The sequence below is a fragment of the Streptomyces sp. CBMA29 genome, assembly GCF_014596445.1.
GTDB lineage: Bacteria > Actinomycetota > Actinomycetes > Streptomycetales > Streptomycetaceae > Actinacidiphila.
Genome location: NZ_MECL01000062.1, coordinates 1 through 55,350, shown reverse-complemented (window position 1 = coordinate 55,350; position 55,350 = coordinate 1). Strand labels below are relative to the sequence as shown.

The 55,350-nt window shown below is 72.3% G+C and carries 54 protein-coding genes and 1 pseudogene (1 of these 55 only partly in view); 36 read left to right on the top strand and 19 right to left on the bottom strand.

Annotation, left to right across the window (positions count from 1 at the left end; all coding sequences use genetic code 11):
- Nucleotides 1–280: the 3' portion of a VOC family protein gene (locus tag BGM09_RS09215; protein ID WP_188280983.1), read on the top strand. It extends 203 nt beyond the left edge of the window; 280 of the gene's 483 nt are visible here — the last part of the coding sequence; its start codon lies beyond the left edge, outside the window; its stop codon occupies nt 278–280.
- 32 nt (nt 281–312) lie between these two features.
- Here BGM09_RS09215 and BGM09_RS09210 read toward each other — a convergent pair whose 3' ends face one another.
- Nucleotides 313–1,038, bottom strand: a complete 726-nt coding sequence (locus BGM09_RS09210) for a TetR/AcrR family transcriptional regulator (protein WP_188280982.1) — start codon at nt 1,036–1,038, stop codon at nt 313–315.
- Between the two features lie 75 nt (nt 1,039–1,113).
- On the opposite strand from BGM09_RS09210, the gene BGM09_RS09205 reads away from it, so the two are divergent.
- The 3 genes from BGM09_RS09205 (at nt 1,114) to BGM09_RS09195 (ending at nt 6,731) form a co-directional block, all read left to right on the top strand.
- A complete protein-coding gene (locus BGM09_RS09205) occupies nt 1,114–1,794 on the top strand; it encodes an O-methyltransferase (RefSeq protein ID WP_188280981.1) in 681 nt (226 codons plus the stop codon).
- A 142-nt stretch (nt 1,795–1,936) separates the two neighbouring features.
- Complete coding sequence (locus tag BGM09_RS09200; RefSeq protein WP_223186542.1) at nt 1,937–3,277, top strand: MFS transporter; 1,341 nt, start codon at nt 1,937–1,939, stop codon at nt 3,275–3,277.
- A gap of 268 nt (nt 3,278–3,545) precedes the next feature.
- Nucleotides 3,546–6,731, top strand: coding sequence for a TIM-barrel domain-containing protein (locus BGM09_RS09195; protein ID WP_411158283.1), 3,186 nt, complete (start codon nt 3,546–3,548; stop codon nt 6,729–6,731).
- Here BGM09_RS09195 and BGM09_RS09190 read toward each other — a convergent pair.
- The 3 genes and pseudogenes from BGM09_RS09190 to BGM09_RS09180 form a co-directional block, all read right to left on the bottom strand.
- Nucleotides 6,718–7,011: pseudogene (locus BGM09_RS09190) on the bottom strand (FCD domain-containing protein); the annotation flags it as partial. The gene BGM09_RS09195 and the pseudogene BGM09_RS09190 overlap by 14 nt on opposite strands.
- Before the next feature lie 50 nt (nt 7,012–7,061).
- Nucleotides 7,062–7,820 (bottom strand): SDR family NAD(P)-dependent oxidoreductase, encoded by a 759-nt coding sequence (locus tag BGM09_RS09185; RefSeq protein ID WP_188280979.1) that lies wholly within the window; start codon nt 7,818–7,820, stop codon nt 7,062–7,064.
- A 348-nt stretch (nt 7,821–8,168) separates the two neighbouring features.
- On the bottom strand, nt 8,169–9,071 hold the full coding sequence (locus tag BGM09_RS09180; protein WP_188280978.1) for a helix-turn-helix transcriptional regulator: 903 nt from the start codon (nt 9,069–9,071) through the stop codon (nt 8,169–8,171).
- 205 nt (nt 9,072–9,276) lie between these two features.
- Between BGM09_RS09180 and BGM09_RS09175 the strand changes: the two genes are divergently transcribed.
- Nucleotides 9,277–10,053 carry an SDR family oxidoreductase gene (locus BGM09_RS09175; protein ID WP_188280977.1) on the top strand — a complete coding sequence of 259 codons (777 nt, stop codon included), beginning with the start codon at nt 9,277–9,279 and terminating at the stop codon, nt 10,051–10,053.
- Nucleotides 10,054–10,070: 17 nt separating this feature from the next.
- Here the strand turns inward: BGM09_RS09175 and BGM09_RS09170 are convergent, their stop codons facing one another.
- Nucleotides 10,071–10,391 carry a DMT family transporter gene (locus BGM09_RS09170; protein WP_188280976.1) on the bottom strand — a complete coding sequence of 107 codons (321 nt, stop codon included), beginning with the start codon at nt 10,389–10,391 and terminating at the stop codon, nt 10,071–10,073.
- Between the two features lie 300 nt (nt 10,392–10,691).
- Here BGM09_RS09170 and BGM09_RS09165 point away from each other — a divergent pair, with 300 nt between their 5' ends.
- Nucleotides 10,692–11,378 (top strand): TetR/AcrR family transcriptional regulator, encoded by a 687-nt coding sequence (locus BGM09_RS09165; protein WP_317452603.1) that lies wholly within the window; start codon nt 10,692–10,694, stop codon nt 11,376–11,378.
- A 115-nt stretch (nt 11,379–11,493) separates the two neighbouring features.
- Here the strand turns inward: BGM09_RS09165 and BGM09_RS09160 are convergent, their stop codons facing one another.
- On the bottom strand, nt 11,494–12,231 hold the full coding sequence (locus BGM09_RS09160; RefSeq protein WP_188280974.1) for an SDR family oxidoreductase: 738 nt from the start codon (nt 12,229–12,231) through the stop codon (nt 11,494–11,496).
- Nucleotides 12,232–12,322: 91 nt separating this feature from the next.
- On the opposite strand from BGM09_RS09160, the gene BGM09_RS09155 reads away from it, so the two are divergent.
- The gene (locus BGM09_RS09155) at nt 12,323–13,186 is read left to right on the top strand and encodes a LysR family transcriptional regulator (RefSeq protein WP_188280973.1); all 864 of its coding nucleotides are present in this window, start codon (nt 12,323–12,325) and stop codon (nt 13,184–13,186) included.
- 42 nt (nt 13,187–13,228) lie between these two features.
- On the opposite strand, the gene BGM09_RS09150 is transcribed toward BGM09_RS09155, so the two are convergent.
- Complete coding sequence (locus BGM09_RS09150) at nt 13,229–13,900, bottom strand: SGNH/GDSL hydrolase family protein (protein ID WP_188280972.1); 672 nt, start codon at nt 13,898–13,900, stop codon at nt 13,229–13,231.
- Between the two features lie 213 nt (nt 13,901–14,113).
- Between BGM09_RS09150 and BGM09_RS09145 the strand changes: the two genes are divergently transcribed.
- Nucleotides 14,114–14,647: a PH domain-containing protein gene (locus tag BGM09_RS09145; protein ID WP_188280971.1), complete on the top strand. Its 534-nt coding sequence runs from the start codon at nt 14,114–14,116 to the stop codon at nt 14,645–14,647.
- 159 nt (nt 14,648–14,806) lie between these two features.
- Nucleotides 14,807–16,585, top strand: coding sequence for a phospholipase C (locus tag BGM09_RS09140; protein ID WP_317452602.1), 1,779 nt, complete (start codon nt 14,807–14,809; stop codon nt 16,583–16,585).
- Between the two features lie 19 nt (nt 16,586–16,604).
- Here BGM09_RS09140 and BGM09_RS09135 read toward each other — a convergent pair whose 3' ends face one another.
- The 3 genes from BGM09_RS09135 to BGM09_RS09125 all read right to left on the bottom strand — a co-directional run bounded on the left by BGM09_RS09135 (nt 16,605) and on the right by BGM09_RS09125 (nt 20,734).
- Nucleotides 16,605–17,744 carry an ABC transporter ATP-binding protein gene (locus BGM09_RS09135; RefSeq protein ID WP_188280970.1) on the bottom strand — a complete coding sequence of 380 codons (1,140 nt, stop codon included), beginning with the start codon at nt 17,742–17,744 and terminating at the stop codon, nt 16,605–16,607.
- Between the two features lie 37 nt (nt 17,745–17,781).
- The gene (locus tag BGM09_RS09130) at nt 17,782–19,557 is read right to left on the bottom strand and encodes an ABC transporter permease (protein ID WP_188280969.1); all 1,776 of its coding nucleotides are present in this window, start codon (nt 19,555–19,557) and stop codon (nt 17,782–17,784) included.
- A gap of 112 nt (nt 19,558–19,669) precedes the next feature.
- Nucleotides 19,670–20,734, bottom strand: coding sequence for an ABC transporter substrate-binding protein (locus BGM09_RS09125; protein ID WP_188280968.1), 1,065 nt, complete (start codon nt 20,732–20,734; stop codon nt 19,670–19,672).
- Between the two features lie 335 nt (nt 20,735–21,069).
- Between BGM09_RS09125 and BGM09_RS09120 the strand changes: the two genes are divergently transcribed.
- Nucleotides 21,070–21,849: a FadR/GntR family transcriptional regulator gene (locus BGM09_RS09120; RefSeq protein ID WP_188280967.1), complete on the top strand. Its 780-nt coding sequence runs from the start codon at nt 21,070–21,072 to the stop codon at nt 21,847–21,849.
- 89 nt (nt 21,850–21,938) lie between these two features.
- Here the strand turns inward: BGM09_RS09120 and BGM09_RS09115 are convergent, their stop codons facing one another.
- Entirely contained in the window at nt 21,939–22,631 is a 693-nt protein-coding gene (locus BGM09_RS09115; RefSeq protein ID WP_188280966.1) for a class I SAM-dependent methyltransferase, read from the bottom strand.
- 29 nt (nt 22,632–22,660) lie between these two features.
- Entirely contained in the window at nt 22,661–23,686 is a 1,026-nt protein-coding gene (locus tag BGM09_RS09110) for a cupin domain-containing protein (protein WP_188280965.1), read from the bottom strand.
- 128 nt (nt 23,687–23,814) lie between these two features.
- On the opposite strand from BGM09_RS09110, the gene BGM09_RS09105 reads away from it, so the two are divergent.
- Complete coding sequence (locus BGM09_RS09105) at nt 23,815–25,164, top strand: NAD(P)/FAD-dependent oxidoreductase (RefSeq protein ID WP_188280964.1); 1,350 nt, start codon at nt 23,815–23,817, stop codon at nt 25,162–25,164.
- 129 nt (nt 25,165–25,293) lie between these two features.
- On the opposite strand, the gene BGM09_RS09100 is transcribed toward BGM09_RS09105, so the two are convergent.
- Nucleotides 25,294–26,883: an ethanolamine ammonia-lyase reactivating factor EutA gene (locus tag BGM09_RS09100; RefSeq protein ID WP_188280963.1), complete on the bottom strand. Its 1,590-nt coding sequence runs from the start codon at nt 26,881–26,883 to the stop codon at nt 25,294–25,296.
- A complete protein-coding gene (locus tag BGM09_RS09095) occupies nt 26,883–27,998 on the bottom strand; it encodes an ethanolamine ammonia lyase-activating protein (protein WP_188280962.1) in 1,116 nt (371 codons plus the stop codon). Before BGM09_RS09095 ends, BGM09_RS09100 begins: the two co-directional genes overlap by 1 nt.
- 220 nt (nt 27,999–28,218) lie before the next feature.
- On the opposite strand from BGM09_RS09095, the gene BGM09_RS09090 reads away from it, so the two are divergent.
- From BGM09_RS09090 to BGM09_RS09070, 5 genes are all read left to right on the top strand, one after another.
- A complete protein-coding gene (locus BGM09_RS09090) occupies nt 28,219–28,533 on the top strand; it encodes a 2Fe-2S iron-sulfur cluster-binding protein (protein WP_317452612.1) in 315 nt (104 codons plus the stop codon).
- Between the two features lie 54 nt (nt 28,534–28,587).
- Entirely contained in the window at nt 28,588–29,874 is a 1,287-nt protein-coding gene (locus tag BGM09_RS09085) for a Rieske 2Fe-2S domain-containing protein (protein ID WP_188280960.1), read from the top strand.
- A gap of 1 nt (nt 29,875) precedes the next feature.
- The gene (locus BGM09_RS09080; protein WP_223186541.1) at nt 29,876–30,397 is read left to right on the top strand and encodes a 3-methyl-2-oxobutanoate hydroxymethyltransferase; all 522 of its coding nucleotides are present in this window, start codon (nt 29,876–29,878) and stop codon (nt 30,395–30,397) included.
- Nucleotides 30,398–30,497: 100 nt separating this feature from the next.
- A complete protein-coding gene (locus BGM09_RS09075; RefSeq protein ID WP_188280959.1) occupies nt 30,498–31,334 on the top strand; it encodes a 3-methyl-2-oxobutanoate hydroxymethyltransferase in 837 nt (278 codons plus the stop codon).
- Between the two features lie 15 nt (nt 31,335–31,349).
- Nucleotides 31,350–32,198, top strand: a complete 849-nt coding sequence (locus tag BGM09_RS09070; protein WP_188280958.1) for an alpha/beta fold hydrolase — start codon at nt 31,350–31,352, stop codon at nt 32,196–32,198.
- A gap of 40 nt (nt 32,199–32,238) precedes the next feature.
- On the opposite strand, the gene BGM09_RS09065 is transcribed toward BGM09_RS09070, so the two are convergent.
- Both BGM09_RS09065 and BGM09_RS09060 read right to left on the bottom strand, forming a co-directional pair.
- Entirely contained in the window at nt 32,239–32,700 is a 462-nt protein-coding gene (locus tag BGM09_RS09065; protein WP_188280957.1) for an RpiB/LacA/LacB family sugar-phosphate isomerase, read from the bottom strand.
- Between the two features lie 48 nt (nt 32,701–32,748).
- On the bottom strand, nt 32,749–33,693 hold the full coding sequence (locus BGM09_RS09060; protein ID WP_188280956.1) for an ABC transporter substrate-binding protein: 945 nt from the start codon (nt 33,691–33,693) through the stop codon (nt 32,749–32,751).
- A gap of 105 nt (nt 33,694–33,798) precedes the next feature.
- On the opposite strand from BGM09_RS09060, the gene BGM09_RS09055 reads away from it, so the two are divergent.
- The 16 genes from BGM09_RS09055 to rpsR all read left to right on the top strand — a co-directional run bounded on the left by BGM09_RS09055 (nt 33,799) and on the right by rpsR (nt 47,713).
- Entirely contained in the window at nt 33,799–34,917 is a 1,119-nt protein-coding gene (locus BGM09_RS09055) for a zinc-dependent alcohol dehydrogenase (protein ID WP_188280955.1), read from the top strand.
- Nucleotides 34,914–35,687, top strand: coding sequence for a 4-carboxy-4-hydroxy-2-oxoadipate aldolase/oxaloacetate decarboxylase (locus BGM09_RS09050; protein WP_188280954.1), 774 nt, complete (start codon nt 34,914–34,916; stop codon nt 35,685–35,687). The genes BGM09_RS09055 and BGM09_RS09050 overlap by 4 nt, the downstream gene beginning before the upstream one ends.
- Nucleotides 35,684–36,799, top strand: a complete 1,116-nt coding sequence (locus tag BGM09_RS09045) for an amidohydrolase family protein (protein WP_188280953.1) — start codon at nt 35,684–35,686, stop codon at nt 36,797–36,799. The genes BGM09_RS09050 and BGM09_RS09045 overlap by 4 nt, the downstream gene beginning before the upstream one ends.
- Nucleotides 36,800–36,806: 7 nt before the next feature.
- On the top strand, nt 36,807–37,799 hold the full coding sequence (locus BGM09_RS09040) for an ABC transporter substrate-binding protein (protein WP_188280952.1): 993 nt from the start codon (nt 36,807–36,809) through the stop codon (nt 37,797–37,799).
- Nucleotides 37,800–37,896: 97 nt separating this feature from the next.
- Nucleotides 37,897–38,688, top strand: coding sequence for a CoA transferase subunit A (locus tag BGM09_RS09035; protein ID WP_188280951.1), 792 nt, complete (start codon nt 37,897–37,899; stop codon nt 38,686–38,688).
- The gene (locus BGM09_RS09030) at nt 38,688–39,377 is read left to right on the top strand and encodes a 3-oxoacid CoA-transferase subunit B (protein ID WP_188280950.1); all 690 of its coding nucleotides are present in this window, start codon (nt 38,688–38,690) and stop codon (nt 39,375–39,377) included. Before BGM09_RS09035 ends, BGM09_RS09030 begins: the two co-directional genes overlap by 1 nt.
- Nucleotides 39,378–39,381: 4 nt before the next feature.
- Complete coding sequence (gene pcaH / locus BGM09_RS09025; RefSeq protein WP_188280949.1) at nt 39,382–40,152, top strand: protocatechuate 3,4-dioxygenase subunit beta; 771 nt, start codon at nt 39,382–39,384, stop codon at nt 40,150–40,152.
- Nucleotides 40,152–40,757, top strand: a complete 606-nt coding sequence (gene pcaG, locus BGM09_RS09020) for a protocatechuate 3,4-dioxygenase subunit alpha (protein WP_188280948.1) — start codon at nt 40,152–40,154, stop codon at nt 40,755–40,757. Before pcaH ends, pcaG begins: the two co-directional genes overlap by 1 nt.
- Nucleotides 40,744–42,174: a 3-carboxy-cis,cis-muconate cycloisomerase gene (gene pcaB, locus BGM09_RS09015; RefSeq protein WP_188280947.1), complete on the top strand. Its 1,431-nt coding sequence runs from the start codon at nt 40,744–40,746 to the stop codon at nt 42,172–42,174. The genes pcaG and pcaB overlap by 14 nt, the downstream gene beginning before the upstream one ends.
- A 103-nt stretch (nt 42,175–42,277) precedes the next feature.
- Nucleotides 42,278–43,435, top strand: coding sequence for a 4-carboxymuconolactone decarboxylase (gene pcaC / locus BGM09_RS09010; RefSeq protein WP_188280946.1), 1,158 nt, complete (start codon nt 42,278–42,280; stop codon nt 43,433–43,435).
- Between the two features lie 260 nt (nt 43,436–43,695).
- Entirely contained in the window at nt 43,696–44,304 is a 609-nt protein-coding gene (locus tag BGM09_RS09005) for a superoxide dismutase (protein WP_188280945.1), read from the top strand.
- Nucleotides 44,305–44,545: 241 nt separating this feature from the next.
- Nucleotides 44,546–45,619 carry a hypothetical protein gene (locus BGM09_RS09000; protein WP_188280944.1) on the top strand — a complete coding sequence of 358 codons (1,074 nt, stop codon included), beginning with the start codon at nt 44,546–44,548 and terminating at the stop codon, nt 45,617–45,619.
- A 127-nt stretch (nt 45,620–45,746) separates the two neighbouring features.
- A complete protein-coding gene (gene rpmF / locus BGM09_RS08995; protein WP_188280943.1) occupies nt 45,747–45,917 on the top strand; it encodes a 50S ribosomal protein L32 in 171 nt (56 codons plus the stop codon).
- A 62-nt stretch (nt 45,918–45,979) separates the two neighbouring features.
- On the top strand, nt 45,980–46,234 hold the full coding sequence (locus BGM09_RS08990; protein ID WP_188280942.1) for a type B 50S ribosomal protein L31: 255 nt from the start codon (nt 45,980–45,982) through the stop codon (nt 46,232–46,234).
- On the top strand, nt 46,231–47,391 hold the full coding sequence (locus BGM09_RS08985) for a CobW family GTP-binding protein (RefSeq protein WP_188280941.1): 1,161 nt from the start codon (nt 46,231–46,233) through the stop codon (nt 47,389–47,391). The genes BGM09_RS08990 and BGM09_RS08985 overlap by 4 nt, the downstream gene beginning before the upstream one ends.
- Nucleotides 47,392–47,449: 58 nt before the next feature.
- On the top strand, nt 47,450–47,713 hold the full coding sequence (gene rpsR / locus BGM09_RS08980; RefSeq protein WP_188280940.1) for a 30S ribosomal protein S18: 264 nt from the start codon (nt 47,450–47,452) through the stop codon (nt 47,711–47,713).
- Nucleotides 47,714–47,732: 19 nt separating this feature from the next.
- Here the strand turns inward: rpsR and BGM09_RS08975 are convergent, their stop codons facing one another.
- On the bottom strand, nt 47,733–49,175 hold the full coding sequence (locus tag BGM09_RS08975; protein ID WP_188280939.1) for an aspartate aminotransferase family protein: 1,443 nt from the start codon (nt 49,173–49,175) through the stop codon (nt 47,733–47,735).
- Nucleotides 49,176–49,262: 87 nt separating this feature from the next.
- Here BGM09_RS08975 and BGM09_RS08970 point away from each other — a divergent pair, with 87 nt between their 5' ends.
- Nucleotides 49,263–50,246, top strand: coding sequence for a LysR substrate-binding domain-containing protein (locus BGM09_RS08970; RefSeq protein WP_188280938.1), 984 nt, complete (start codon nt 49,263–49,265; stop codon nt 50,244–50,246).
- A 239-nt stretch (nt 50,247–50,485) separates the two neighbouring features.
- On the top strand, nt 50,486–51,253 hold the full coding sequence (locus BGM09_RS08965; RefSeq protein ID WP_188280937.1) for an enoyl-CoA hydratase family protein: 768 nt from the start codon (nt 50,486–50,488) through the stop codon (nt 51,251–51,253).
- Nucleotides 51,254–51,368: 115 nt separating this feature from the next.
- Here BGM09_RS08965 and BGM09_RS08960 read toward each other — a convergent pair whose 3' ends face one another.
- Nucleotides 51,369–52,244, bottom strand: coding sequence for an HpcH/HpaI aldolase/citrate lyase family protein (locus BGM09_RS08960; RefSeq protein ID WP_188280936.1), 876 nt, complete (start codon nt 52,242–52,244; stop codon nt 51,369–51,371).
- Nucleotides 52,245–52,316: 72 nt separating this feature from the next.
- Complete coding sequence (locus BGM09_RS08955) at nt 52,317–53,186, bottom strand: MaoC family dehydratase N-terminal domain-containing protein (protein ID WP_188280935.1); 870 nt, start codon at nt 53,184–53,186, stop codon at nt 52,317–52,319.
- Between the two features lie 172 nt (nt 53,187–53,358).
- Here BGM09_RS08955 and BGM09_RS08950 point away from each other — a divergent pair, with 172 nt between their 5' ends.
- The gene (locus tag BGM09_RS08950; RefSeq protein ID WP_317452601.1) at nt 53,359–54,000 is read left to right on the top strand and encodes a GntR family transcriptional regulator; all 642 of its coding nucleotides are present in this window, start codon (nt 53,359–53,361) and stop codon (nt 53,998–54,000) included.
- 333 nt (nt 54,001–54,333) lie between these two features.
- Nucleotides 54,334–55,350, top strand: a 1,017-nt coding sequence (locus tag BGM09_RS08945) for a sensor histidine kinase (RefSeq protein WP_223186540.1), incomplete at its 3' end; no start/stop codon positions are given.

Below are 55,350 nucleotides of genomic sequence, written 5' to 3'. Positions count from 1 at the left end.
CCCCTTCACCGAGGCCGTCTCGCTGCTCATCACCTGTGAGGACCAGGCCGAGGTCGACCACTACTGGGCCCGGCTCACCGAGGGCGGCGGCTCCGAGGGCCCGTGCGGATGGCTCAAGGACAAGTACGGGCTGTCCTGGCAGGTCGTCCCCACCGGCATGGTGGCGATGCTGAACGACCCCGACACGGCGCGCGGCCAGCGCGCGATGAAGGCGATGCTCGGCATGAAGAAGATCGACCTGGCGGCGCTCAAGGCCGCCGCCGACGGCACCGGAGCCTGAGGGACGCCGACGGGAAGACGTACGACGCGCCGCTAAGAAGTGCCGTCCGACGCGGGGCGGGCACGAGGGTGGCGGCGCAGGAAGTCGTCCACGAGGCGGTCGGTGAAGTCCCGGTCGACCGGGTCCCCGGTCACCAGGACGCGGTGGTAGATCGGACCCACGAGCCGGTCGACCTCGGCCGTCATGTCGAGACCCGCGGGGAGTTCGCCGCGGCCCACCGCGTTCTCCAGCGGGAGCCGGTCGCGGCGGCGCTGCTCGTCGAGACAGCGGGCGCGCAGCACGGCCCCGAACTCCGGGTCGTGCTGCGCGTGTCCGAGCAGGGCCCGGAAGACCGCGCCCGCGTCGGACGCGGTGAGGAAGCCGGCCAGCAGGCCCAGGTGCGCGCGGAGATCGGCGCCGAGATCGCCGTGGTCGGCCGGGGCGAAGGCTTCGGCGGCATCCTGGAGGAAGGCGTCCAGAAGGATGTCGGTCTTGGTGTTCCAGCGGCGGTAGATGGTCTGTTTGGCGACCCCGGCCCGCGCCGCGATGCCCTCGATGGTGACACCGGCGAAGCCCTTCTCGACCAGGAGGTCGTCGGCGGCTTCCAGTACGGCCATACGTGCCTGCTCGCTGCGCCCGTGCCGGTTGCCGTGGTGCCGCGCCGTCCGGTCGACATCGGCCTCCGCGCCCCTGGCGCCCTCCGCGCCCTCCGCGCCCTCCGCGCCCCTGGCGCCCTCTCCGCCCTTGGCGCCGTCGGCGACTGAACTCCCTCGTTCCATGTCCGCATCCTCCGGGTCCCAGGGTATGTCGGCAACTTCTAGACGCAACGCAACGGTGCGTCTACTCTAGAGCTCATGACACCGACCAGCACCCTTCGCGACCCCCGGGTCGTCTCCGCCCTGACCGCGATGTTCGACCGGGCCGCGCAGGACGACGCGACCCGCCACCGTGTCCGGGCCGCGTGGCCCGACGGCTTCGCCCCGGCGACACCGCAGGAGTTGGCCGACGCCAACGCCGAGGTCTACATGCCGATCTCGGCCGACGGCGGAAAGCTCCTCTACAACCTGGTCCGGGCCGTCCGCCCGGCCACCGTCGTCGAATTCGGCACCTCCTTCGGGATCTCCACGCTCCACCTGGCCGCCGCGGTGCGGGACAACGGCGCGGGGCGGGACAACGGCGCGGGGCGGGTGATCAGCACCGAACTGAGCGCGGACAAGGCCGCCGCGGCCCGCGCGACCTTCGCCGAGACGGGTCTCGACGCACTGGTCAGCGTCCTCGAAGGCGACGCCCGCGACACCCTCGCCGAACTGTCGGGTCCGGTGGACTTCCTGCTCCTCGACGGCTGGAAGGACCTCTGCCTGCCCGTCCTGCGACTGCTCGAACCGCGCCTCGCACCGGGCACCCTCGTCGTGGCCGACGACGTGGACCTCACGGACCTGGCGCCGTATCTCGACTACGTCCGCGATCCGCGCAACGGCTACGAGAGCGTCACCTTCCCGGTCGAGGACGGCATGGAGATCAGCTGCCGTCTGTGAGCGACGGCGGCAGGGGGCCCGGTAGGACGAACGGCCGGGCAGGGCGAGAGCGGACACGGCCTGCGGGCAGACGGCACCGGGCAGGCGGCAGCGGGCCAGGCAGAGGACAGCGGGGCCGGAGCGGCCCGGAGGGCAGAGGCGGATGAAGGGCGACGCCATGGAGCGCGCGGAGCAGCCGGGGCCGAGCCCTCGCGGAGTGCGACGGCTGCTCGCCGACCACGCCATCGACACCCGCCCGCTGGCGCTGCCCGCCTTCCGGCGGCTCTTCATCGGCCAGGGCACCTCGTTCGTCGGCTCGATGCTCACCCAGATCGCGGTGCCGGTCCAGGTCTTCCGGATCTCGCACTCGTCGCTGGCCGTCGGCATGGTCGGCTTCGCCGGTCTGGTGCCGCTGATCGTCTTCGGCCTCTACGGCGGGGCCATCGCCGACGCCGTCGACCGCAGGACGCTGTATCTGTGGTCCTCGCTCGGCACCTGGACGGTGACGCTGGCGCTGCTCGCGCAGACACTGCTCGACCTGCGCAGTGTCGGGCTGATCCTCGCCCTGGTCGCGACGCAGTCGGCCGGGTTCGCGATGGCGAGTTCCGCGCGCGGCGCGATCGTGCCGCGCATCGTCGAACCCGGCCTGATCCCCGCCGCGAACACCCTCAACTACGTGATCGGCACGGTCGGCGAGGTGATCGGCCCGCTGATCGCCGGTGTCCTCGTCACCGTCCCGCACGGCTTCGCGTACGCGTACGGCGCGGACGCCGTGCTGTTCACGGCCGCGCTGCACTCCACGCTGCGGCTGCCCCGACTTCCGCCGGACGGCTCCGCGGCCCGCCTGGGTCTGCGGTCGGTACGGGACGGGCTGTCCTTCATCGGCGGGCGGCCGGTGCTGGTGATGAGCTTCTTCGTGGACATCTGCGCCATGACGCTGGCGATGCCGCGGTCACTGTTCCCCGCCGTCGCGGACGCCCGCTTCGGCGGCTCCGTCGGGCTGCTCTACTCCGCCATCCCGATCGGCTCCGTCCTGGCCGGGTTCGCCAGCGGTTGGATCGGCCGGATCCGGCGGCAGGGCGTGGTGCTCACCGGCGCCGTGCTGGTGTGGGGCGCCGCCGTCGCCGTCTCCGGCCTGGCCCGGCAGCTCTGGCTGGTCGTCCTGCTCCTCGCCGTCGCCGGCGCGGCCGATCTGGTCAGCGCGGTCCTGCGCCAGACACTCCTCCAGACCTACGCCCCCGACGAGATGCGAGGCCGTATGCAGGGCGTCCACACCGTCGTCGTCGCCGGCGGCCCCCGGCTGGGCGACCTGCGCGCCGGTACCATGGCCGCCGCGCTCGGCGCCGGGCTGTCCTGGACGATCGGCGGCTTCGCCTGCGTGGCGGTCGTGGCACTCGCCGCCCCGCTGGCCCGCTCCTTCTGGCGCTACGACTCCGGCGCCCCGGCCCCGGCGGCCGGCGTCGCGAAGGACACCGGCCCCCTGCGCGAGCGAACAGCCCCCTGACGGCTCACCAGCCGGTGCGCCCCGCCGGGTACGTCCGCTCGCATCAGCTCTTTGCACCAACCACATTCGCACCAGTCGGCACACTCCCCTCCCGGCGCCGGATCTGTCATCGTCAACGTGTCAGCGCACGAACAGAAGTGCGCACAAGCGGACCCACAACCAGACATGACCCGACGTCGAACCGACAAGGGAGTCGTACATGGCCCGTCGCACACGACCGCGCCTGGGCGCGGTCGCCGCCATCGCAGCCACGAGTGTCGTCGCCACGATGATCGTGGGCGGGTCGGGAGCCTCCGCCGCGCCGCCGTCCAGAGCCAAGGCGTCGGCCGTGGTCTCGGGCGACGCGCGGTTCGAGATCCTCTCCCCCACGCTGATCCGCACCGAGTACGCGGGCGACACCGCGTTCCTGGACGCGCCGACCTTCAACGCCGTCGGCCGTGACGGCTTCGGCGGCGCCCCGTTCACCCAGCGGGTCAGCGACGGCTGGCTGACGCTGACCACACAGGCGCTCACGCTGAAGTACAAGGTCGGCTCCGGGCCGTTCACCGGCCAGAATCTCACCGTTCGGCTCAAGAGCGGCCGACAGGATGTGACCGCGGCGCCGTGGAAGGCGGCGACCGCCTCGACCTGCGCGCCCGGCACGCTCTGCGAGGCGGAGAGCCTGAAGCTGAACGGGGTGTCCGCGGCGAGCGACCACACCGGATACACCGGCAGCGGATTCGCCGCGGGCTTCGAGAACACCGGCGATTCGCTGTCCTTCACCGTCACGGTGCCGAGCGACGGCACCTACCAGTTCGACGCGCGCTACGCCAACAGTCTCGGCGGCGACGGCCAGACCGCCACCCGTACGCTGACGCTCTCCGCCGACGGCGGCGCGGGCCGCACGGTGACGCTGCCGACCACCGCCGACTGGAACACCTGGGCGGTGGCGACCGCGTCCGTCGACCTGACCGCGGGCACCCACACGCTGACGCTCGCGCGGACCGCCACGGACTCGGGCGATGTGAACATCGACAGCCTCGCCGTGGTCACGCCCGGCTCCCCCTACCCCGGCGCGGGCGGCGGACCGGCCGGCGACTGCGCGTACGGCGCGGTGTGCGAGGCGGAGGCCGGGGGTCTCGGCGGCTCCGCCGCGGTGCAGGAGGACCACAACGACTTCTCCGGCAAGGGCTTCGTCGCCGGGCTCCAGCAGGGCGCGAGCGACACCGTGCACCTCACCGGCGTCCCGGCCGCGGGCTCGTACGCGCTCCAACTGCGGTATTCCAACGCGCAGTCGGCGCCCGGCACGGTCGCGGTGACGGTCGGCACCGGTTCGGCGGCCACCACCACGCTTCCGGTGACGAGCAGTTGGGACGACTGGCGTACGGTCGCGGTGCCCGTCACGCTGGCCGCCGGGACCAACGACGTCACCATCGGCTGCCCCGGCGCTGACAGTTGCAAGGTGAATCTCGACACCGTCGCCGTCACGTCCACCGGCTCCCCGCTGCTGGCGCCGCACGCGCCGCTCGGCGGTTACCGGCGCGGCCTCGACGGCATCAACGGCAGCCCGCGCAACACACCGGGGCTGATGTACCAGGACGGCTGGTCACTGCTCGACGACACCGCGTCCGCGGTCTTCGACAACGCCAAGGAGAAGGTCACCCCGCGCGCCGGCCACGGCGGGAAGCCGTACCAGGACGGCTACGTGTTCGGCTACGGCCACGACTACCAGCGGGGGCTGGCGGATCTGGCGACGCTGACCGGTCCTTCGAAGCTGCTGCCCCGCTGGGCGTACGGCGTCTGGTACTCGGAGTACTACGACCGTTCGGCGGCGGACTACGAGAACACGATCCTGCCGAAGTTCCGTGCCGACAACGTCCCGTTGGACGTGCTGGTCACCGACACCGACTTCAAGTCCCCCGACCGCTGGGACGGTTGGGAGATCGACTCGGGCCGCTTCCCCGACCCGAAGGGCTTCTTCGACTGGGCGGCGGCGCAGGGGCTGCACAACACCCTGAACATCCACCCGAGCATCCTGTCCTCCGACCCGCAGTTCGCGCAGGCGCAGGCCACGTCGCAGAACAGGCTGACCAAGGACAACGCCGGGTGCTACAGCGACCTGGGGCACGGCGCGGACTGCTACACCTTCGACTGGGGCGACCCGAACCAGCTCAAGGCGTACTTCGACCTGCACAAGACGATGGAACAGCAAGGCGCGGACTTCTGGTGGCTCGACTGGTGCTGTGAGCAGTCGAAGTCGACGCTGGCCGGGGTCACGCCCGACGCGTGGATCAACGAGCAGTACGCCGCCGACACCGACAGCACCGTGAACCGCGGCTTCGCCTTCTCGCGGGCGTACGGCTCACTCCAGACCGGCGGTTACAGCGGCAGGGCCGGGCTCGCGACCGGGCCGTGGGCCGACAAGCGCACCACCGTGCACTTCACCGGCGACACCCGCTCGACGTGGGCGATGCTCCAGGCCGAAGTCGGCTACACACCGGGCGAGTCGGTGGCCACGGGACTGTCCGCCGTGAGCCACGACATCGGCGGTTTCAACAACGACGGTACGCAGGCGGCGGGCGCGGAGCCGGGCAGCACCAAGCTGGCCGACGACCTGTACGCGCGCTGGGTGCAGTTGGGGACCTTCCAGCCGATCGACCGGCTGCACTCCAACCACAGCGACCGGCTGCCCTGGCAGTACGGCGCCGCCGCGAAGACGTCGGCGGAGAAGTTCCTCAACCTCCGTGAGGCGCTGCTGCCGTACACGTACACCCTGGCCGAGGAGGCCCGGCGGACCGGTGTGCCGGTGGCCCGGCCCGCCTATCTGGCGTACCCGGAGGAGCAGGACGCCTACGCGACGGCGGGCGGCGAGTATCTGTACGGGCCCGACGTGCTGGTGGCGCCGGTGACGACGCCGGGGACGACGGCGACCACCTCGGTGTGGTTCCCGCCCGGCAGCCAGTGGACGGACTACTTCACCGGCACGACCTACCAGGGCGGCACCACGCGGCAGGTGGCGACGGATCTCAACTCGATGCCGGTGTTCGTCAAGGCGGGCGCGATCCTGCCGACCCGTACCGGCTACGTCGCCAACGACGTACAGAACCCGCTGACGAAGGTGACGCTCAACGTGCCCACGGGCGCGGCCGGTTCCTTCCGGCTCTACGAGGACGACGGGACGACGACGGACAGCGCCAAGAGCGCGACGACGGCGATCCGTTACTCGCAGAGCGGCGGGCGCGCGGACACCGTCCACACCCTGACGGTCGCCCCGGTCTCCGGCTCCTTCGCCGGGCAGGTCGCGCAGCGCCAGTGGACGGTGGCCTTCTCCAACGCCACCGCGCCGAAGTCCGTGACCGTGGACGGCGCCCCGCCGGCCAGGAGCGCCTGGTCGTGGGACGCCGCCGCCAGGAAGGTGACCGTCACCGTCCCGCAGAGGTCCGTGCGTCAGCGGGTCACCGTCAGCTATCGGTGACGCCGCCAGGGGACGCCGCCGAGGCCCACCGCGCCTCGGCGGCGTCCAGCGGGGCGCGTACGTCGGCGGCGTCGGCGGCGTCCGGGGCCTGGCCGTGCGGGGAGCTGTGCACGATCTCGTCACGCGCGAGACCGGACTCGATCACCGTCTCCATCCGCTCCAGCAGTTCGTTGTGGGTGGCGGCTAGCAGGGCGCGGTGGAAGGCGAGGTCGGCCTCGACCGCGTGCGCGGCGCGGCGCGGTGAGACCGCGTCCCACTCGCTCTGCAACGCCACGAGATCGAGTGTCGCCCCTGCGGGGATCTCGCCGCTGAGCTGGTGGTGCGCGGCGGTCAGGCCGATGCCTTGGTGACGCTCCAGCCGCCGTCCACCAGCAGGCTCGAACCGGTGATGTACGAGGCGTCGTCCGAGGCGAGGAAGGCGATGGCCGCGGCGACCTCCTCCGGGCGGCCGAAGCGGCGCGCCGCGGTCTCCGCGACGCTGCGGGCCCGCTCCTCCTCGGGCACCCGGTCCCAGGCCGAGGTGAGGATCGGACCGGGGAGCACCGCGTTGACTCGGACCTCGGGCCCGTACTCGACGGCCAGTTGGCCGCTCAGCGACAGCAGCGCGCCCTTGGCCGCCGCGGAGGCGGGGTGGCCGGGGATGCCCTTGTGCGCGTGGACGGAGGAGGTGAGGACGGCGGCGCCGCGGGCGGTGCGCAGGTCGGGCAGCAGCGCCCGGAAGCCGAGGAACCCGCCGGTGAGGTTGACCGCGAGCTGGCGCTCCCAGGAGGCGACGGACATCTCGTGGGCCGGGGCCACGTCGACGGTGTAGGCGTTGGAGACCAGGGCCGCTACGGGGCCGTAGGCGTGCGCCACCGCGACGATCCGCTCCCAGTCCTCGGGGTCGGACACGTCCGCCCGTACGGACACCGCCCGGCCGCCCTCCTCGCGGATGCCCGCGGCGACGCCCTCGGCGCGGTCGGCCGCGATGTCCGCGAGGACCACGGCGGCGCCCTCGGCCGCGAGCCGTTCTGCGGTGGCCGCGCCGATCCCGGAAGCGGCTCCGGTGACCACGGCCACCTTGTCGGCGAAGCGGAGTGCTGCGTTCATGTGCTGGTCCTGCTCCTCGGTACGGTGGGCCTGGTCGGTGCGGCCGGTGCGGCCGGAAGGTTCTGGGCCTCCCGCGACTTTAGTGACGCCCGGGGCCGTGGGCGGGCTCCCGCCGCGCCAGCACGACGAGTCCGGCGTCGTGTCGACCGGTCCAGCCGAACGGCCACGCCGCTGTGGAGCGGATACGCCCCGCCGTACACCGTCCCGTCCGCCGTGTCGGTGCAGCCGACGGCGGGGTCCGGCCGCCGGGCCCGCGCTCGTACGCGTGCCGGACCCGCGCCGGTCCGTCGAGCCCTTCCGGGCTGAAGGCGCAGGCGACGCACGGGGGGGGTGAGCGTGGCGCCGGGCTTAGATTTGCAGCTCCGGGTCGCTGTCCTGGCCGCTCTCCCGGCCGCCGCCCGGCCCCTGCGGAGCGGGCGCCGTCCAGTTGCCGAGGAGCTGGAGCGCCTGGGCGCTCGGCGAGCCCGGTTCGACGGTGTAGACGCACAGCGTCTGGTCCTGATCGCCGGGCGGTTGCAGCGACTCGTAGGAGAACTCCAGGTCCCCCGCGACGGGATGGCGGTAGCGCTTGATCCCGTGGGTGCGGCGCAGCACCCGGTGGTCGTTCCACCAGGTGGTGAACTCCGGTGAGCGCAGGGTGAGTTCACCGACCAGGTCGGCGAGCTGACGGTCGTTCGGGTAGCGGCCGGCCTCCAGCCGGAGCATGGCGACGGTCTCGGCTGCGAGCTGCTCCCAGTCGACGACGCGCTCGCGCGCCTCGGGGTCCAGCAGGTAGTAGCGGGCCATGTTCCGGCGGGTCGCGGGCAGCGCGTCGAAGTCGACGAGCAGCGCGCGGGCCAGTCGGTTGGACGCCAGCACGTCGGTGCGGCGGCCGAGGACGAAGGCGGGCACGTGCTCCAGCGTCTGGAGCAGCAGATGGAGCCCCGGCCGTACCCGCTGCGGTCCGGTCGGCGCGTGCCGGGACCCGGCGGGCCTGCGGGTCAGCAGGTCGGTCAGGTGCTCGCGCTCGGCGGTGTCGAGCCGCAGCGCGCGGGCGAGCGCGTCGAGCACCTCGGGCGACGGGTTCCCGCCGCGCCCCTGTTCGAGCCGGGTGTAGTACTCGGTGCTCACCCCGGCCAGCCGGGCCACCTCGTCGCGGCGCAGCCCCGGCACCCGGCGGACCCGGCCGTCGGCGGGCAGTCCCGCCTCGTCGGGGGTGATACGGGCCCGGCGCGAGCGCAGGAAGTCGGCGGTGTCGGTGCTGCGGTCCATACCCCCAGTGTGGCGGGCGGCACGCGGGCCGCGCGCGTCGTGACTGGCCCTGCCAGTACCTGCCTCGCTGGTGCGAGCCCGGCCGTTACCTGCCTGGTCAGGGCACTTTTCGGCGCTCTGCGGCGGCTGCCCGGGTGGTGTGCTGGACGGCAGGCGGACCGAGGGTCCGCCGCCGGATCACACCGAACACGAAGGGTGGACAGCCATGTCCGCGCACGACATCAGCAAGCCCCTCACCGGCCGGGTGGCGGTCGTCACCGGCGCCTCCAGCGGTCTCGGCGAGGCGTCCGCGGAGCACCTGGCGGAACTCGGCGCGAAGGTCGCGGTGCTGGCCCGCCGCACCGACCGGCTGGAGGACCTGGTCGCCCGGATCACCAAGAACGGCGGCGCCGCCCTGGCCCTGCCGGTCGACGTCACCGACCCGGAGGCCCTGCTGGCCGCCGCCGACCGGGTGGCGGCCGAACTGGGCGGCGCCGACCTGCTGTTCAACAACGCGGGCGTGATGCTGCCCTCGCCGGTCGACGAGCTGCGCACCGACCTGTGGCAGCGGCAGATCGACCTCAACATCAAGGGCCTGATGAACGCGATCGGCGCCTTCACCCCGCAGTTGATCGCCGCCGCGGCCGAGCGCGGCGTCGCCGACCTGATCAACACCTCGTCGATCGGCGCGCGGAACATCTTCCCGACCTTCGCCGTCTACTGCGGGACGAAGGCGTTCGTGACGCATCTGTCCACGAATCTGCGGGTCGAACTCGGCCCGAAGAACGTCCGGGTCACCTCCCTGGAGCCGGGCATCGTCGGCACCGAACTCCAGACCCACGTCACGGACGCGGGCGCGTTGGAGTGGCTGGACGGCGCCCGGCAGTCGATGGAGTTCCTGGAGGCCGGGGACATCGCCAGGACCGTCGGTTTCATCGCGACGCTGCCGCCGCGGGTCAACATCCAGCAGGTCACCGTCATGCCGACGGGCCAGCCGAGCTGACCCGTCGACAGCGGCGGTCAGTGGCCCGAGGTCGCCTTCAGACCGACCACGGCGACCAGCAGCAGCGAGACGAAGAAGATCCGGGCGGCGGTCGTGGGCTCGCCGAGCACCGCCATGCCGACCACGGCCGCACCGGCCGCGCCGATGCCGACCCAGACGCCGTACGCCGTGCCGATCGGCAGCGTCTTCGCCGCCTGGGAGAGCATCAGCATGCTCGCCACGATGCCCGCGCCGGTCAGCAGACTCGGGACGGGACGGGTGAAGCCGTCGGTGTACTTCATTCCGATCGACCAGGCCACTTCGAGCAGACCTGCGACAACAACAAGGACCCATGCCATGAGGGCACCTCCGTGGGTTTCGTGCTTACGGGGGTGCGCCGTCTTTGCAGGGGTCCCGGTACGACGCGCTCGTCGGGTTACTCGTCCGACCATAGCAAAGTCCGGCGATACGGCCATCCGACCGGGGTGCGGACCGTCCGCCGTTTCCGGGACAGTCCCGGAGTCGCACACCGTATGCGTACGGCGTATACCTTGACCCTCGGCGGCATCGTTCGTGGGTGTATACGCAGTACGCTGCGTAGTGGCGGCGGCGAGGAATCCGGTGTCGCTCAGGCTGTCGACCAGGAGGTGGCGGGACCCGTGGCGGCTCACAAGCGCTTGAACAGGGACGAGCTGATTTCCACCGCGCTCGCCGTGGCCGACAGCGAAGGTCTTGAAGCCGTGACGATCCGGCGGGTCGCCCAGCAGCACGACGTGACACCGATGGCGCTGTACCGGCACTTCCCGGACAAGGACGGGCTGTTCGACGCGGTCACCGAGCGGCTGCTGACCGACGTCCGGGTCCCGGAGCCGGACGAGCGACCGTGGCACGAGCAGATGAACGACCTGCTGAGCGGTTTCCTGGCGGCGCTGCGCCCGCACCCGAACGCCGCCGGTCTGGTGATCACCAGGATCTTCGCATCGGAGCCCGGTCTCGGTGTCACCGAACGCACCCTGGCGCTGCTCTCCGCGGCCGGTCTGCCGGTCGAGCAGGGCGCGCAGACCGCCGGTCAGGCGCTGTGCTCGCTGGTGACCCTGGTCATCACCGAGCCCGGCCGCAGCAATCCGGCCCTGGACCCCGAGTCCCGCGAGGAGGCCGTCAGCGCGAAGAAGGCGAGCCTGCTCGACCTCTCCCCCGACCGCTACCCGCACGTCGTGGCCGCCGCCGACGCGCTCTTGTCGTGCGCGAGCAACGACGCGTACTACCGGCGCGGTGTCGACATGATCGTCGCGGGCATGCGCGGCACGGCCCAGGACGCCCTGGCGGTCGAGGCCGCCGGCGGCTGACCCGGCGCACCCTCAGGACCCGGTGCCCGAGCCTGTGCGCCCTGGCGCTCAGGACGTCCGGCAGGCCCCGGGCGTACGGGGCCCGGTCCGCGCTCGACGGCCGGGCCGGAAGCCGTTACCAGGGGACGACGCCGGCGTCCTCGAAGAACGCGCCGGTCGGGCCGTCGTCGGGCAGGGTGGCGAGCCGGATGGGGGTGGCCGCGCCCTGCTGGGGGGTGCGGGGGCCGAGGAAGCCGGTGAAGTCGGTCGCGACCAGGCCGGGGCAGGCCGCGTTGATCAGGATGTTCGTACCGGCGAACTGCCGGGCGTAGTGCACGGTGACGGCGTTGAGGAACGTCTTCGTCGGCGAGTAGGCCGCCATCACCGGGCCGATCTCGATGTCCGGGTCCGCCTGCCGGGTCAGGGAGGCGACGGCGCTGGAGACGTTGACGATGCGCGGTGCCGCGGAGCGCCGCAGAAGAGGCAGCATCGCGTTGGTCACCCGGATGACGCCGAGGACGTTGGTCTCCACGACGGTGCGGACCAGGTCGAGGTCGAGCGTCGTCGGGTCCTGCGTCCACCCCGGCCCCGTCGGCCCTGAGATACCGGCGTTGTTCACCAGGGCGTCCAGGCGGCCCTCCCGCCACTCGACGAGTTCCGCGGCGCCGGTGACGCTGCGGTCGCCGGTCACGTCCAGCGGCACCCCGAAGGCGTCCACCCCGGCGGCGCGCAGCTTGTCCACGGCGGCTTCGAGACGGCCCTCGTCACGCGCCCCCACACCCACCCGGTAGCCGAGGGCGCCGAGGCCGCTCGCGATCTCGTAGCCGATCCCCTTGTTCGCGCCGGTCACCAGCGCGATCTTCGTTTCGCTCATACCGTCGATGCTCGCCCGCCGCCGGGCCGGGCATCCAACACCGATACGGCGCTCTGTGATACCCGGTAGGTATCACACGTACGCTGTGGTCATGGACACCTTGGAGACCCGCGAGTTTCGGTACTTCACGGCGGTCGCCGAGGAACTGCACTTCGGCCGCGCCGCCGAGCGCCTCGGCATGGCCCAGCCACCGCTGTCCCGCGCGATCCAGCGGCTCGAACGGCGGCTCGGCGTCACGCTGCTGACCCGCGACCGCCGCGGGGTCGTTCTGACCGGCGCAGGAGAGGTGCTGCTGCACGAGGGCCGCGCGGCCCTCGACGCGACGGCCGCCGCCGCGCGCCGTACCCGTCGAGCCGGTGGGGCCGACCGCGCGGGCGGGGCCCGCGACCGTCTGGTCCTGGCGGTGAAGGCCGCCGCGTCCCACGAACTGCTGCACAAACTCCTGGACGCCTACGCGGCCGAGCCGGACGCCGCCGAGATCGAGGTGCTGCCGAGCGGCACGTGCGAACAGGGCGAGATGCTGCGCGACGGCCGCGCCGACGTGGCGCTCATGCACAAGCCGTTCAACTCCCTCGCCGGATTCGACAGCGAGGAACTGATGACCGAGGGCCAGATCGCCATCCTGCCCGCAGGGCACCCCTTGGCCACGCGGACGACCGTGTCGCTGGCCGACGTCAGCGACCTCCCCGGTCTCCCGCTCGCCCGCTGGGCCCACGACGGCACGTATCCGCCAGGCCCTGGCCCCGAGATCCACGACCAGACGCAACTGGCCCAGCTCATCGCCCTCGGGCGCACCATGGCCGTCTTCCCCGACTCCGCCCGCGCCTGGCTGTGGGCCGAGCACACCGCCGTCCCGCTCAGCGACGCTCCGCCCGTCGTCACCCACATCGCCTGGCCCGCCCACAGCCGCTCCCTCCCCCTCGCCGCCCTGATCCGCACGGCCACCCGGCTGTGAGCCGGCGGACCGGGCGACCGGCGAGGGGCCGGGGCGCGGGCGTCAGGCCCGCTCGGGGAGCGCCGCTCCGACCGCGGTGAGCCAGGCGTCGGCGAGCAGGGCGTGACCGTCCGAGGTCAGGTGGATGCCGTCGTCGGTCCACTTGCGGGGACCCGCGTCGGCGGCGGCCCGCGTCATCAGGGCGTCGGCGGGGACGAGGGTGGCGGAGAAGTCGGCGGCCAGTCGCCGTACCACCGTCAGCTTGCCGTCCAGGTCGTCCCGGAACGCCAGTTGGTCGTCGCTGACGGGCATCACGAACGGCTCGATCAGCACCAGCGCGCTGCCCTGGTCGGCGGCCTGGCCGAGGACGGTGCGGTAGTGGTCCTCGTACTCCTCGTCGGAAGTGGCGTCGTCGCTGTCGAAGCGGCGCCACACCTCGTTGATCCCGACCAGGACGGACACCACGTCGGCGCCGACCGCCAGGCAGTCCCGATCCCAGCGGCCCCGCAGGTCGACCGCGCGGTTGCCGCTGATGCCGCGGTTGACGAAGCGCGCCCCGGAGCCGGGGTGTCCGGCCGCGTACCGCTCGGCCACCATGGCCGCGTAGCCGTCGCCGAGGGAGTCGGGCGCGTCCAGGTCGCGACCGCAGTCGGTGATGCTGTCGCCGATGAAGAGCACGACGCCGTCGTCCGGGACGAGATTCGGGCGGGCCTGCGGGCTCAGAGGGGACGTCATGATCGGGCCTTTCCCGTGCCGACACGCGTATCGCTGTTCGTACCACCGTTCGGATCGCCCACTGTACGGTCCCCGACCTGCCCGTTCGCGACCGGGCACGCGGCAACCTGCGGTCCGCGAAGGCGCGGAACCCGCTGGCGGAAACGTAACGGGCCCGTACCGGGCTTCCGGCCGCGGTGTTCGACGTCAGAGCCGTATGCCAATATGCGCAGCATGCCTTCCGTGGACCGCTATCTCACCGATGACGAAGAACTCATATACGTCACCCGGCAGCACTGGACGCAACTCGTCGGCGAGTTCGTGGTGCTGTGTGTGACATGGGCCGCGGCGGGCGCGCTGCTGTGGGTGCTGCCCTCCGGCAAGAGCTGGACGGACGCCGCAACGTACGCCGTGCTCGGTGTGGCCGCGCTCGTATCGCTGTGGTTCTGGCTGATCCCGCTCATGAAGTGGCGCGGCACCCTCTACGTCCTGACCACCAAGCGGGTCCACATGCGGGTCGGCTTCGTGAACAAGACCGGCCGCAGCATCCCGTTGGCCCGGATCAACGACATCTCGTTCGCCGCCTCACTGTGGGAACGGATCATCCGGTGCGGCACGCTCAAGATCGAGTCGGCCTCCGAGCAGGGCCTGCTGACCCTGAAGCACATTCCCGACCCCGAGGGCCTGAAGAGGACCATCTACGAGGCGATGGACGGCGACCAGGAGCACCGTTACGGCGCCGAGGAGCGGACCTCGCGTCCCCGCTGACGGGAAGACGGCAGGACGACGGGACGGCAGGACGACGGGAGACGGTGACCGGGGGCGAGAAGGCCGGTGGCCCACTGATCCGCGACCGGCTTCTTCATCGCGGACTCGGCCAACAACGTGATCCGCCGGGGCGACGCGCGGACCGGGACCCTCACGACCGTGGCGGGCGACCATACTGCCGACAAGGCGGACGACGGCCTCGGCGCGTTCTCCGGCCGGGGTCATCACGACGGTGGTGAACTCCTCAGCCGCGCCTGGCGGCGAGAGCAGCGGCGCGGCGGGCCCGACGGCTCCGCGCGGCCACGGCGCCGCCCCGCGCGGTCCCGCCCCGCAGAAGTCCTGACCGGGTCCCACCAGACGGAGACAAGACTGACGATGAGCAACACCGCTTCAGGCCGCCCGCGGATCTCCCGGCGCCGCTTCGTCGCCCGCGCCGCCGCGCTGGCGGGCGCCGCCGGGGTGGCGGGCGTGCTGCCCGAGAACCTCGCGCGGGCCGCGACCGCGGGGCCGGCCACGGGCGACCTGTCCCAGATCAAGCACATCGTGTACGTGATGATGGAGAACCGGTCGTTCGACCACTACTTCGGCGCCTTTCCCGGTGCCCGCGGCTTCGACGACACGACGGCGATCAAGCTCCCGAACGGCGACTCGGTCTTCCGGCAGCCCGATCCGGCCCACCCCGACGGGTATCTGGAACCATTCCACATGTCCACGCTCAGCACGGGCGCCGCCGCGATCCCGTCGCTCTCCCACGACTGGCGCGACCAGCACGCCTCGTGGAACCAGGGCGCGATGGACGGCTGGCTGTCCGCGCACATCGCCTCGGACGGCGAGGCCAACGGGTCCTACACGATGGGGTACTTCACCCGCGAGGACATCCCGTTCCACTGGGCGCTCGCCGAGTCCTTCACCCTGCTGGACAACTACCACTGCTCGGTCCTGGGCCCGACCTACCCGAACCGGCTCGTCTGGATGTCCGGCACCAACGACCCGGAGGGCACATTCGGCGGGCCCGTGCTGGAGACGGTGCGGCCGAACCCGATGACCCACCCGTCGGCGGCGGAGGTCCTGTACGACGCGGGGTACAGCGTCAAGACGTACTTCTCGGGCGCGACCAGCGGGTACAACGTCTTCGCCTGGTTCGCCAGCTTCCAGAACAAGGCGACCCTGCCCGTCGCCCTCCACAACGCCGTCATGACCGGCGGCACGCTCTACGGCGACGGCACAGCGGGGCGGGTCGGCGATCCCACCCACCCGTCCCCGGCGGCCGACCCGACGCTCGGTTTCGAGGAGGACTGCGCCAACGGCGTCCTCGCGGACGTGTCCTGGCTCTACATGCCGAGCGAGGCGGACGAGCACCCGCCGAATCTCCCGGCGGCCGGCGCGCAGTACCTGGCGTCCAAGCTGGAGGCGCTGGCGTCCAACGAGGAACTGTGGAACTCGACGGTCTTCGTGTTGAACTACGACGAGAACGACGGTTTCTTCGACCACGTCCCGCCGCCCGTCCCCAACCCCCGTACGTACCCGGAGGAGTTCGTCCACCTGGCGTCTCCGAAGGGCACTCCGGGCGGGGGGCTGCCGGTCGGCGCGGGCTTCCGCGTGCCGTGCGTCATCGTCTCCCCCTGGACCGTGGGCGGCCGGATCTTCTCCGAGGTCTCCGACCACACCTCGGGCCTCCGGTTCATCGAGACCGTCACCGCGGCGGGCGGCCTGTCCGGCCACGGTCCTGTGACCTTCACCCCGATCAGCACGTGGCGCCGCCGCACCTTCGGCGACTTCACCGGCGCCCTCCGCCTCCAGAACCGCGACCCCGCCCCGGCCAGCCCGGAATTCGCCCCCGCCACGACAGCCGCCCACCTCGCCGCCCAGACAGCGGCCGCCGCCCAGCCCATGCCCGCGCGCCCGGGTGCCGCCCAGTCCTTCCCTCCCCCGCGCTGACCCGCCGGGTACGGCGGGTCTACCCCGGGCTGTGAACGGGCCGCTCGCCCGCGGCCGGGTCCGGTGTCCCGGTGAGGGTGATGGCGATGGCCGTCTCCTCCTCCGGGACGACGAACACCGGGTCGCCGTGGGCGAGTCCGGCCTTCTCGCGGTACACGCGCGAGCGCAGGAGGGTGTCGCCGACGCGGACGTGGTAGTCCCAGCAGTCGCCGTGGTAGATGCTGAACTCGACGGTGCCCTTCCAGCCGCGGCCCGAGGGGTCCTTGCGGGACAGGACCAGACTCTCCGGGCGGATGAAGACGTTGACGCGGCTGCCCACGGCGGGCTGTCCCGAGGCGAGGCAGCGCAGGCGGCCGTGCGGGAGGTCGATCTCGGCGAGGTCGCGGTGCGCGGAGGCCACGGTGCCGGGGAGGCTGTTGGAGATGCCCATGAAGCGGGCGGTGAACTCCTCGCGCGGCCGGGCGTAGATGTCCTGGGCCTGGCCGCGTTCCACGATCCGGCCGTGGTCCATCACGATGACCTCGTCGGAGACCGCGAGGGCCTCGTCCTGGTCGTGGGTGACGAAGACCGTGGTGATGCCGAGGCGTTGCTGCACGGCCCTGATCTCGTCGCGCACCCGGTCCCGCAGTCCGGCGTCGAGGTTGCTCAACGGCTCGTCGAGCAGCAGCACTTCGGGTTCGCGGGTGAGGGCGCGGGCCAGGGAGATCCGCTGCTGCTGGCCGCCGGACAGGGCCGGTGCCGGGCGGTCGGCGTATTCGGCCAGGCCCACCATCTCCAGCGCCTCCATGGCGCGCCGCCTGGCGTCGGCCTTGGGCAGCCGCTTCTGCCCCGAGCGCAGCGGGAACATGACGTTCTGCACGGCGGTCATGTGCGGCCAGACCGCGTAGGACTGGAAGACGACGCCGATCGGCCGGTGGTGGACGCCGACGAAGACGCCGTCCGCGGGCGCGCACATCAGCGTGCCGCCGATGCTGATCCGGCCGCCGTCCGGTTTTTCGAGTCCGGCGATCAGCCGCAGGGTCGTGGTCTTGCCGCAGCCGCTGGGGCCGAGGAGGGTCACCAGCTTTCCCTCGGGCACGTCCAGGTCGATGCCGTCGACGGCGTTGCGCAGCACCGTACGGCCCTGGTACCGCTTGATCAGTCCGCGTACCTCGATCACGAGACTCTCCTTCGAGTGCTCCGGGTCTGGTGGGTGCTCACCGGCGGTTCAGGCCGGTCTTCCTGGTGAGCAGGCTGACGACGGCGACGATCACGGCGAGGAAGGCGACGATGAGCACTCCGAGGGCGGCCACGATCGGGTAGCTGCCGTTCGACCACTGCTGGTAGATCGTCACCGACACCACCTGGGTGCCCTGGGTGTAGAGGAAGATCGCGGCCGATATCTCACGGAAGGCGACGATGACCGTGTAGAGGAACGCGGCGGTCAGCGAGGGCGCGAGCAGCGGAACGTAGATCGTCCGGAAGGTCCGCGGCCAGGAGGCGCCGCTCGCCGCGGCGGCCTCTTCCAGCTCGTCCTTGATCTGGGCCATGCCGGGCACGATGTACCGCAGGCCGTAGGGCAGTCCGATCGTCACGAAGGCGATGACGAGAATGGTCAGGGTGCCGTACAGGTGCAGCGGGATCGGGGCGGTCAGGTACCAGTAGAGGATGCCGACGCCCATCACGACGCTGGGCACCGCGAGCGGTACGGTCGCCAGGCCGTCGAGCAGGCCGCGCCCGGGGACCTTGGTCTTGACGGTGATGTAGGCGACGACCGCGCTGATCACGGTGACGACGGCGCCCGCGATGACGGCGGTGACGAGACTGTTGCGGACCGAGTCGAGCAGACCGGGGGTGTGCCAGATCTCGCGGTAGTTGGCGAGCGTGAGGTGGTGCAGCGCCGACAGCGACGGCGGCTCGTAGCCGGGCAGCAGCGACGACCAGACGAGCATCAGCAGTGGCAGCGCCACCGCGACGAGGAAGAACACGACGAACGCGGCCAGCCCGAGCCAGCGCCAGCGGCCGAGGTCGGTGGCGGTCGGCCGGAAGCCCTTGCCGGTGACGGTCTGCGCGGCAGCGCCCGAGCCGCTGAGCCGCCGCGACAGCCACAGGCCGCCGCTGGCGACGGCCAGGATGAAGATCCCGATGACGCCCACCGTGCCGTAGTCGGTGGGGAACGCCTGGAGCGCGTTGTAGATCTTGCTGACGAACACGAAGGTACGGCCGGGGACGCCGATGAGCTGCGGCACCTCGAAGGTGGAGATGGTCTGGACGAACATCAGCAGCACGGCCGACATGATCGCGGGCCGGATCAGCCGGGCGGTGATCGTACGGAAGACCCGCCAGGGCGGCGCGCCCGACGCCAGCGCCGCCTCCTCCAGCGAGGAGTCCATCGAGGTGAACGCGGCGGTGCCCATCAGGAAGGCGACCGGTGTGACGTGCATGGACTGCACCAGGACCATGCCCGCGAGCGAGTAGATGTCGAAGGCGGGCAGGCGCAGGTCGCGCAGCAGCACATTGAGGGCGCCGGTGTGCGGGGCGAACAGCAGCGCCCAGGCGACGGTGTTGAGGATGCCGGGGATGATCAGCGGGATGAGGGCCGCGACGCGGGCGAAGAACTTCGCCGGGGTGTTGGTGCGCGTGACCAGATACGCCAGGCCGAAGCCGACCACGGTGCTGATCACGGCGGTGGCGGCGGCGTACCCGAAGGAGTTGCCGACCAGGGTCCAGAAGTCCGGGTCGCCCAGGGTCTCGGTGTAGTGGCGCAGCGTCCAGGAGGTCGGCGCGGCGCTGAGGAACGACGTCTGGAGGCTGGCCACCGCCATGGTACCCGCCGGTACGAGGGCCAGGTACGCCACGACCACGGCGACGGCGGCGAGCAGGGGATTGCGCGGGTCGCGGAACCAGCCGGTCAGCCTGCCGAGGCGGGCGCGGTGGACGGGGAGCGTGGTCGGGGGCGGTGGCGCCGGGCGGGACCGGCTGAGCAGGCTCATGAGCGTGGCCGTCCTGGGGTCGGTGCGGGTGGAGCCGGGTGGCGGGCGGTGTGCGTCCGCGACGGGCGGGGCGGCCCCCGTCGTTCCGCTGCGGCGGACGAGGCGGGCCCGGTCAGACGGCGTGCAGGGCCTTCTGATACTCCGTCAGATAGCGGTCGTAGGTGTCCGCGCTGATCACCGGCAGCGACCAGGCGGGCTTCCACCTGGCCGGGTCGTACACGCTGGTGTCGTTGTCGGCCAGCGGGTCGAGCGAGGTGTGGTTGGTGATGCCGACGACGTTGGCCTGGCCCTCGGTCGACATCAGCCAGTCCATGAAGAGCTTGGCCGCGGCCGGGTGCGGTGCCTTCCTGGCGATCTCCGCGAGGGCCGCGGCGGCCGGCTGCGGGTCGGTGTTGCTGAACGCCATCCGGGTGGGCGTCTTCTTCGCGAGCGAGGCGGCCTTGTACGCGTACGCGTTCACCGAGGCCAGCGGCTCCCCCGCCTGCACCTCGGTCAGCGACTGGGTGTGACTCTCCACCAGCCGGGGCGAGTTGTTCCCCAGCTTCTTCACCAGGGCCAGCGCCTTGTCGTGGCCGAGGCCGGTGATCAGGCTCTCGTACCAGTTGATGGCCGAGGGGTCGATCGAGAAGTGGCCCTTCCACTCCGGCCTGGTCAGGTCCTCGATGCTGGTCGGCGGCCGCAGGCGCTGCGCCTTGACGCCGGTCGGGTTGTAGGCGATGGCGCTGGTGAGGATGTACACCGCGTTGCCGTAGCCCTTCGGCAGATCCCGCAACTGGGCCGGGAGCGGGGGCACGTGCGGCGGCTCGTACGGGATGAGCGTGCCGACCTGGATGAGCTGGTAGACGGGCTCGCAGTCCGCCGAGATGACGTCGGCGTTGTACTTGCGGCCGCGCTGCTCGGTGACCAGGCGGGAGGGCAGTTTGTCCGCGCTGAGCCGCAGCGCCTCGACCTTCACACCGGGGTACGCCTTCTGGAAGGCCGCGATCATCTCGTTCACGTCGGAGTCGGCGAAGGTCGTGTACCAGACGACCTTGCCCTCCTGGCGGGCCTGCGGCAGCAGTTCCTCCGGCCGCTGGGCCGGTTCGACCTTCGTGGTGACACCGGCCGCGTCGCCCGCGCAGGCGGTCAGCGCCCAGGCCAGCAGCAGGGCAGCCGCTGTCGCGAGGGGGGCGCGCACGGCTCTGCCCGCTCTTTGTCGTCCATGCGGTGTGTGCATGCGGTCATCCTCCAGTTGAGGTCCGCGGAAAGAGCCCGGCCGTGGCCGAATTTCGTCGGAGCTCCGCTCCGAAACCTCTGACAGTCTGGACTGTCGGTATGACCATTGCAATAGTCAGCGCATACTTGACCGAGTACCGGGAGGCGGGAAGGGCTCAATACCGGGGCACACGGAGTCCATAGGACCCGGAGGCCGAACTCATGGGGGGCAGCACGGAGGCAGGTCCCCACCAGGGCCTATTGGTCATACCCTAATCAGCTACTATGGGGTCGTCAACGTCTATGGAAGGAACCCTTATGGCCGCTCGCCGTCCGACAGCGAGGATCGAGGACGGTCAGTCCGGCCGGCTCCTCAGCCCCGTGAACGACCGACGGATCTCCGCGCTGATCGTCGACCAGGTGCGCTCGCTCATCCACGAGGGCAAGTTGACGCCGGGCGACCGGCTCCCGCCGGAGCGCGAGATGTGCGAGCGGTTCGGGGTCAGCCGGGTGACCGTGCGCGAGGCGCTGCGGGTGCTCGAAGCGGGCGGACTGGTCGAGATCCGGGTGGGCGCGCACGGCGGGGCGTTCGTCACCACGCCGACCAGCGACCGGGTCGGGGCGAGCATCACCGATCTGCTCACGCTCTCGTCGGTGTCGGCGGCCGATGTGACCCAGGTCCGGCTGGTCCTGGAGGTCGGCATCATGCCGCTGCTGTGCGCGAACGCGGACGACGAGGACATCGCCGCGCTCCAGGCGATCTGCGACCGGCAGGAGGAGGCGGTCGCGGGCGGCAACTACGACGTGTCGCTGTCCGCCGAATTCCATACGCGGCTGGCGGCGAGCACGCACAACACCGCGTTCGAGATGCTGATCCACTCCTTCCACGGGCCGCTGCTGATGTCGCTGGCGACCGCGCAGCAGACGGCGCCCGAAATGGGCAAGCGCGGCCTGGAGGAGCACCGGGCGATCATCGCGGCCATCCAGGCGGACGACGTGGAGACCGGGCAGCGGATCATGCGCGAGCACCTGAGCAGGACCGCGGACCGGCTCTGCCTGGACGAGCCCAAGGCGGCGGGTCGGCGCAAGAAGCAGTAGGCGGCTGTGTGTCGGCACGCGGTGCCGAACCCCCTTCGACGCGGAGATCCGGGTCGAAGGGGGCGCGTTCCCGGCCCCGGTTCCTCCGCTCAGCCCTGCGGCGCCCGGCCCATGAACAGGCAGGTGTAGAACGCCTTCCAGGCGATGTCCAGATCCTCCACCCCGGCCGCGCGGTAGCCGTCGAGGTGGTCCTCGGCGCTGGGCAGCGGGTAGTTGTGGTGGTGGCTGGGCGCGGACGGCCGGTACGCCCCGAAACTCCTGCGCACCGACCGGTAGCGCTTGTCCCATACGTCGGCCGGCCCGATGTGGTCGAGGTTGACCATCCAGCCGCCCCCGGCCAGCAGCCCGGTGGCCTCGCGGTAGAAGCCGTGCAGCTCCGCCCGGTCGAGGTGGTGGCTGGCCCGCGAGGTGACGACGACGTCCGCTCCCCCGGGCACTCCGGACGCGCGCAGCTCGGTCATGTCACCCACGGTGAAGGTGACGCGGGGGCCGAATCGGGCCAGGTCGATCCTGGCCCGGTCCAGCATGGTCTCCGAGGCGTCGAGCCACACGCCCCGGGCGCCGGGGAAGGCGTCGAGCATGACACCGAGGAATTTCCCGGAGCCGCCCGCGACGTCCACGACGAGCTGGGGCCGCGGTGTCACCTCGGCGACCACGCGGGCGGCGATCAGCCGCGGCAGTGCGAGCAGGTCGTGTTCTCCCTGCGGGTCCGCGTCCAGCCACGCCGTGGCGAAGTCGGGGTCGGACCATACGGCGGCGGCGGTACGGCTCATGTCCGGCATGTCGTCGGCTCCAGTCCTGATGAGGGCGGTCAGGACCGCGCGGCCGGGGCGGCGTGCGCCTCGTCGTACTCGGGCGCGTTCTCCAGATAGGCCACGTTGTCGTAGCCGAGCTGCTTGAACAGCCGGTTCTGGCCGGAGATCAGCACCAGAGGCTCGCCGTCCGCCGAGAAGTGCTGGGCGATGGTGTTGTGCGGGACGTAGAGGGTGTCGCCCGGCTTGATCTCGTGCCGGGTGGGCTCCTTGGCGATCCGCGCGTAGTACTTCTCCGCGATCTCCGCCTCGACCTCCCAGTGCAGGCTGTAGCCGTGGCCGGAGCGTACGTAGAGGATCTCGTCGGCCATATGCCAGCGCCTGCCGGAGCGGCTGCCCGCCGGGATGTCCAGAACGAAGGCGTCGACGCTGAAGGTGCGGACGTCGTCGCCGGGCGCGGAAAGGGTCCTCACCCGGCCGAGCGGGGTCAACTCCCATGGCGTGACAGCGGACTTGACGACCTTGCGGAGCTTGTCCACGTCGGGGGTCCATACCCGTGACCAGTCCTCGCGGGGTCCGAAACGGTCCTCGTTCTCGACCGGTCCGCTGCGGCCCTGCTGGATCAGCCCGAGGTACATCCACTCGGACTTGGCCTTGAAGATCAGGCAACGGGCGGTCTCGTCGTACGGGTTGAAGTGCCGGTGGACCGAATCGGTGTGGACCAGGACGAGGTCGTCCTTGGCCCAGTCGTAGCGCTGGTCGTCGTGGATCTCGTAACCCGCGCCGTCGAGGATGTAGAAGGCCGCCTCGTTCTGGTGCCCGTGGCCGTGGTTGGACGAGTGCGGGGGCAGTTCGACGAAGTGCACCTGGAGGCTCTGGGTCAGGAACGGCTCGTCGCCGGGGCCGACCCGCCACCACGTACGGGACTGCTCCGAGTCGCCGGAGTGTCCGACCTTCGCGTCGTCCACCACGACCGAGTCGTCCCGGACCCGGGGAGCGTCGAGCTGATTGCGGCGGAACTCCTTGAGACCGTACGTCTCGGACGTGATCCCCCGGAGAAAGACCCGGCCCTTCTTGTCACTCATACGGCTCTCCTCTAGACCTCGGGTCATTGGCCTAACCTTTATATCAACCTACCTCTAGGCCGTCAACGACTCGAAACGGTGATGGTTTAATGGTATGACATTCAGCATCGCCACTGAGAGGGGCTCCGATGCCGGGCAAGGACCAGCGGGACCGCGGGACACTGATCGTCGGGGCCAGCCAGGCGGGTCTGCAACTGGCCGTGTCCTTGCGTCAGTTCGGTGCCACCGGGCCGATCACGCTGGTCGGCGAGGAGATCCACCCGCCCTACCAGCGCCCGCCGTTGTCCAAGGAATTCCTCGCAGGGCAGGCCGACTTCGGCTCGCTGGCGCTGCGGGCGCCCGCCTTCTACGCGGACGCCGGGATCGACCTGGTCAGCGGCGAGCGGGTGACCGACCTCGCGCTGTCCGCAGCGGGCCCGCCGGGCGCCGGGCTCGCCACCACCGCCGGCGGACGCGAACTGCCCTTCGACCGTTTGGCCCTGACGGTCGGCGCGGCGCCCAGACGACTCCCGCTGCCTGGCGCGGAGCTGGACGGCGTCTGCTATCTGCGCGACCACGACGACGCCGAGGACCTGCGAATCAGGCTGGCGAGCGCGGGCCGCCTCGTGGTCGTCGGCGGCGGTTTCATCGGCCTGGAGGCGGCGGCCGCGGCCCGCGCCCTGGGCCGGTCGGTCACCGTTGTCGAAGCCGCCGACCGGCTGATGGGCCGCGCGGTCGCCCCGCTGGTCTCGGAGTTCTACCGGCAGGCACACCTGCGCCGCGGCACTGACATCCTGCTGAACGCGGCGGTGGCCGCCGTCGAGGGGTCGGGGGCGGGCGACGGCCGCGGACCCGGCCGGGTGACCGGGGTGACGCTGACCGACGGTACGCGGCTGCCCGCCGACCTGGTGCTGGTCGGCGCGGGCGTGGTCCCGCGCACCGAACTGGCCGAGCGGATCGGGCTCGACTGCGACGGCGGCATCGTCGTGGACGCCCTGGCCCGTACCAGCCAACCGGCCGTCGTGGCCGCCGGGGACTGCACCGTACGGCCGCACCCGATGACCGGGCGGGGCCGCGTACGCCTGGAGTCGGTGCAGAACGCCGTGGCCCAGGCGCAGGTGGCCGCCGCCACGCTGGCCGGGCGGAGCGTGGACGTCACGTCGGTGCCGTGGTTCTGGTCCTTCCAGGGCGACTTGAAGCTCCAGACGGCCGGGCTCTCCACCGGGTACGACGACCACGTGGTGCGCGGCGCGCCGGACGACGAGCACTTCTCCGTCCTGTACTACCGGCGCGGCCGGCTGCTGGCCGTGGACGCCGTGAACCGCCCGGCCGACTACATGGCGGTGCGCAAGGCCCTCGGGCAGGGAGCGACGATCGACCGGGACCGCGCCGCGGACCCCGGCACCCCGCTGAAGTCCCTGATCGAGACGGGGTCGGAGCCGGAGACGGAGCCGGAGCCGGAGCCGGAGCCGGAGGCCGACGCGGCGCCCGCGCTCTGAGGGATCGCGCACGTAACCAGAAACCCTCGGCGCGAAGGCCGCCCCCGCACCGCTGTCAGGCGGGGTACGGGGGCGGCCTCGTCGGGGGCGGCTCGTACGCGTCGGGCGTCGGGCGTCAGGTCTTAGGCGTCAGGGCCTCAAACGGCGCGGGTCCTCGCTGAAGACCAGCGACTTGATGGTGACCGGCACGGTGCCGGACGGGTGCCGGATGCGGCCGATGTCGATGTAGTCGAAGTCCTGGAGGCCGATCCCGTCGATGACCAACAGGTCTCCGGTGACGTCGAGTTCGTCGCGCAGCAGCCGCCCGAGGGTCATCGCCACGTCCCCGTCGAGCACGAGGTAGACGGGGAGGCCCGCGGCGATCCGGTCCGCCAGGCCGTCCCGTACCCCGCGGGCGAAGGCGATCAGCCGGTCGTAGTCGGGCAGGCCGCCCCACGGCAGCGCGAGCGCCACGTCGGCTCCGGTCTGCGGGAGGTCGAGGGCGGCCAGGCGCTGCCGGACGGCGGCGGCGACCGCCTCGGGGTCGATCCGCTCGCCCAACACGTAGACCGGTCGGGCCACTTGGAGATTGCGGCGGGGCAGCAGCGCGTCGGGGTCGGTGACGCAGCCGGTGTTGCCGCTGAGCTGCACGCTGTACTCGGAGGCGCCGAGCGCGGTGGCCCGGATGCACTCCCCCGCGGGCAGCAGCGGATACGGCAGGGCGCCGGAGTCCACCCGTCGGCGCAGGGCGTGGCCGAGCGGCAGACCGAGGTCGCCGAACCGGCGTACCTCGCGGCCGTAGACGTACTCCGCGACCCCGCCGGAGAACAACACCCCGTCGATCCGGCCGAGTTCGGGCAGCGGGTCGGTGAGATACATGCGCCCGACCTCGGCGGGCGGCTCCGTACCGGTCACGGCAGCGGTGACCGCCGTGACCAGGGCGTCGGCCATGGTCTCCGCGACCCGCTCGGTCTCCTCGGCGGTGACGGCGTCGCCGTGCTTCCACTGGTATCCGGCGCGGGTCGCGTGCACCCGGCCCGCGGCCTCGAAGCGGACGATCCGGCCGGCCTCGTCGACGACCTGGAGCCTGCCGCCGATGTGCAGGGCCGCGGTCGCGATGACCCGGCCGTCCTCCAGGACGGCGAGCTTGGTCGTACCGCCGCCGATGTCGATGTTGAGGACGCGCAGGCCACGGTCGTACGACGCCTTGGCCGCGCCGGAACCGTAGGCGGCCAGCATGGCCTCCATGTGGTGGCCCGCGGTGGCGTTGACGAGTTCGCCGCCGCGTTCGGCCAGGACGCGGGCAATGGGCTCGGCGTTGCGGCGGCGCAGTGCCTCACCGGTGAGGATCACCACGCCGGTGTCGATCCGCGCGGGGTCGACGCCCGCCGCGTGATAGGCGCGGTCGATGATCGAGCCCAGCGCCCGCGCGTCGATCCGCTCGGTGTCGGCGTACGGAGTGAGCGCGACCGGGGAGCGGTACAGCGTCTCGCGCCGGACGACGACGTATCTGCTGGTCAGATCCTCGCTGATCCGCCGCAGGTGCAGCCGCGAGAAGACCACTTGGGTGCCGGACGAGCCGATGTCCATGCCGACGCTGCGCAGCTCGACGTTGTCCTGCCGCCAGATCGGGTTGTCCTCGATCGGGTCGACCGCGTCCTCGTCGTGCACATGGTCGTGGTCGGGCACGTGCGCGGAGTGGACCAGGCGTACCCCGTCCCCGCGCTGGCGACCGGGCATTACGGCTTGGGGGCCAGCGTCGACAGCTCCGCCTCGTACACGTCGTCCATCCTCGGCTCCACGCCGTGCTCGGCGAGCGCCTCGCGGAACATCTCGCGGACGACCCGCGACTCGTCCGCGTAGTCGATCTGGTCACCGCCGATGCGGCGGCTGATCCATGCCTTGGGCACACCCTGCGCGTTGCGCAGCGAGACCGCCTCGTGCTTGAAGGCGAGGTAACGGCCGGGCTCCGCACCGGTGTTGAAGTGCTGGTGAAACCACATGTTGGGCGGCACGATCAGCGTGCCGGGGCCCCACTCGTAGCGCCGCGGCTCCTCGCCCTCCGGCCACATCAGGCTGTAGCCGGTGCCGGTGAGGATGATGACGTGCGCGCCGGGGCCGTGCCGGTGGCCCTTCTTGTACGTGGCGGTCGGGAACTGCGAGATGTGGCTGTTCATCGAGCCCTTGGCCATGGCGAAGCGGATGTGGCCGCCGCCCGCGCCGCGCTCCTTCGCCTCGATCAGCGGCAGGTTCGCCGCGTCGGCGACGAAGTTGGTGTCCAGGAGCAGGCCCTTCTGCTCGCCCTTGGGCGAGAAGTAGTCGGGCTCGCCGTCGAAGCGGCCGGGGAAGTCCTTGGCGGTGCCGAAGACGAAGTCGACGTCGTCGTAGAGGTTGATCACCGGGGGCATGTTCGTCGAGGACACGAAGCGCGCCGCGGTCCGGCCGGAACCGTTGAAGTGCTGGTGGTGCGCGTTCAGCGGGATGGCGAACAGCGAGCCGGCCTGCCACTCGAAGGTGACCTCCGCGCCCGCGTCGTTCCACACCTTGGTGGAGCCCTGCCCTTCGAGGACGAGGATCATCTCCTCGAAGAGCTGCCGCTGCGGGGCGAGCCTGCCGCCCGCCGGGATCTCGCAGACGTAGCAGTCGTTCGAGGTGCGGGTGGCCTCGTGGTTGATGAACACCCCGCGCCCGCCCCGCCGTTCCCACGGCTTCAGCTCGACGGTCCGCAGGTCGGGGACGTAGTGGGCGGCGATGATGTCCAGCCCCTCGGCGGCCACCCAGCGGGTGTAGGGGGACTCCTTCTCGGTGGCGAACTTCGCCGCCAAGGACTCGTTGACGATCGCGTCGCTGGCCATCCGGTAGTCCTCCTCGATCGGACATACTTAATTGGTAGGACCCTAAGGCCAATTTTTTCCGGGTGTCAACGCACCGGCCAGGACCCGGCCCGTCACTCCCGAGGCGCTGACCTCGCCGGCCTCCCGGGTCTCCATGAGGTGCTTGTGCGCTCGCCGGACGCTCTGGTCTAATGGACATACCAACGGATGTCACGAGAGGGCGTGAGGTGTCTTGGCCAAGGTGATCTACATCGGCAGCACCGGTCACGAGTACGCCGTCGAGGCGACGGTCGGTGAGTCCGTCATGGCGACCGCGGTCAAGAACGGGATTCCCGGGATCGTCGCGGAATGCGGCGGCAACTGCTCCTGCGCGACCTGTCACGTCTGGGTCGCCGAGGAGTTCGCCCCCGCCGTGGGCCCTCCCGGCGACATGGAGGAGGACCTGCTGGACATGGCGGTGGCGGAGCGGCGCGGCACCAGTCGCCTGGCGTGCCAGATCCGCGTCACGGAGGCGCTCGACGGGCTGACCGTCGAGATCCCGCCCGAGCAGCCCTGATCTCCCTCCGCCGCCGGACGCGGTGACAGGCCATCACGTGAAAGGGAAACGGCCGTGCTTAGACAAGACATCAACGAGCTGCTGACGCAGACCGGCCCCGGCACCCCGATGGGGAATCTCTTCCGGCGGTACTGGCTTCCCGCGCTGCTCGCCGAGGAGCTGCCCGAGGACGGCGCCGCGCCGGTCCGGGTCAAGCTGCTGTCCGAGCGCCTGCTCGCCTTCCGCGACAGCGAGGGCCGCTACGGCCTGATCGACGAGTTCTGCGCGCACCGCGGTGCCTCGCTGTGGTTCGGCCGCAACGAGGAGGCGGGCCTGCGCTGCCCGTACCACGGCTGGAAGTACGACGTCACGGGCCAGTGCGTAGAGGTGCCGTCGGAGTCCGACAACAGCAGCTTCTGCCAGAACGTGAGGCTCACGTCGTATCCGCTGGTGAAGATCGGCGACCTGCTGTGGACGTACATGGGCGACCCGGCCGAGCGTCCTGAGCTGCCGGAGTTCGAATGGGTGCAGGTGCCGGAGGAGCAGACGTACACCTCCAAGCGCTGGCAGCAGTCCAACTGGCTCCAGGCGTTCGAGGGCGGCATCGACTCCAGCCATGTGACGTTCCTGCACTCCGGCGGCCTCAAGACCGATCCGCTGTTCAGGGGCGCCAAGGGCAACGAGTACAACATGAGGGACACCAAGCCCTTCTTCGAGGTCGCCGACAGCGAGGGCGGCCTGTTCGTCGGCGCCCGGCGCAACGCCGAGGAGGGCAGCTACTACTGGCGCATCACGCCCTGGGTCATGCCGGCCTTCACGATGGTGCCGCCGCGCGGCGACCATCCGGTGCACGGCCACTTCTGGGTGCCGATCGACGACGAGAACTGCTGGACGTACTCCTTCGACTACCACCCGGTGCGGGCGCTGACCGGCGACGAGCGGCAGGCCATGATCGACGGCCACGGCGTGCACAGCAGAAACATCCCCGGCACCTACCGGCCCGCGGCCAACATGGACAACGACTACCTGATGGACCGTGAGGCGCAGCGGCGCGGGGACACGTACTCGGGGGTCGCGGGCATCGCGATGCAGGACGCCTCGCTCCAGGAGAGCATGGGCCCGATCGTGGACCGCACGAAGGAGCGCCTGGTGCCCGCGGACAGCGGGATCATCAAGGCGCGGCAGAAACTGCGCAAGGCGGCGGTGGCGCTGCGGGACGAGGGCGTGACCCCGCCGGGAGTGGACCCCGCCCACCACCGGGTGCGGTCGGCGGCGGTGGTGCTGCCGCAGGCGGAGTCGTTCCTGGACTCCTGCCGCGACGCGGTGACCGTCATGCCCGGCGTCGCTCAGTCGTCGGTCTGACATGACGACACCGGTCATGTATCCCGGATATCCGGGTCATCCGAGTGAGTCGGCGCGGGCGGCCTCACGGCAGGAGTCGCGGTTCAGGATCACCGTGCCGCTGGCGCCCGCGCGCAACGCGCGGGTGATCGCGCTGGACCGCGCGGCCGAGGCGGTCGCCCGGCGGGTGGCGCGCGGGCCGTGGGCCAAGGCCCGCTTCTACACCGCGGGAGCCTCGTCCGAGGCGGCGCCGGGCGGCGCCCCGCTCCTGTTCGAACTGCACGGCAGACCCGCCGCGCTCGCCGACGTACTGACCGGCACCGACGTGGTGGTGATCCTGGCCACCGAGGACTCGGGCCGGGCGCAGGCCGCCGCGATCGGCCGGGAGTGCGGAGCGCGGGCCATCACCACGGCGGGCGTGGTCCTCGGCGACGGCTTCGAGGCCGACGACGCGGTGGCGGCGCTGCGCCCGCACGCGCGGGTGCTGCTGCTGTCCGCCGACGAGAGCGACGTGTTCGAACTGCTCACGGCGCTGCGGGTCTGAGCGGTACGGGCCTGCGCATTGCGGGACCGGGCGATACGGGTCCGGGCGATACGGGGGCGTTGATCCGACGCACCGTCACCAGCAGGAGAGCGAAGGCGAGATGTCCGAGAAGATCACCCCGCACACACTGCGACGAATGAAGGACGAAGGCCGGAAGATCGTCGGCGTCGTGGCCTGGGACTACCAGATCGCGCGCGTCGCGGACCGCGCCGGGGTGGACATCGTTTCCGTCGGCGACACCGTCGGCGTGAATCTGTGGGGCCACGCCAACCCCTTCGAAGTGACCATGGACCAGATGCTCGTGGTCACCCAGGCGGTACGACGCGGTGTCCAACGGGCCCTGGTCAGTGCCGACTTCCCCTTCGGACCGCTCCAGGAGGGCACGGACAGCGCGGTGCGCGCCGCCATCCGGTTCGTGAAGGAGGCGGGCGTCGACATGGTCAAGCTGGACGCGGCCTCCGACTACCTGGACGCGGTCACCGCGATCACCCGCGCGGGTATCCCGGTCTTCGCGCAGTTCGGGATCACCCCGCAGACCGCCCTGCGCTACGGCGTGGAGTACCGGGCGGTCCCGTCGGCCGCCGACCAGGTGCCGGTGGAGATGAAGGACGCGCTGGTCGCGGAGGCCAAGCGGCTGGAGGACGCGGGCGCGGTGCTGCTGAACTTCACCAACTCGGGCCCGGTCGTGGGCGCCGCCGTCGCCGAGGCCGTCGCCGTACCCGTCGTCGGCGGTTTCGGCGGCGGACCGTGGCTCGACGGCCGGATGCGGATGGCGCACGCGGCCATCGGGTACGCGGCCTCGACCATCGACGATCCGCCGGACACGTACGCCAACGTCGCCCGGATCACGCTGGACGCGCTCAGCGCGTACGCGGGGGATGTGCGGGCGGCCCGGCAGGTGGCGGGCGGGATTCCCGTACCGCCGGAAAGCAACTGAGGAGGAGCGATCCGTATGCCCACCGCCGTCATCGACGGGATCTCCACCCGCTACGAGGTGGCGGGGTCCGGGCCGCCGCTGTTGATGTTCTCGCCCGGCGGGTTCGACTCCAGTCTGGAGAGCTGGCGCACGGTGGGCGTCTACCGGCGGCTCGGACTGCTCGACCGACTCACCGAGAAGTACACCTGCGTCACCTTCGACCGGCGCGAATCGGGGCGCTCCGGCGGCCGGTTGGAGCGGATCTCCTGGGCCGACTACGTGGCGCAGGGCATCGGGCTGCTCGACCGGCTCGGCATCTCGCAGGCCCATCTGATGGGCGGCTGCGTCGGCTGTTCGACGGTCGCGGCGACGGCGGTGGCGCATCCGGAGCGGGTGCTGAGCATGGTGCTCTACTCCCCCGCGGGCGGTGTGAGGTACCGGATGAAGCAGCACGCCAGGTTCACCCGGCACCTGGCGTACGCGCAGGAGCACGGTCTGGGCCACGTCGTCGCGCTGGCGCGGGAGTCGGAGGCGGGCTTCACCGCCGATCCGCGCGTGGGGCCCTGGGCCGGGGTGATCCGGCGGCACGACGCCTTCGCGGGGCTCTACGCGCGCTACGACCCCGACCGGTATCAGGCGGCGGTGGCCGGGATGGCGCGGCTGCTGTTCGACCGGGACACGGTGCCGGGTCCTGAGCCGGAGGATCTGCTGCGGCTCGACACCCCGGCGCTCATCGTGCCGGGCCAGGACGACTCGCACGCGCCCTCGGCCGCCCGCTACCTCCAGGAGTGCCTGTCCGGGGCGGAGTTCTGGGACATGCCGGTGGCGGAGCAGACCGGGGCGAACGCGCCGGACCGCGTGCTGGACTTCCTCGCCGGGTCGTAGGCCGGCGCGCGAAGGAGCCGTCCGTTCCTCGGTTTCGGCCTCAGCCGAGGTGCGCCTCTCCCCGTTCCAGGCGGGCGATCTGGTCGAGCCGCCGCTGGTGCGCACCGCCCTTGAAGGCGGTGTCCAGCCAAGCCGCCGCGATCTCCTCCGCCGCTTCAGGCGTCAGCACCTTGGCGGCCAGGACCAGCACATTCGCGTCGTTGTTCCCCCGCGAGATCCCGGCGCTCCACACATCGTGGCAGAGCCCGGCCCGCACCCCGCGGATCTTGTTGCAGGCGATGGTCTCGCCGAGGCCGCTGCCGCCGAGCACGATGCCGCGGTCGGCGGCGCCGCGCACCACCTGGAGGCACACGTCGGCGCACAGCGGCGGGTAGTCCACCACCGCGCCGTCCACCGCATGGCCGCCGCGGTCGTCGACCGTGTGGCCGTTCCGGGTCAGCCAGCCGGTCAGCCTGGCCTTCAGCGCGATGCCGTTGTGGTCGGCGGCGATGGCGATGCGCATCGTGGTGTCTCCTCAACTGGCCTGTAAATCAGGCTTCCAGACGCTCCGTCAGTCCCGAGTACCTTCGGCGAAGAGTTCCTCCAGGGGCATGGGGCGCTCCAGGATCCGCTGGTCGACCGCGTGCCGCATGAGCGCTTCCAGTACGTCCCGGTTGGGCGCGACGCCGTACGGGAGCGGGTCCGCGCCGCCGGTCATCTCCATGACGCGGGCGTACATACGGTCGGCCTTGGCCGGTTCCACGACGGCGCCTGCCCGCAGCCGTTCCACGTAGAGGTCCTTGGCCCGGGTGAAGGCGCGCAGGAGGTCGGCGCCGAGGCCGGGGTGCCGCGCGAGCAGGTCGTCCTTGACCACGACGAGGTGGTTGACCGGATACATGCCGTGCTTGAGCAGGGCCGTGACGGCCGCGCGCTCGGGTTCCGGGACGAGCGGGACCAGTTCGGGGGCGGTGGCGTCCACGCCGATGACGGCGGCGAGTTCGCCGCTGACGGCCATCTCCTCCAGGGTGCGGCCGGGGGGCATCGACTCGACGTTGGCGGGCGGGCGGTACGCGGCCACGTGCTCGTCGCCGGAGAGCACCCAGGTCACCCGGTCGAGGTCGACACCGAACTCGGAGCGCAGCACGGCCCGCGCCCAGACGCCCGTCGTCACCGTATAGCCGCGGTTCACGCCGACCCTGCGGCCGGTCAGGTCCTCGGGGCCGCGCAGGCCGGAGGCCGCCGGATTGTGCAGGATCGCGCCGTGGTGGAAGCCGCGGACCAGGAACGCGGGCAGCGCCGTGAAGGCGGCGCCGTGCGCCTTCGCCACCAGATAGGTGGTCAACGCCATTTCGCTGACGTCGAATTCGAGGCCGCGCACCATCCGCCGGAAGGCGTGCACGAGCACCGGCACGTCCTCGAATTCCAGGCGGCAGCCGTCGGGCGTCACCGTCCCGTCCTTCAGCGCGACGTTGGCGCCCTGGGTGCGGGTCACGGTCCTGAGCACGGGTTCGACCATGCACGAAAGGTAGCATGGTCAGACCATCAGGCCATAGAGTAACGTGTGCGTCCCCAACCGGCCGACGACGTCGGGACGGCGTTGCGACGACACTGAGGAGAGGCCATGGCAGAGCAGGTGCTGGCGGCGGTCAGAACCGCGCCGGGCACGACCGAGCTGCGCGAATTCCCGATGCCGGACGTGCCCGACGACGGCGCCCTGCTGAAGGTCGAGGTCGCCGGGATCTGCGGTACGGACGTCAAGATGTACGCCAAGCCGCCGTTCGCCGACCCGGTGATCATGGGCCACGAGAACGTGGGCGTCATCGCCAAGGCGGGCCGCGCCTTCAGCGAGCGCAAGGGCCTGGCCGAGGGCGACCGGATCTTCGTCGAGCACTACGTGGGCTGCTTCCGCTGCGAGTGGTGCCACCGGGGCGAGTACCGGCACTGCGAGGCGACCGACTGGCGTACGAACCCCGACGCCCGGCGTTACGGCTACACCTCCGCCGACAACCCGGGCCGCCTGTGGGGCGGCTTCTCGCAGTACCTCTACCTGCCGTGGAACGCGGTGACACACCACGTCCCCGACGGCGTCTCCGCCGAACTGGCCGGTCTGGTCACCCCGTTGTCGAACGGCATCGAGTGGGCGCTGGTCACCGCCGGAGTCGGCTACGCCTCCACCGTCCTGATCCAGGGCCCGGGGCAGCAGGGCCTGTCCCAGGTCGTCGCCTGCAAGCAGGCCGGCGCCTCCTTGATCATCGTCACCGGCACGACGCGCGACAGCGCACGCCTGCTGCTCGCCAAGGACCTGGGCGCCGACCACGTCATCGACGTGGCGCGGGAGGACGCGCTGACCCGGATCATGGAGATCACCGGCGGCCGGGGTGTCGATGTGGTGCTGGACTGCACATCGGGCGCGGGCACCGCCCCGGTGCTGCTCGGCGTGGACGCGCTCAAGCGCCGCGAGGGCACCATGGTGGTCCAGGGCGAGCTGGCCGCCTTCCCCGACTTCCCGCTGAAGAAGGTCACCGAGAAGTCCATCAGCGTCAAGAGCGCCCGCGGCCACAGCTACCGGTCCTGCGAACTCGCCCTGGAACAGCTCGCGTCCGGCCGTTTCCCGCTGGAGCGGCTGAGCACCCACTCCTTCACCCTCGCGGACACCGACCGCGCCATCCGGGCCGTCGGCGGTGAGGGCGCCGAGGACGTCGTGCACGTCTCCCTGCTGCCCTGGGCGGCGACGGCGTGAGCGTCGTGGTCCGCGACCCGGCGCGCGCCGACCGGGCCACGGCGGACGCGCTCGGCGGCTACGGCGTCGCCACCGTCCACGAGGCGCAGGGGCGTACGGGGCTGCTCTCCCCCGCCCTGCGGCCGGTCTGGCCGGGCGCGCGGATCTCGGGCACCGCCGTGACGGTCAGCGTGCCGCCGGGCGACAACTGGATGATCCATGTGGCCGTCGAGCAGTGCCGGGACGGCGACATCCTGGTGGTGGCCCCCACCTCCCCTTCGGAGGCGGGGTACTTCGGCGATCTGCTGGCCGCGTCGGTCGCGGCGCGCGGGGTGCGGGGGCTGGTCATCGACGCCGGATGCCGCGATGTGGCGGAGCTGCACCGGATGGGTTTCCCGGTGTGGGCACGGCACATCAGCGCCTTCGGGACGGTGAAGGAGACGCTGGGCGACGTCAACACCGGTGTGGTGTGCGGCGGTCGGCGGGTCGACCCCGGCGATGTGATCGTCGCGGACGACGACGGTGTGGTCGTCGTCTCGCGGCTGCGCGCCGCCGAGGTGCTGGCGGCGGCCGAGGCGCGGGAGCGCCGTGAGGAGACGCTGCGCGAGCGGTACGCGCGCGGTGAACTCGGCCTCGACGTCCACGCGATGCGGGAGCGGCTGGCCCGCAAGGGGTTGACGTACGTGGACGCGGAGCCGGGGTCCTCGCAGGCGCCGGCCGCTGCCGCAGAAGCCGCGGAGGCCGGCGCTGCCGGTGGCCGGGCCGCTGGCGGACGGGACGCCGACCGGTGATCATCGACATCCACGGGCACTACACCACCGCGCCGCCGCAGCTCCAGGCGTTCCGCGACGCGCAGCTCGCCGCGCTCGCCGACGACCGGCTCCCCGTGCCGACGCCCGCCGCGATCAGTGACGACGCGATCCGCGAGAGCGTCAGCGAGAACCAGTTGAAGGTGCTGCGTGAGCGCGACGGCGACCTGATGCTCTTCTCCCCCAAGGCGTCCGGCATGGAGCACCATGTGCCGGACGCGGGGACCGCCCGCGCGTGGGCGGCGGCGAGCAACGACCTGGTCCACCGGGTCACCGAACTCCTTCCCCGGCACTTCGCCGGGGTCTGCCAGTTGCCGCAGACGCCCGGCAGCCCGCTGGACGACGCGGCGGCCGAACTGCGCCGTTGCGTCGATGAGTTGGGGTTCGTCGGGTGCAATCTCAACCCGGACCCGTCCGGCGGCCACTGGACGTCCCCGCCGCTCACCGACCCGTACTGGTTCCCGCTCTACGAGACGATGACCGAGCTGGACGTCCCGGCGATGATCCATGTGTCGACGTCGTGCAACCCGAGCTTCCACACACTGGGCGCGCACTATCTCAACGCCGACACCTCGGTGTTCATGCAGTTGCTCCAGGGTGACCTCTTCGCCCGCTTCCCCGCGCTGCGGTTCGTGATCCCGCACGGCGGCGGGGCGGTGCCGTACCACTGGGGCCGCTACCGGGGGCTGGCCATGCGGATGGGACGGCCCGACCCGGCCGAACTCCTGCTGCGCAACGTCTACTTCGACACGTGCGTGTACCACCAGCCCGGGATCGACCTGCTGCACCGGGTCGTCGGCGCGGACAACGTGCTCTTCGCCTCGGAGATGCTGGGCGCCGTGCGCGGTGCCGACCCGGACACCGGCGTCGCCTGGGACGACACCAAGCACTACGTCGACCGCGCCGGTCTCAACCCCGAGCAGCGGCGCCAGGTCTTCGAGGGCAACGCCCGCCGCGTCTATCCCCTGTTGGACGCGCGGCTGATTGCGCAAGGACCCGCATCAGCACCAGCATCAACGTCGGCTTCGGCTTCGGCTTCGGCTTCGGCTTCGGCTTCGGCTTCGGCTTCGGCTTCGGCTTCGGAAGGCAGGTAGACCGGCCATGGCCCCACTGCACCTCACCTTCGCGTGCGGCGACTACGACCGCACCCGCGCCCTGGCCGAGGGGACGGTCCGCGCGGACGGGATCGATCTGACGTATCTGCGGCTGCCCGTCGAGGAGACGTTCTTCCGGATGCTGCGGCACCGGGAGTTCGAGGTCGCGGAGATGTCGCTGTCGTCGTACGTGCTCTCGCTGCGCGCCGACCCTTCCCCGTTCGTGGCGCTGCCGGTCTTCACCTCACGGATGTTCCGGCACAGTTCGCTGTACTGCCACGCCGACTCCGGCATCTCCTCGCCCGAGGACTTGCGCGGCAAGGTGGTCGGCACGCCCGAGTACCAGCTCACCGCCTGCGTGTGGATGCGCGGCGTCCTCGGTGACCGGCACGGCGTCCCCTTCGACTCCGTCAGCCATGTGACGGGCGGTCAGGAGAGCGCGGGGCGGATCGAGAAGGCGAAGGTCGACCTGCCGGACTCGGTACGGATCAGCCGCGCGCCCGAGGGCCGTACGCTCTCCGCGATGCTCGCCGACGGCGAGATCGACGCCCTGGTCACCCCGCGCGTGCCGGGCCCCTTCGCGGCCGGGGACCCGCGCGTACGACGGGTGTTCCCCGACGTCGTGGCCGCCGAGAAGGAGTACTACGCGGACACCGGCATCTTCCCCATCATGCATGTGGTCGTGATCCGCCGTGATGTGTACGAGCGTCACCCGTGGGTCGCGCAGTCCCTGTTCAAGGCGCTCCTCGCGGCCAAGGACGCGGCGTACGCGACGCTCTACGACACCTCCGCGCTGCGCTTCATGCTGCCGTGGCTGACCCCGCAACTCGAAGAGGCGCGAGAGGTGTTGGGCGCGGACTACTGGTCGTACGGGGTGGAGCGGAACCATCACACGCTGTCGACGTTCCTGCGCTACCACCGCGAACAGGGCCTGTCGGCACGGCTGTTGTCGCCGCAGGAGCTGTTCGCACCGGAGTCCCTGGAGTCGGCGGTCATCTGAGCCCGCCCGTACGCCGCCCGCCCGAGGGGCGGTCCGGCGCCGATGTCAGCACAAGCCGCCGCCCGCGCCACGGGCGGCCAGGACGGGAGGGCCCGCCATGGACAAGGTCGTACGCGTGGCCGCCGAGGCGGTGGGCGATGTGCCGGACGGCGCGTCGCTCGCCGTCGGGGGCTTCGGTGTCAGCGGGGTGCCGAGTGTGCTCATCGCGGCCGTGCACGCCTCGGGCGCACGGGAGTTGAGCGTCGTGTCCAACAACTGCGGGGCGGACGGCGCGGGTCTCGGCGTCCTGCTCGCCGCGGGCCGGATCGCCCGCGTCACCGGCTCCTACGTCGGCCGGAACAAGGAATTCGCCCGGCAGTATCTCCGTGGCGAACTGGAGGTCGAGCTGATCCCGCAGGGCACGCTCGCCGAGCGGCTGCGGGCGGGCGGCTGCGGTATCCCCGCCTTCTACACGCCCGCCGGGGTCGGCACCCAGGTCGCCGAGGGCGGGCTGCCCTGGCGCTACGCCCCCGACGGGTCGGTGGCCGTGGCCTCCCCCGCCAAGGACGTCAGAGCCTTCGACGGCCGCGACCACGTACTGGAGCGCGCCATCACCACCGACTTCGCGCTGGTCAGGGCGGCCAGGGGCGACCGGCACGGCAATCTGGTCTTCGCCAAGGCGGCCCGCAACTTCAATCCGCTGGCGGCGATGGCGGGCCGGGTGACGATCGCCGAGGTCGAGGAGCTGGTGGAGCCCGGTGAGCTGGACCCCGACGCCGTCCACCTGCCGGGGATCTTCGTCCAGCGCGTGCTGCCGCTGACGCGCGAGCAGGCGGCGGACAAGCCGGTGGAGCGGCGTACGGTCACCGCGCCCGCCACCGTCAGCGGCGCCGGGGCGGTGCGGGACTGATGGCCTGGACGCGCGAGGAGATGGCCGCCCGCGCCGCGGCTGAGCTGACCGACGGTTCGTACGTCAATCTGGGCATCGGCCTGCCCACGCTGATCCCCGGTCTGCTGCCGCCCGGCGTGGACGTGGTCGTGCACTCGGAGAACGGGCTGCTCGGAGTGGGGCCCTATCCGGCCGAGGACGACGTCGACCCCGATCTGATCAACGCGGGCAAGGAGACCGTCACCGTGCTGCCCGGCGCCGCGTTCTTCGACTCGGCGCTGTCCTTCGGCATGATCCGCGGCGGTCACGTCGATATCGCGGTCCTCGGCGCCCTTCAGGTCTCCGCGCGCGGCGACCTCGCCAACTGGTCGGTCCCCGGTCGGATGATCAAGGGCATGGGCGGGGCGATGGACCTCGTGCACGGCGCCCGCCGCGTGCTCGCGCTCATGGACCACGTCGCCAAGGACGGTTCCGCGAAGCTCGTCGAGGAGTGCTCCCTCCCGTTGACCGGGCGGGCCTGCGTCGACCGCGTCGTCACCGACCTCGCCGTGATCGACATCGGCCCTGAGGGCTTCGTCCTGGCCGAGACCGCGCCAGGCGTCACACCCGACGAGGTGCGGCGCGCGACGGGCGCGGCGCTGCGCGTCCCCGCCACCGGTCCGCGCGACCGCTTCCCCGATCCGTCCGTCTTCCCGATCCGTCCGAGGTGAACCGATGACCCCGTCCGGCGTGCAGGGCCTGCCGACGCAGGAGCAGATCAGCGCGGAGATCGCCGCCGCGTCCGGAACCGGGCCTCAATCCCCGCACCCGGCACGTGACTTCGCCCCCTACCGCAGCAGCGCGCTGCGCCATCCGCACCAGCCGCTGATCCGGACCGGCGCGGACCCGGAGGCCGCCGAACTGCACGGCCCGGTCTTCGGCCGCACCGATGTCACAGAGCTGGACGCGGACTTGACCCGGCAGCACACCGGCGAGCCGCTCGGCGAGCGCATCACCGTCTCCGGGCGCGTACGGGACCGCCGAGGCCGTCCCGTCGCCGGACAGCTCGTCGAGATCTGGCAGGCCAACGCCTCAGGCCGCTACGCCCACCAGCGCGACCAGCACCCGGCGCCGCTCGACCCGCACTTCACCGGCGTCGGACGCTGCCTGACGGACGGTCAGGGCGGCTACCGCTTCACCACCGTCAAGCCGGGCGCGTATCCGTGGCGCAACCACCTCAACGCCTGGCGGCCCGCGCACATCCACTTCTCGCTGTTCGGCGCCGCTTTCACTCAGCGACTGATCACGCAGATGTACTTCCCCGGCGATCCGCTCTTCCCGTACGACCCGATACTCCACTCCGTCACGGACCCGGCCGCGCGTGACCGGCTCGTCGCCGCGTACGACCACGGCCTGTCCACGCCCGAGTGGTCGCTCGGCTACCGCTGGGACATCGTCCTGGACGGCCCGGCCGCCACCCTGCCGGAACCCGAGGAGGTCCGCTGATGCCGCTCCCCACGCCCTCCCAGACCGTGGGCCCCTTCTACGGCTACGCGCTGCCGTTCCCCGGCGGCGGCGACCTCGTCCCGTACGGCCACCCGGACGCGATCACCCTGCACGGGCAGGTGTACGACGGCGCCGGCGAGCCGCTGCCCGACGCGCTCCTGGAGACCTGGCAGGCGGCCCCCGACGGCACCCTCACCGGCCGCTCCGGCTCCCTGCGCCGCGACCCCGTCACCGGCGGCTTCGCCGGTCGCCGCAGCACCGACTTCACCGGCTTCGCCCGGGTGGCCACCGACGCCGAGGGCCACTGGGAGGTCCGTACCCTCCGCCCGCCCGCCGCGGCCCCGTACCTCTGCGTCTGCGTCTTCGCGCGCGGGCTCACCCACCACCTCTTCACCCGCGCGTACGTCGGCCCGCCCAACATCGACGACGCCGTCCTGGCCGCCGTGCCCGAGGACCGGCGCGACACGCTGATCGCGCGGCGCGCGGCGGACGGGGTGACGTACCGCTTCGACATCCGCCTCCAGGGCGGGAGCCTCCAGAGCGGGAGCTTCCAGGCCGGGAGCCTCCGGGGCGGGAAGGAGACGGTCTTCCTTGACTTCGGGTGAGGGCGCCGGCGGGGCCCCGGCCCACGGTGGCGGCTGGGACGACGGGCTGCTGGCGCCTTCGGCGGTCGGTACGGCGGCGGAGGCGGCGACCGGCGACCGGGCCGTGCTGCAAGCCCTGCTCGACGCGGAGGCCGGGCTGGTCCGGGCGCGGTGCCGACTCGGCGCGGCGCCCGCCGGAGCGGGCGAGACGGTGACGTCCGTGGCCCGCGCCGAGCACTTCGACATCCGCTCGCTCGCGCTGCGCGCACGCTCCGGGGGCAATCCGGTGATCCCGCTGGTCGCCGACCTCAGCCGGGCGGTGGCCGAACGGGTCCCGGAACACGGCGAGTTCGTCCATCGGGGCGCGACCAGCCAGGACATCCTCGACACCGCGCTGATGCTGGTCGCCGACCGCGCCCTGAACGGGCTCACCGCCGATCTGCGGCGAGCCGCCGACACCCTCGGCGCGCTCGCGGCCCGGCACCGCGCCACCCTCATGCCGGGCCGCACCCTCACCCAGCACGCGGTGCCGACCACCTTCGGTCTCAAGGCGGCGGGCTGGCGTTCGCTCGTTCTGGACGCGCACGACCGGCTGGTCCGGGTCCGCCGGTCGCTGCCCGCGCAGTTGGGCGGCGCGGCGGGGACGCTGGCCGCCTTCGCGCATGACGCGGGGGTCTCAGGCGTGGGGGCATGCGACGTGGGGCTCCCGCTGGTGGCGGCCTTCGCGGACGAACTGGGCCTCGCGGAGCCGGAGTTGCCGTGGCACGTGCTGCGGACGCCCGTGGCGGACCTGGGCGCCGCTCTCGCCTTCTGCGCGGGCGCGCTGGGCAAACTCGCCGCCGATGTGCTGGTGTTGGGACGGACCGAGATCGGCGAGGTCGCGGAGGGGGCGGGCGGCGGCTCGTCGGCGATGCCGCACAAGAGGAACCCGGTGCGGGCCACCCTCATCGCGTCGGTCGCACGCCAAGTGCCCGCGCTGGCGGGCGTGTTGTTCGAGGCACTGGCGGCGGAGGACGAGCGCCCGGCCGGGGCTTGGCACGCCGAGTGGCAGCCGCTACGGCAGGCGCTGCGGCTGACGGGCGGAGCGGCCGAGGCGACGGCCGCGATGTGCGCGGGGCTGGTGGTCTTCCCCGAGCGCATGCGGGCCAATCTCGACCTGACCGGCGGCCTGCTGCTCACCGAGCGGATCGCCGCCCACCTCGCGCCGCTGGTCGGCCGCGACACCGCGAAGAGCCGACTGGCCGAGGTGTCCCGCCGGGTCGCGGACCAAGGAGTCACCCTCGCGGCGGCGATCGACGCGGACCCCGTCCTCGGCCCGGCGCTCTCCCCCGCCCGCCTCCGCCGCCTCACCGCTCCCTCACTGGCCACGGGCTCCGCCCCCGCTCTCACCGACCGCGCCCTCCGACGCGCCCCGCTCAGCTTTGAGAGCCACGCATGACCCGTCGTCCGGGCCACCACGCCATCACGCCGGCCGGCGCGCCGGTTGCCCAGCGCTCTGACCGCGTCCTCCCCCGCATCCCTCTCACCCCCGAGGCCCGCTCATGACTCACCTCCCGTATCACCGCGTGGACGGTCCGGCCGCCGCGCCCGTGCTTCTGCTCGGGCCGTCGCTCGGCACGTCGCTGGCTGTCTGGGACGCGCAGATTCCGGTCCTCGCGCGGCACTTCCGGGTGGTGCGGTGGGATCTGCCGGGGCACGGGGGGTCCGCCGCCGGTCTGCTGCCGGTGGGCGGCACGGTGGGCGACCTCGGGCGGCTGGCGCTGGGGGTGGCGGACGCGGTCGGGGCCGGCACGTTCGGGTACGCGGGGATCTCGCTCGGCGGGGCCGTCGGCGCGTGGGTGGCCGCACACCACCCCGAGCGGGTCTCCCGGCTCGCCCTGGTCTGCTCCTCGGCGCGCTTCGGTCCGCCGGACGGGTGGCGTGTGCGGGCGGCGGCGGCCCGCGCGGACGGCACCGGGCACCTCGCGTACTCCGCGCCCGCGCGATGGTTCACGCCCGCCTATGCCGAGGCCGCGCCGCCCGCGCTGCACGCCCTCCTGGCGGATCAGCGGCGCGCCGACCCCGAGGCGTATGCCCGCTGCTGCGAGGCGCTGGCCGAGGCCGACCTCCGCGCCGACCTCGCCCTGATCACGGCACCCACCCTGGTCCTGGCGGGCCGCGAGGACGTCGCCACGCCGCCCGCCGACCACGCCCGCCCCCTCGCCGACGGCATCCGCGACGCCCAGCTCACCGAGATCCCCCGCGCCGCGCACCTCGCGAACGTGGAGCGGCCGGACGCCGTATCGACCGCCCTCTTGGCCCACTTCGCGCCGCCGTCGGCGTCCGCCGCCACCGGCACCGCCGTCCGCCGCGCGGTCCTCGGCGACGAGCACGTCGACCGCGCCATCGCCCGTACGACCCCCTTCACCGCACGCTTCCAGGACTTCATCACCCGGTACGCGTGGGGCGAGATCTGGACCGGCGACACCCTCGACCGCCGCACTCGCAGTTCCATCACCCTCACGGCCCTCGTCGCGGGCGGCCATCAGGACGAACTCGCCCTGCACGTCCGCGCCGCCCTCCGCAACGGGCTGACGCCCGAGGAGATCGCCGAGGTCATCCTCCAAGCGGCCGTCTACTGCGGTGTGCCCGCCGCCAACTCCGCCTTCGCGGTGGCGGACCGCGTGCTCACCGAACTGGGCCTGGGCGGCCCGGAGTAGGGCCCCGCCCGCCCCGGTCAGCGCCATCGGAGCGCGGGCGGCGGGCGCGGAGACAGTCGGCGGGCGGGACCGGCCGGCCGGCGGGTTGCCGGTTGGAAAGACGATCAGCGTCGAGGAAGCGACTCTCCCGGGAAGCTGTCGGGCCGACCCCGCCCGGCACCATGCTGCTGCACCTATGCCGCTATTGCAACTCTCTCGCAATAAGGTCATAGGGTGGGTCGCGGCACGTATTCTCACTCTGTCGAAAGGGGCCGTGCCTGATGGGCACCTACGCGCTTCCTGACATGCCGTACGACTACTCCGCTCTGGAACCGGCCATCACCGGCGAAATCCTGGAGCTGCACCACGCCAAGCACCACGCCGCCTACGTCAAGGGCGCCAACGACACGCTGGAGCAGATCGCCGAGGCCCGCGAGAAGGAGCAGCTCGCCCCGGCCCGGCTCGTGGGCCTGGAGAAGACCTTCGCCTTCAACCTCTCCGGCCACGTCCTGCACTCGATCTTCTGGGAGAACCTGTCCCCCGACGGCGGCGACCGCCCCGACGGCGCGCTGGCCACCGCCATCGAGGAGCACCTCGGCGGATTCGAGGCGTTCAAGAAGCACCTCACCGCGGCCACCGCGTCCGTCCAGGGCTCCGGCTGGGGCGTCCTGGCCTGGGAACCGCTCGGCAAGCGGCTGATCGTGGAACAGGTCTACGACCACCACGGCAACGTCGGCCACGGCGCCACCCCGCTGCTGGTCTTCGACGCCTGGGAGCACGCCTACTACCTCCAGTACAAGAACGTCCGCCCCGACTACGTCACCAAGCTCTGGGACCTCGTCAACTGGACCGACGTCAGCGCCCGTTACGCCAAGGCCACCACCGCCTGACCCGCACAACACGCCGGACGCCGTACATCCGGACACCACAGGGGCACCGCCGGTCGCGGCGGTGCCCCCGGCCGCTCCCCTGTCGTTCCTCCACCGTTCCCCCGCGGACAGGAACTGCCGCGCGCGCTCCCGTCGTCTCCCCTGACACGTCGCGACGCACGCGGCCGACGGGCGGCAACAGGGGGGCGGCACGGTGGAGTTCACCAGGAGCGGGCGGCTTCGCCGGAGCGGCGGACGCTGGGTGGGATGGGGGGTGCTGGCGGCGGTCGGCGCCGTCGTATGGGCGGTGCTCGCGCGCGGCGACTCCCGGCAGACGGCGTATATCGCCCTGCTCCTGGCGGTGTTGTCCATCCTCGCGGGCGCGCGGTCCCTGCGGAGGGCGAGCCGGCCGTTCCGGCTGCGGGTGGACGAGTACGGGATCACCCTCGATGAGCACCGGCTGGGCTGGGGTGAGATCGAAGGGGTCGGGCTGCGCTACGGACCGGCGGACAGCGACTCGACGCCCCCCGACCCCGAACTCTTCGTCTATCCGGCGGCCGGTGTCACCCTTCCCGGGCCGCGGGTCCGCTCACTCCCCGACGGCCGCCGAGGCTACCCGCTGATCGACGGCGGCGAGGTCGACCAGGGGCTGGGCGTGCTGATCGACACGCTGAAGCGGTACGCGGGGACCCGCTTCGAAGGCGCGCCGTATCAGTACCGCCCGGCCGTGGCCCCGGGCGCGGCGGCGCCGCTCGTACCCGGCTTCGGCCCGATCGCGGACGCGCCGGGAGTCGGCGCCTTCGGTCCGGCCGACGAGGGGCCGGGGAAGGAAGGGCGTGCGTTCGCGCCCCGGTGGACGGCGGGCGGTCCACTGGCGCTGGCGCTCGCCCTCACCGCCGTGGGCGCGCTGGCCACGCTCCGGATGGTCTCCGGCGGACCCGTCGGGGGCGCTCAACAGGCCGTCGTCCTGGGGCCGTTGGCCGGGCTCGGCGGTCTGTACGGCAGCGGCTGGCTCTTCTTGCGGTGGCTGCGTCCGCTGCGCCTGCGGATCGGCCCCGAGGGCATCGCGATGCGCGACTTCGCCGCCACCGAACTCGTCTTCCGCTGGGACCAGATCGCCGCGGTCACCGTCGGCCCACGCCCGTACACCTCGGAAAAGCACTCGTGGCTGCTGGTCTGGCCGGTCCCCGGGGAGAGGTTCGCCCTGCCGCGCACCCACGTGGTCGACGGCCACGAGACGTACGCCCTGGTGGCGCTGCGTCGCCTGCGCGATCCCGGCGAGGTCGAGCCGATCGTCAGGCACTTCGCCCGCCGCCGCTACGCGGAACCGGCCTGACCGCACCTGGTCACGGCGTACCGGCGCGTCCGGGATCGGGCCCGCCCATGCACCCCTTATTGAAAACGATACCCATCTCCATATAGTGTGGTGGCTCGCCCGTCCGCCCACCTCACGGAGAACCGTCATGGCCGTTCCCAAACGGAAGATGTCCCGCAGCAACACCCGGCACCGGCGCACCCAATGGAAGGCCGTAGCGCCGCAGTTGGTCCCCGTCACCATCGACGGCGTCGCGTATTCGGTCCCCCGGCGGCTCGCCAGGGCCTACGAGCGCGGCCTGCTCGACCCCGAGCGCTGACCCGGCGCCGCAGCCGGAGAACCCGGAATCCGCAGCCGACGACTCACGACGAGGACACCTCCATGAAGCCCGACATCCATCCCCCGTACGGCCCGGTCGTCTTCCGCGACAAGGCCGCCGACTTCGCCTTCCTCACCCGCTCCACCGCCACCAGCGACACGACGGTGGTCTGGGAGGACGGCCTGACCTACCCCGTCATCGACGTGGAGATCTCCTCGCACAGCCACCCCTTCTACACCGGCACCGCCCGCGTCCTGGACACCGCGGGCCGCGTCGAGCGCTTCGAGCGCCGTTACGCGCGGCGGGGTCCGCGATGACGCCGGGGTACGACCGGCTGCCGGTCGTCGTGGTGGCCGGTATGCACGGCGAGGCGCGCCGCACGGTCGTCGGGCAGTTGCTGTCGATGGTCCCCGACAGCGTCGCCCTGCACCACGACCTGTCGCAGGCCGCGATCCGCGGTGTCGTGCGCCGTACGGTGAGCGACGCCGACGGCCTCGTGTCCGAGGGCGAGACGCCGCTGGTCAACGACTGCGCGTGCTGCGCTCTGCGCGAGGACCTGGTGCCGGAGCTGGAGCGGCTGGCCGCGAGCGGTCTGACGCGGCTCGCGGTGGTGGAGTTGTGGGACTCCGTCGAGCCGCAGGGGATGGCCGAGATCATCGCCGAACTGGGCTCCGGCTTCCTGGAGTTGGCCAGCGTCATGACGGCGCTCGACCCTGCTCTCGTCCTGCCCTGTCTGGCCAACGGCGACGACCTCGGCGACGCGGGCCTCGCCGTGGCGCCGCAGGACCGGCGCACGGTCGGCGACACCTGGGCACGCCAGTTGGAGTACGCGCCCGTGCTGGTCGTCGTCCAGGACGAGGAGCCGACCGACGAGGAGCGCGCCCTGTTGCGTCAACTCCACCCGACAGCCCGGCAGGTGGCGGCGGGCACCACCGAACTGGCCAGGACGGCCTTCGCCGGTTTCGACGTCGCCGGCGCCGCCGCCGCGCAGCACCCCGCCTGCTCACGGCTGCCGCAGGAAGCGGAGGAGGCCGGGGTCGGCACCCTGGTGTGGCGCAGGCGCCGCCCCTTCCACCCCGGCCGGCTGTACGCGGCGCTGGAGGATCTGGTCTGCGCCGCCGCGCGCAGCCGTGGCCGCTTCTGGCTCGCGGACCGGCCCGACACGCTCCTGGCGTGGGACGCGGCCGGTGGGGCCCTGTGCGTGGAGAGCGTCGGCCCGTGGCTGGCGTCGCTGCCGGACGCGGCCTGGGCGCTGGAGTCCCCGGTCCGTACGGCCGCCGCGGCCCTCGACTGGGACCCGGAGCACGGCGACCGCTGCCAGCATCTGGTCTTCACCTCTCCCGGCCTCGACCGGTCGGGACTCGAAGACCTCCTGGACTCCTGCCTGTTGACCGACGCCGAGTACGCGGCCGGCCGCGCCGGATGGCGGACCCTCCCCGCCGCCTTCGACGACCTGCTCTCCCCGCTGTCCTGAGACGCCCTCTCCCCCGGCCGAAGCGGCCGGGACCCGAACCGACCGAGGAAGTGCCGCCATGCCCCGCCGCCCCGATCCCCGCAAGGCCCCCAAGCCCCGGCCCAACCCGCTGGACGCGGCGAAGATCGAGTACATCGACTACAAGGACACCGATCTGCTGCGCAGGTTCATCTCCGACCGGGGCAAGATCCGCAGCCGCCGCGTCACCCGGATCAGCGCGCGGCAGCAGCGCCAGGTCACCCGGGCGGTCAAGAACGCCCGCGAGATGGCCCTGCTCCCCTACGCCTCGACTCCGCCGAAGGGGAGCGCTTCCCCGCGCTAGGTGTATCGCCCTGTGAGGTTCAGAGCGTGGCGGACGCGTCGCCGATCGCCTGGTCGAGGATGGCCAGGCCGAGGGAGAGTTCGTCCTCGGTGGCGGTCAGGGGCGGGGCGATGCGGAAGACCCCTCCCATGCCCGGGAGTTGGACGATGTTCATGTGCAGGCCGAGTTCGAGGCAGCGGCGGGTGACGCGTGCGCCCAGCTCGTCGGAGCTCTGCTTCGTGTCGCGGTCGACGACGAGTTCGAGTCCGGTCAGCAGGCCGCGGCCCCTGATGTCGCCGACCACGGTGTGGTGTTCGGCGATCTCGGCAAGGCCGTCGCGGAGGAACGCGCCGAGCGCGCGGGCGCGTTCGTCGAGCTGGTCGGCGATCAGGACATCGAGGACGGTGTTGCCGACGGCCGCCACGAGCGGGTCGGCGGCGTGCGTGGTGAAGAAGAGGAACCCGCGGTCGTACGCCTCCTGTTCGATCGCGGCGCTGGTCACGACGGCCGCCAGCGGCAGTCCCGCGCCGAGCGTCTTGGACAGGGTGAGGATGTCGGGGACGATGCCGTCGCGCTCGAACGCGTACCACGTTCCGGTGCGGCACAGGCCGGTCTGGGCCTCGTCCAGGATCAGCAGCATCCCGCGCTCACGGCACTTGTCGCGCAGGGCCGCGAAGTAGCCGGGCGGCGGCTCGATGACACCGCCCGAGCTGAGGATCGGCTCGACCAGGCACGCGGCCAGGCTGCCGGTTGACTGCGCGTCGATCAGGTCGAAGGCGAAGTCGAGTTGGCGGCGCCAGTCGAGCGCGCCGTCGGGCGTGGTGAAGTCGGGCCGGTACGCGTTCGGTACCGGGATGGCGAAGTTGCCGGGCGCGGCCGGGCCGTACCCCTTGCGGCCCGCGCTGTACGTGGCGGACGCCGCCGCCTGCGTCATGCCGTGCCAGGAGCGGGCGAAGGAGACGATCTCGTGCCTGCCGGTGACGAGTTTCGCCATCCGGATCGCGGCCTCGTTGGACTCGGCGCCGGTCGTCAGCAGCAGCACCTTGTCCAGGGGCGTGGGCAGGGTGTCGGACAGCCGCCGGGCGAGGTCGACGACCGGTCGGCTGAGCATGCCGCTGTAGAGGTGGTCGAGGTTCGCGATCTGCCGCCGGACGGTCGCGACGATCGCCGGGTGCGAGTGGCCGAGGATCGCGCTCATCTGGCCGGAGGTGAAGTCCAGGATCTTCCGGCCGTCGGCGGCGTACACGAAGCTTCCGGCGGCGCGTTCGATGATCTCGGGGGTGAACTCGGGGCCGTAGCGCACGAGATGCCGTTCGGCGTCGGCCCAGAAGCTCTCGGCGGACGGCGGGGCGGACGTGACGGTCGCGGGGCCGGTGATCCCGCCGGGGGTCGTACCCGCGGTCGTACCGGAGAAGGCGCCGGTTGAGGTGCCGGTTGAGGTGTCAGTAGGGGACGTGGGGGTGCCAGTGCGGGAAGCAGCCATGTTCTCGACGGTAGGCGGCCCGCGAGCGTCACGTCCATCGCACATTTCCGGCTGTCCTGTTCGGTGAATCCGCACAAGAATGACCCCATGATGAATCCCTGGCGGCTGCGGCTGCTCACCCAGCTCGACACGCTCGGCACCATCCGGGCCGTGGCGCAGGCCGCCAGCCTGAGCCCGTCGAGCGTGTCGCAGCAGCTCGCCGTGCTGGAGACCGAGACCCGTACGCAACTACTGGAACGCACCGGGCGCCGGGTGCGGCTGACCTCGGCCGGGCTGATCCTCGCCCGGCGGGCGCGCGCCGTCCTCGACCACATGGACAGCGTCGAGGCGGAGCTGCACGGTTTCGGCGAGGAGCCGGCCGGACTCGTACGCCTCGGCGCGTTCCAGAGCGCGATCCACACCATGGCCGTGCCGGTCGTGACCCGGCTGGCCCGCGAACACCCGCGCCTCGACGTCGAGTTGCTGCAACTGGAGCCGCACGAGAGCATGCCGGCGCTGCGGGGCGGCGACGCGGACATCATCATCACCACCACCGACTTCGACGAGCTGCCCCTGGGCCCCGACCTCGACCTCGTCCCGCTGGCCAGGGACCCGATCCTGCTGGTCGTACCGCCGGAGCACCCCGCGGCCGGACGCGGCGCCGCTGACCTCGCGGCGTACGCGGACGAGCCGTGGTCCTTGGACATGCCGCAGTCGTACATGGCCGGGCTGGCCCTGCGGCTGTGCCGCCAGGCCCAGTTCGAGCCGCGCGTGGTCTGCCGCTTCAGCAACTACATGATGACGCTCCAGCACGTCGAGGCCGGGCTCTCCATCACCCTCCTCCCCGGCCTGACCGTGGCCCACAGCCGCTACCGCGTCGCCACCCGCGAGCTCGCGACCCCCGTCTCCCGCACCATCACCGCCGCGATCCGCCGCGGCTCCCCGCCCCGCGCGGCCGTCCACGTCGTTCTCGACGCCCTGCGCCAGATCACGGACCTCCCCCTGCCGTCACCTCTGTCCGGCTCCGTGGCCGGGCCGCCGGGCGCAGACCGCTCGCACATCGGCGAGGCTCCCCAGCGCCGCGACCGGTAGCTCCACCGTTCACGCCCTAAGGGCTGTCCCGTCATCCGCGGTGGATCAGCGTGCGGCGTCAGATGCGGTGCATCGCAAGGCGGAGGGTCGTCCTCATACCGGGTTGTATTCGGACGAGCCCGCCAACGCCGCGAGGTGCCGTAGCTGTCGTCGCACGCCCGCCGGGGATTACGGGACAGCCCTTAGCATCTGTTCCGCCCGCAGGGCCCGTCGACCGCCGCCAACCCGAGGTGTCCTCCATGACGCAGCTCGTCCGTCACGTCGTACGCGACCAGGTCGCGACGATCACTCTCGACTCGCCGCACAACCGCAACGCGCTCTCCTCCCGGCTGGTCGCGGAACTGACCGAGGCCCTGGAAGCCTCGGGCGCCGACGCCGACGTGCGCGCGGTCGTCCTCACCCACACCGGGCGTACGTTCTGCGCGGGCGCCGACCTGTCGGAGGCGGGCGGCGGCTCGATGACGGCTGCGACGCAGGCGATCGTCTCGCTGCTCGGCCTGATCGTGGAGCTGCCCAAGCCGGTGATCGCGCGGGTCACCGGGCACGTACGGGCCGGTGGGATGGGCATCGTCGGCGCGTGCGACATCGCGGTGGCCGACGAGGGCGCGTCCTTCGCCTTCACCGAGGCGCGAATCGGCGTCACACCCGCGATCATCTCGCTGTGCACGCTGGACGTCATGGAACCGCGCGCGGGCGCCCGCTACTACCTGACCGGCGAGACCTTCGACGCGGAGCGCGCCGCGCAGATCGGTCTGCTCACCTCGGCGACCCCGGCCGACGGGATCGACGCCGTCGTCACCCGGTTCACCGCCGCCGTCCGCGAGACCTCGCCGCAGGGTTCCGCCGAGACGAAGAAGTTGCTGACGGCGGACCGGCGCCGACGGATCGCCGCGGACGCGAGCGACCTCACCGCGCTGTCGGCGCGGCTGTTCGCCAGCGAGGAGGCGCGGGAGGGCATCCGCGCGTTCATGGAGCGCCGCCCGCCCCGGTGGCGCGCCGCCGGGTGACTCCACGCGGTACGGCCACGGGACCGCCGGGGCGTGGCCAGTGGCCCGGCGCCGACCTGCGCGTCCGCCGCTGGCTGCCGCTGCCGCTGCCGCCGGCTGCCGCTACGCCGACACGTCACCGATCGGCGCGGGCGGCGATCGAGCGGGCGCGCAGATGGACGGGGCGGTCGACCATGTGGCCGTCGACGAGCGTGACGTCGTCCTCGGTGGTGAGCTCGAGGACCCGCAGGGCCCAGGCCAGTTCGTCCGGGTCGGGGGCGAGGGCCTCGTGGACGGCGGGTACTTGGGCGGGGTGGACGCACAGCTTGCCGGTGAAACCGCTGTCGAGGGACGCACGGGCTTGGACCAACACCGTTTCGCGGTCGCGGACTTCGGTGCAGACGCCGTCCACGGGGGCGGGCAGTCCCGCGGCGGCCGAGGCGGCGACCAGGGCGAATCTGGCGGGGACGAGCCGCGCGGTGTCGTCGGGCCGCAGCCCCAACTGGGCGCAGAGGTCGAGGTGTCCGAAGACCAGGCGGACGACGCCGGGCGCCGCCGCGATCAGCCGGGCGTCGAGGACACCGACCGCCGTCTCGATCAGCGGGAGCACGGCGGAGCCGGGCGGCAGGGCGGCCAGGACCGCCGCGACCGTGGCCGCGTCCTCGGCTTTGGGGACGAGGACCGCGACGGGTGCGCCCACCGCGCCGAGCGCCGCCAGATCCGCCGAACCACGCGGTGTGCGGGGGTCGTTGACGCGGATCACCACGGCGGGTGCCCGGCCCAGCAGCGCCGTCGCGTGGGTCAGCGCGGCCTCCTTCGCGTCGGGCGGCACCGCGTCCTCCAGGTCGACCACCACCGCGTCCGCGCCGCTGGCGAGCGCCCGGTCGAACCGTTCGGGCCGGTCGCCCGGCACGAACAGGAAGGACCGGGCGCGGCCCAGCGCGTCCGCGACACCCGTACGGTCGCCTCCGCCGTACGGGCCGGCGCTCTCGGTGTCCTCGGAAGGTGCCATGGCTGACCCGCTCTCCTTCGATGGTGCCCGGTGGCGACTTCGATACTGCCCGGCGGCGACGGTGCGGCCAGCTCAGCCGGCGGCGGGTGCGGCGTCCCGCACGGTCATCCGTACGCAGCAACGCCCTTGCGACCAGGACTCGATGGCCAGGGCGCCGTCCTCCCGCCCGGCCGAGCCGACGGTGACCTCCTGGCCCGCGTAAGCCGTCGAGGTCAGCCGGTAGGTGAGGTGCGCCGGCGCGGCGCCGAGGCGGCGCCGGGCGTGTTCGGCGCACCAGAGGGCGAGCAGCGGGCCGTGGACGACGAGGCCGGGGTGGTGCTCGACCTCGCGGGCGTACGGGGCGTCGTAGTGGATGCGGTGCAGGTTGTAGGTGAGCGCGCTGTACGCGAACAGGTAGCGCTCGTCGGGGACATGGGCGGCCGAAGGGGTGACCGGGGACACCGCGGACACCGCGCTGCCGGTGGTGGCGGCGGGCGGACCGATGTCGGCCGCGCGGCGGTAGACGATGTCGCGCCGCTCCCTGATCCGGTCCTCGCCCGCGACCGACCAGACGTGCTCCTCGGTGACCAGCAGCAGCACGCCGGAGCGGCCCTCGCGCACCCGGACGTCGGCGACGCGGCTGCGCCGGGCGACGCGGTCGCCGACCCGCAGCGGCGCGACGACCTCCACCGTGCCGCCGCCGAACATCCGCCGCCGGTCGGCCAGCGGCGGCAGCAGCGCCCCGCCCTTGGGGTGTCCGTCGGCGCCGATCCGCTCGATCCCGACGGCGTCGCGCAGCAGCACCTCGTGCCAGAGCGGCGGCAGTTCGCCGCCCTCCCCGGGGGCAGGCACGTCCAACAGCGCGGCGAGCTTGTCGGTGGTCCCCCGCTCCACCGCGCCGCTGACCTGCGCGGGCTCCGGTCGCCAGGTGGCGGCGACCTTCTCGAATTCGGCGGCGGTCAACGGCCTCTCCCGCCCACGACCGGGCCGCGTACCCGCACGCTCGACGCCATGGCCACCGACCTTTCCTATATGATTTTCACAGATCGTACATGATGTAGAGTGAACGCCGTCCCAGCAGGGGAAACCGTCGGAGAACCCGGCAGGGAATCAGCGCAGAGAGTGGGTGCGGCCGGTGACGGACGGGCGCCGGAGGTCCGACGACGTCGCCTCGTACGTACGCGATCTGATCGTCTCGGGCGGGGTCGCGCCGGGTGAGTTCCTGCGGCTCGAACCGCTCGCCCAGCGGCTGGGCCTGAGCGTCACGCCGGTGCGCGAGGCGATGGGTCTGCTGCGCGGCGAGGGATTCGTGGAACTGGAGCCGAACCGAGGCTTCTTCGTACTGCCGCTGTCCCGCTCGGACATCGAGGACATCTACCGGGTGCACGCGTTCGTCTCGGGTGAACTCGCCGCGCTCGCCAGCCGTCGCCTCACCGCGGAGGCGCTGGACGGGCTCGTGGCGCTCCAGGAGGAGCTCATCGCGGCGCACCGGGCAGGCGACGCCGCGCGGGTGGAACAGCTCAACCACTTCTTCCACCGCGAGATCAACCGGGCCGCGGGCTCCCCGCGCCTGCTGTGGTTCCTGCGGACCGCGTCGCGTTACGCGCCCCGGATGTTCTTCTCCGGCGTCGACGGCTGGACGCAGGCGTCCGCGCACGACCACGAGGCGATCCTGACCGCGCTGGCGGACCACGATCCGGACGCGGCCCGTGCGGCGATGGCCGACCATGTCCGGCACGCGGGCGAACTGCTGGCCCGACACCACGAGAGCCGCTGACGCGGGCCCGACTCCGCTACGGGCAGCCGGTGTCGCACTCCTCGCCGACAGAGCGGGGGCGTCAGGCCGCGGCCTCGCGCACGTCGACCCGGTTGAGCGCGGCTTCGACACCCCAGCCGCACGCGATGCGGTGGCGCCTGCGACCGCTCCGGCGCCGAGCACCTGACGGACATCGGCGGAAGGCCCGCCCCACGTCCGCCCCGCGTCCCCGCCGCGTCCGCCCCACGTCCGCCCCGCGTCCCCGCCGCGTCCGCCCCACGTCCGCGCCGCGTGACGTCGTACGGCCCCCGAACCCTCCGCCCGGGGCGCCACCCGGCCGGTAATCTCCCAGCCATGGGAGAGCATCGCGGGCGCTCCGCGCGTCTGGTGCCGGGAATCCTGGCCGTCCTTCAAGCGCTCTGGTGGGCTGTGGCCGCACTGGGACGGGACGCGTCGCCCGGCCAGACCCGTACGGTGCTGGCCGCGGTGGCCGTCGCGGTCGCCTTCGGTGCGATGGCGCTCCGGCGTACCGCCCCGGCCGCGGCACTGGCCGCCGCGGTCGCCGCCGTCGTGGGCGCGGATGTCTCGCGGGTCCTGGCCTGGGCGCCGGTGACCGTGGCGGCGGTGCTCGTGGCGCTGTACTCGCTGGCCCTGCGCCGTACCGCGGGCGCGTCGGCGCTCGGGGCGCTCCTCGCCGCCCTGACCGTCGGCTGCCTCGTCCTGTGGCACGGCGCGGAACCCCGGATCGTGGCGGCAGGCGCCCTGCTGGCCTGTGCGGGCGCGGCGGCCGTGTGGGTACGGGGCCGGTCCCGCCGGTGGCGCAGGGCTCTCGGTTCCGCGCGGGAGGAGTACGCCCTGCGAGTCCCGGACCTGCTCCGGCACACCGCGCGCGGCGAACGCCGGGGTTTCGCAGCCGAGTTGCACGACGTGGTGGCGCACCGGCTGACGGGTGTCACGGTGTCGGCCGCCGCCGCGCTGCGGCTCGGACGTGAGGACCTGACGAAGGAGGCCACCCGGCACGCGGGCCACGAGGGGCGGTTGGCGCTCCTCGAACTCGACGCGCTGGCCGACGCGCTCGCGGTGCCCCGCCGCCTGGAGGAGGTCGACGCGCTGGTGGCGGCCTTCCCCGGCGTCCGCTACACCCGCACGGTCGCCGCCCTGGAACCCGTGGCGGAGCCCGCCGCGGCCTCGCTGGCCTTCCGCGTCGTCCGCGAGGCGCTGACGAACACCGTCCGGTACGCGGCCGGAGCGGCGGTGGAGGTGCGGCTGACCGCCGAGCGGGGCGACCTCGTCGTCCAGGTGCACGACAGCGGCGGCGCGCTCGCGGTCGCCGGCCTCGGCAGCGGCAGCGGCCTGACCGCGCTGGCCGAG

What these genes read in the sequence shown, in the direction of transcription:
- pcaH (WP_188280949.1), top strand. Translation starts at nt 39,382, where the DNA reads ATGACCCCGTCCGGCGTGCAGGGCCTGCCGACGCAGGAGCAGATCAGC.
- BGM09_RS09185 (WP_188280979.1), bottom strand. Translation starts at nt 7,820, where the DNA reads ATGAACGCAGCACTCCGCTTCGCCGACAAGGTGGCCGTGGTCACCGGA.
- BGM09_RS09170 (WP_188280976.1), bottom strand. Translation starts at nt 10,391, where the DNA reads ATGGCATGGGTCCTTGTTGTTGTCGCAGGTCTGCTCGAAGTGGCCTGG.
- pcaG (WP_188280948.1), top strand. Translation starts at nt 40,152, where the DNA reads ATGCCGCTCCCCACGCCCTCCCAGACCGTGGGCCCCTTCTACGGCTAC.
- BGM09_RS09105 (WP_188280964.1), top strand. Translation starts at nt 23,815, where the DNA reads ATGCCGGGCAAGGACCAGCGGGACCGCGGGACACTGATCGTCGGGGCC.
- pcaC (WP_188280946.1), top strand. Translation starts at nt 42,278, where the DNA reads ATGACTCACCTCCCGTATCACCGCGTGGACGGTCCGGCCGCCGCGCCC.
- BGM09_RS09065 (WP_188280957.1), bottom strand. Translation starts at nt 32,700, where the DNA reads ATGCGCATCGCCATCGCCGCCGACCACAACGGCATCGCGCTGAAGGCC.
- BGM09_RS09110 (WP_188280965.1), bottom strand. Translation starts at nt 23,686, where the DNA reads ATGAGTGACAAGAAGGGCCGGGTCTTTCTCCGGGGGATCACGTCCGAG.
- BGM09_RS09095 (WP_188280962.1), bottom strand. Translation starts at nt 27,998, where the DNA reads ATGGCCAGCGACGCGATCGTCAACGAGTCCTTGGCGGCGAAGTTCGCC.
- rpsR (WP_188280940.1), top strand. Translation starts at nt 47,450, where the DNA reads ATGCCCCGCCGCCCCGATCCCCGCAAGGCCCCCAAGCCCCGGCCCAAC.
- BGM09_RS09100 (WP_188280963.1), bottom strand. Translation starts at nt 26,883, where the DNA reads ATGCCCGGTCGCCAGCGCGGGGACGGGGTACGCCTGGTCCACTCCGCG.
- BGM09_RS09040 (WP_188280952.1), top strand. Translation starts at nt 36,807, where the DNA reads ATGGCCCCACTGCACCTCACCTTCGCGTGCGGCGACTACGACCGCACC.
- BGM09_RS09150 (WP_188280972.1), bottom strand. Translation starts at nt 13,900, where the DNA reads ATGACGTCCCCTCTGAGCCCGCAGGCCCGCCCGAATCTCGTCCCGGAC.
- BGM09_RS09115 (WP_188280966.1), bottom strand. Translation starts at nt 22,631, where the DNA reads ATGCCGGACATGAGCCGTACCGCCGCCGCCGTATGGTCCGACCCCGAC.
- BGM09_RS09210 (WP_188280982.1), bottom strand. Translation starts at nt 1,038, where the DNA reads ATGGAACGAGGGAGTTCAGTCGCCGACGGCGCCAAGGGCGGAGAGGGC.
- BGM09_RS09180 (WP_188280978.1), bottom strand. Translation starts at nt 9,071, where the DNA reads ATGGACCGCAGCACCGACACCGCCGACTTCCTGCGCTCGCGCCGGGCC.
- BGM09_RS09055 (WP_188280955.1), top strand. Translation starts at nt 33,799, where the DNA reads ATGGCAGAGCAGGTGCTGGCGGCGGTCAGAACCGCGCCGGGCACGACC.
- BGM09_RS08965 (WP_188280937.1), top strand. Translation starts at nt 50,486, where the DNA reads ATGACGCAGCTCGTCCGTCACGTCGTACGCGACCAGGTCGCGACGATC.
- BGM09_RS09070 (WP_188280958.1), top strand. Translation starts at nt 31,350, where the DNA reads ATGCCCACCGCCGTCATCGACGGGATCTCCACCCGCTACGAGGTGGCG.
- BGM09_RS09035 (WP_188280951.1), top strand. Translation starts at nt 37,897, where the DNA reads ATGGACAAGGTCGTACGCGTGGCCGCCGAGGCGGTGGGCGATGTGCCG.
- BGM09_RS08960 (WP_188280936.1), bottom strand. Translation starts at nt 52,244, where the DNA reads ATGGCACCTTCCGAGGACACCGAGAGCGCCGGCCCGTACGGCGGAGGC.
- BGM09_RS09145 (WP_188280971.1), top strand. Translation starts at nt 14,114, where the DNA reads ATGCCTTCCGTGGACCGCTATCTCACCGATGACGAAGAACTCATATAC.
- BGM09_RS08975 (WP_188280939.1), bottom strand. Translation starts at nt 49,175, where the DNA reads ATGGCTGCTTCCCGCACTGGCACCCCCACGTCCCCTACTGACACCTCA.
- BGM09_RS09160 (WP_188280974.1), bottom strand. Translation starts at nt 12,231, where the DNA reads ATGAGCGAAACGAAGATCGCGCTGGTGACCGGCGCGAACAAGGGGATC.
- BGM09_RS09005 (WP_188280945.1), top strand. Translation starts at nt 43,696, where the DNA reads ATGGGCACCTACGCGCTTCCTGACATGCCGTACGACTACTCCGCTCTG.
- BGM09_RS09130 (WP_188280969.1), bottom strand. Translation starts at nt 19,557, where the DNA reads ATGAGCCTGCTCAGCCGGTCCCGCCCGGCGCCACCGCCCCCGACCACG.
- BGM09_RS09200 (WP_223186542.1), top strand. Translation starts at nt 1,937, where the DNA reads ATGAAGGGCGACGCCATGGAGCGCGCGGAGCAGCCGGGGCCGAGCCCT.
- BGM09_RS09030 (WP_188280950.1), top strand. Translation starts at nt 38,688, where the DNA reads ATGGCCTGGACGCGCGAGGAGATGGCCGCCCGCGCCGCGGCTGAGCTG.
- BGM09_RS09205 (WP_188280981.1), top strand. Translation starts at nt 1,114, where the DNA reads ATGACACCGACCAGCACCCTTCGCGACCCCCGGGTCGTCTCCGCCCTG.
- rpmF (WP_188280943.1), top strand. Translation starts at nt 45,747, where the DNA reads ATGGCCGTTCCCAAACGGAAGATGTCCCGCAGCAACACCCGGCACCGG.
- BGM09_RS08985 (WP_188280941.1), top strand. Translation starts at nt 46,231, where the DNA reads ATGACGCCGGGGTACGACCGGCTGCCGGTCGTCGTGGTGGCCGGTATG.
- BGM09_RS08970 (WP_188280938.1), top strand. Translation starts at nt 49,263, where the DNA reads ATGATGAATCCCTGGCGGCTGCGGCTGCTCACCCAGCTCGACACGCTC.
- BGM09_RS09075 (WP_188280959.1), top strand. Translation starts at nt 30,498, where the DNA reads ATGTCCGAGAAGATCACCCCGCACACACTGCGACGAATGAAGGACGAA.
- BGM09_RS09120 (WP_188280967.1), top strand. Translation starts at nt 21,070, where the DNA reads ATGGCCGCTCGCCGTCCGACAGCGAGGATCGAGGACGGTCAGTCCGGC.
- BGM09_RS08990 (WP_188280942.1), top strand. Translation starts at nt 45,980, where the DNA reads ATGAAGCCCGACATCCATCCCCCGTACGGCCCGGTCGTCTTCCGCGAC.
- BGM09_RS09195 (WP_411158283.1), top strand. Translation starts at nt 3,546, where the DNA reads ATGATCGTGGGCGGGTCGGGAGCCTCCGCCGCGCCGCCGTCCAGAGCC.
- BGM09_RS09080 (WP_223186541.1), top strand. Translation starts at nt 29,876, where the DNA reads ATGACGACACCGGTCATGTATCCCGGATATCCGGGTCATCCGAGTGAG.
- BGM09_RS09060 (WP_188280956.1), bottom strand. Translation starts at nt 33,693, where the DNA reads ATGGTCGAACCCGTGCTCAGGACCGTGACCCGCACCCAGGGCGCCAAC.
- BGM09_RS09155 (WP_188280973.1), top strand. Translation starts at nt 12,323, where the DNA reads ATGGACACCTTGGAGACCCGCGAGTTTCGGTACTTCACGGCGGTCGCC.
- BGM09_RS09175 (WP_188280977.1), top strand. Translation starts at nt 9,277, where the DNA reads ATGTCCGCGCACGACATCAGCAAGCCCCTCACCGGCCGGGTGGCGGTC.